The organism is Alphaproteobacteria bacterium, from assembly GCA_017308135.1.
In the GTDB taxonomy this organism is placed as follows: Bacteria; Pseudomonadota; Alphaproteobacteria; order CACIAM-22H2; family CACIAM-22H2; genus Tagaea.
Map to the genome: position 1 here is coordinate 1 of JAFKFM010000016.1, position 55910 is coordinate 55910.

At 64.8% G+C, this 55910-nt stretch carries 60 protein-coding genes and 1 tRNA gene (1 of these 61 running past the window's edge); 22 read left to right on the plus strand and 39 right to left on the minus strand.

Annotated elements, in window-relative coordinates:
- The coding region (locus J0H39_24900; GenBank protein ID MBN9500002.1) for a flagellar motor switch protein FliG at positions 1 to 222 on the plus strand (222 nt) is incomplete at its 5' end.
- Positions 223 to 227: 5 nt separating this feature from the next.
- Positions 228 to 815, plus strand: coding sequence for a cysteine dioxygenase family protein (locus J0H39_24905; GenBank protein ID MBN9500003.1), 588 nt, complete (start codon positions 228 to 230; stop codon positions 813 to 815).
- Here the strand turns inward: J0H39_24905 and J0H39_24910 are convergent.
- Both J0H39_24910 and J0H39_24915 read right to left on the minus strand, forming a co-directional pair.
- Entirely contained in the window at positions 812 to 1654 is an 843-nt protein-coding gene (locus J0H39_24910; protein ID MBN9500004.1) for a DUF1989 domain-containing protein, read from the minus strand. The genes J0H39_24905 and J0H39_24910 overlap by 4 nt on opposite strands.
- Positions 1655 to 1673: 19 nt before the next feature.
- A complete protein-coding gene (locus J0H39_24915) occupies positions 1674 to 2465 on the minus strand; it encodes an SDR family oxidoreductase (protein ID MBN9500005.1) in 792 nt (263 codons plus the stop codon).
- A gap of 139 nt (positions 2466 to 2604) precedes the next feature.
- Between J0H39_24915 and J0H39_24920 the strand changes: the two genes are divergently transcribed.
- Positions 2605 to 4470 (plus strand): mechanosensitive ion channel, encoded by a 1866-nt coding sequence (locus J0H39_24920; protein ID MBN9500006.1) that lies wholly within the window; start codon positions 2605 to 2607, stop codon positions 4468 to 4470.
- On the opposite strand, the gene J0H39_24925 is transcribed toward J0H39_24920, so the two are convergent.
- Together J0H39_24925 and J0H39_24930 are read right to left on the minus strand one after the other, a co-directional pair.
- Positions 4467 to 5153, minus strand: a complete 687-nt coding sequence (locus J0H39_24925) for a GntR family transcriptional regulator (GenBank protein MBN9500007.1) — start codon at positions 5151 to 5153, stop codon at positions 4467 to 4469. The genes J0H39_24920 and J0H39_24925 overlap by 4 nt on opposite strands.
- A complete protein-coding gene (locus J0H39_24930; protein ID MBN9500008.1) occupies positions 5150 to 5818 on the minus strand; it encodes a GntR family transcriptional regulator in 669 nt (222 codons plus the stop codon). The genes J0H39_24925 and J0H39_24930 overlap by 4 nt, the downstream gene beginning before the upstream one ends.
- A gap of 175 nt (positions 5819 to 5993) precedes the next feature.
- Between J0H39_24930 and dctP the strand changes: the two genes are divergently transcribed.
- The 6 genes from dctP to J0H39_24960 are packed head-to-tail and all read left to right on the plus strand — an operon-like array spanning position 5994 to position 11987.
- Complete coding sequence (dctP, locus tag J0H39_24935) at positions 5994 to 6977, plus strand: TRAP transporter substrate-binding protein DctP (protein MBN9500009.1); 984 nt, start codon at positions 5994 to 5996, stop codon at positions 6975 to 6977.
- 4 nt (positions 6978 to 6981) lie between these two features.
- Positions 6982 to 7488 carry a TRAP transporter small permease gene (locus J0H39_24940; GenBank protein MBN9500010.1) on the plus strand — a complete coding sequence of 169 codons (507 nt, stop codon included), beginning with the start codon at positions 6982 to 6984 and terminating at the stop codon, positions 7486 to 7488.
- Positions 7485 to 8786, plus strand: coding sequence for a TRAP transporter large permease (locus J0H39_24945; protein ID MBN9500011.1), 1302 nt, complete (start codon positions 7485 to 7487; stop codon positions 8784 to 8786). Before J0H39_24940 ends, J0H39_24945 begins: the two co-directional genes overlap by 4 nt.
- A 4-nt stretch (positions 8787 to 8790) precedes the next feature.
- Entirely contained in the window at positions 8791 to 9231 is a 441-nt protein-coding gene (locus tag J0H39_24950) for a 3-dehydroquinate dehydratase (protein ID MBN9500012.1), read from the plus strand.
- Between the two features lie 20 nt (positions 9232 to 9251).
- Positions 9252 to 10088: a ThiF family adenylyltransferase gene (locus J0H39_24955; GenBank protein MBN9500013.1), complete on the plus strand. Its 837-nt coding sequence runs from the start codon at positions 9252 to 9254 to the stop codon at positions 10086 to 10088.
- A gap of 12 nt (positions 10089 to 10100) precedes the next feature.
- Entirely contained in the window at positions 10101 to 11987 is a 1887-nt protein-coding gene (locus J0H39_24960; protein MBN9500014.1) for a sugar phosphate isomerase/epimerase and 4-hydroxyphenylpyruvate domain-containing protein, read from the plus strand.
- On the opposite strand, the gene J0H39_24965 is transcribed toward J0H39_24960, so the two are convergent.
- A complete protein-coding gene (locus J0H39_24965; GenBank protein MBN9500015.1) occupies positions 11984 to 12913 on the minus strand; it encodes a homoserine O-succinyltransferase in 930 nt (309 codons plus the stop codon). The genes J0H39_24960 and J0H39_24965 overlap by 4 nt on opposite strands.
- Before the next feature lie 286 nt (positions 12914 to 13199).
- Here J0H39_24965 and J0H39_24970 point away from each other — a divergent pair, with 286 nt between their 5' ends.
- The 7 genes from J0H39_24970 (at position 13200) to J0H39_25000 (ending at position 20346) form a co-directional block, all read left to right on the plus strand.
- A complete protein-coding gene (locus J0H39_24970; GenBank protein ID MBN9500016.1) occupies positions 13200 to 14384 on the plus strand; it encodes a mandelate racemase/muconate lactonizing enzyme family protein in 1185 nt (394 codons plus the stop codon).
- Positions 14371 to 15093, plus strand: coding sequence for a GntR family transcriptional regulator (locus tag J0H39_24975; GenBank protein ID MBN9500017.1), 723 nt, complete (start codon positions 14371 to 14373; stop codon positions 15091 to 15093). The genes J0H39_24970 and J0H39_24975 overlap by 14 nt, the downstream gene beginning before the upstream one ends.
- Before the next feature lie 25 nt (positions 15094 to 15118).
- A complete protein-coding gene (locus tag J0H39_24980; GenBank protein ID MBN9500018.1) occupies positions 15119 to 16426 on the plus strand; it encodes a sugar ABC transporter substrate-binding protein in 1308 nt (435 codons plus the stop codon).
- Between the two features lie 63 nt (positions 16427 to 16489).
- Complete coding sequence (locus tag J0H39_24985) at positions 16490 to 17350, plus strand: sugar ABC transporter permease (protein ID MBN9500019.1); 861 nt, start codon at positions 16490 to 16492, stop codon at positions 17348 to 17350.
- 2 nt (positions 17351 to 17352) lie between these two features.
- On the plus strand, positions 17353 to 18219 hold the full coding sequence (locus tag J0H39_24990; GenBank protein ID MBN9500020.1) for a carbohydrate ABC transporter permease: 867 nt from the start codon (positions 17353 to 17355) through the stop codon (positions 18217 to 18219).
- 1 nt (position 18220) lies between these two features.
- Complete coding sequence (locus J0H39_24995) at positions 18221 to 18649, plus strand: heme-binding protein (protein MBN9500021.1); 429 nt, start codon at positions 18221 to 18223, stop codon at positions 18647 to 18649.
- Positions 18646 to 20346, plus strand: a complete 1701-nt coding sequence (locus J0H39_25000; GenBank protein MBN9500022.1) for a GMC family oxidoreductase N-terminal domain-containing protein — start codon at positions 18646 to 18648, stop codon at positions 20344 to 20346. Before J0H39_24995 ends, J0H39_25000 begins: the two co-directional genes overlap by 4 nt.
- Here the strand turns inward: J0H39_25000 and J0H39_25005 are convergent.
- The 9 genes from J0H39_25005 to J0H39_25045 are packed head-to-tail and all read right to left on the minus strand — an operon-like array spanning position 20343 to position 29130.
- Positions 20343 to 20873, minus strand: a complete 531-nt coding sequence (locus J0H39_25005) for a hypothetical protein (protein MBN9500023.1) — start codon at positions 20871 to 20873, stop codon at positions 20343 to 20345. The two genes, J0H39_25000 and J0H39_25005, sit on opposite strands and share 4 nt — an antisense overlap.
- A complete protein-coding gene (locus tag J0H39_25010; protein MBN9500024.1) occupies positions 20870 to 21400 on the minus strand; it encodes a phosphatase PAP2 family protein in 531 nt (176 codons plus the stop codon). The genes J0H39_25005 and J0H39_25010 overlap by 4 nt, the downstream gene beginning before the upstream one ends.
- A 5-nt stretch (positions 21401 to 21405) precedes the next feature.
- The gene (locus J0H39_25015; protein MBN9500025.1) at positions 21406 to 22104 is read right to left on the minus strand and encodes a hypothetical protein; all 699 of its coding nucleotides are present in this window, start codon (positions 22102 to 22104) and stop codon (positions 21406 to 21408) included.
- Between the two features lie 4 nt (positions 22105 to 22108).
- Positions 22109 to 23245 (minus strand): glycosyltransferase, encoded by a 1137-nt coding sequence (locus J0H39_25020; protein MBN9500026.1) that lies wholly within the window; start codon positions 23243 to 23245, stop codon positions 22109 to 22111.
- The gene (locus J0H39_25025; GenBank protein MBN9500027.1) at positions 23242 to 24564 is read right to left on the minus strand and encodes an oligosaccharide repeat unit polymerase; all 1323 of its coding nucleotides are present in this window, start codon (positions 24562 to 24564) and stop codon (positions 23242 to 23244) included. The genes J0H39_25020 and J0H39_25025 overlap by 4 nt, the downstream gene beginning before the upstream one ends.
- The gene (locus tag J0H39_25030) at positions 24561 to 25859 is read right to left on the minus strand and encodes a hypothetical protein (protein MBN9500028.1); all 1299 of its coding nucleotides are present in this window, start codon (positions 25857 to 25859) and stop codon (positions 24561 to 24563) included. The genes J0H39_25025 and J0H39_25030 overlap by 4 nt, the downstream gene beginning before the upstream one ends.
- Positions 25856 to 26956 (minus strand): glycosyltransferase family 4 protein, encoded by a 1101-nt coding sequence (locus tag J0H39_25035; GenBank protein MBN9500029.1) that lies wholly within the window; start codon positions 26954 to 26956, stop codon positions 25856 to 25858. The genes J0H39_25030 and J0H39_25035 overlap by 4 nt, the downstream gene beginning before the upstream one ends.
- A gap of 10 nt (positions 26957 to 26966) precedes the next feature.
- Positions 26967 to 28424 carry an exopolysaccharide biosynthesis polyprenyl glycosylphosphotransferase gene (locus J0H39_25040; protein ID MBN9500030.1) on the minus strand — a complete coding sequence of 486 codons (1458 nt, stop codon included), beginning with the start codon at positions 28422 to 28424 and terminating at the stop codon, positions 26967 to 26969.
- Between the two features lies 1 nt (position 28425).
- On the minus strand, positions 28426 to 29130 hold the full coding sequence (locus J0H39_25045) for a polysaccharide biosynthesis/export family protein (GenBank protein MBN9500031.1): 705 nt from the start codon (positions 29128 to 29130) through the stop codon (positions 28426 to 28428).
- Between the two features lie 140 nt (positions 29131 to 29270).
- On the opposite strand from J0H39_25045, the gene J0H39_25050 reads away from it, so the two are divergent.
- Complete coding sequence (locus J0H39_25050) at positions 29271 to 30776, plus strand: hypothetical protein (GenBank protein MBN9500032.1); 1506 nt, start codon at positions 29271 to 29273, stop codon at positions 30774 to 30776.
- Here J0H39_25050 and J0H39_25055 read toward each other — a convergent pair.
- From J0H39_25055 to J0H39_25085, 7 genes are read right to left on the minus strand one after another with little or no spacing between them, the layout of a single operon-like run.
- Entirely contained in the window at positions 30773 to 31738 is a 966-nt protein-coding gene (locus J0H39_25055; protein ID MBN9500033.1) for a galactose mutarotase, read from the minus strand. The two genes, J0H39_25050 and J0H39_25055, sit on opposite strands and share 4 nt — an antisense overlap.
- Before the next feature lie 14 nt (positions 31739 to 31752).
- On the minus strand, positions 31753 to 32538 hold the full coding sequence (locus J0H39_25060) for an SDR family oxidoreductase (GenBank protein ID MBN9500034.1): 786 nt from the start codon (positions 32536 to 32538) through the stop codon (positions 31753 to 31755).
- Positions 32535 to 33587: an ABC transporter ATP-binding protein gene (locus J0H39_25065; protein MBN9500035.1), complete on the minus strand. Its 1053-nt coding sequence runs from the start codon at positions 33585 to 33587 to the stop codon at positions 32535 to 32537. Before J0H39_25065 ends, J0H39_25060 begins: the two co-directional genes overlap by 4 nt.
- Positions 33587 to 35278: an iron ABC transporter permease gene (locus tag J0H39_25070; protein ID MBN9500036.1), complete on the minus strand. Its 1692-nt coding sequence runs from the start codon at positions 35276 to 35278 to the stop codon at positions 33587 to 33589. The genes J0H39_25065 and J0H39_25070 overlap by 1 nt, the downstream gene beginning before the upstream one ends.
- A 19-nt stretch (positions 35279 to 35297) precedes the next feature.
- Positions 35298 to 36341 carry an extracellular solute-binding protein gene (locus tag J0H39_25075; GenBank protein MBN9500037.1) on the minus strand — a complete coding sequence of 348 codons (1044 nt, stop codon included), beginning with the start codon at positions 36339 to 36341 and terminating at the stop codon, positions 35298 to 35300.
- Positions 36342 to 36370: 29 nt separating this feature from the next.
- Positions 36371 to 36979 (minus strand): hypothetical protein, encoded by a 609-nt coding sequence (locus J0H39_25080; protein ID MBN9500038.1) that lies wholly within the window; start codon positions 36977 to 36979, stop codon positions 36371 to 36373.
- Positions 36976 to 38415, minus strand: a complete 1440-nt coding sequence (locus tag J0H39_25085; GenBank protein ID MBN9500039.1) for an MmgE/PrpD family protein — start codon at positions 38413 to 38415, stop codon at positions 36976 to 36978. Before J0H39_25085 ends, J0H39_25080 begins: the two co-directional genes overlap by 4 nt.
- A 113-nt stretch (positions 38416 to 38528) precedes the next feature.
- Here J0H39_25085 and J0H39_25090 point away from each other — a divergent pair, with 113 nt between their 5' ends.
- Entirely contained in the window at positions 38529 to 39197 is a 669-nt protein-coding gene (locus J0H39_25090) for an FCD domain-containing protein (protein MBN9500040.1), read from the plus strand.
- Between the two features lie 104 nt (positions 39198 to 39301).
- Here the strand turns inward: J0H39_25090 and J0H39_25095 are convergent.
- The 15 genes from J0H39_25095 to J0H39_25165 form a co-directional block, all read right to left on the minus strand.
- A tRNA-Phe gene (locus J0H39_25095) sits at positions 39302 to 39377 on the minus strand.
- 45 nt (positions 39378 to 39422) lie between these two features.
- A complete protein-coding gene (locus J0H39_25100; protein MBN9500041.1) occupies positions 39423 to 39800 on the minus strand; it encodes a TfoX/Sxy family protein in 378 nt (125 codons plus the stop codon).
- Positions 39797 to 39979, minus strand: a complete 183-nt coding sequence (yacG, locus tag J0H39_25105; GenBank protein ID MBN9500042.1) for a DNA gyrase inhibitor YacG — start codon at positions 39977 to 39979, stop codon at positions 39797 to 39799. Before yacG ends, J0H39_25100 begins: the two co-directional genes overlap by 4 nt.
- Positions 39976 to 41022 (minus strand): ribonuclease E/G, encoded by a 1047-nt coding sequence (locus J0H39_25110; protein ID MBN9500043.1) that lies wholly within the window; start codon positions 41020 to 41022, stop codon positions 39976 to 39978. Before J0H39_25110 ends, yacG begins: the two co-directional genes overlap by 4 nt.
- Positions 41019 to 41588 carry a septum formation protein Maf gene (maf, locus tag J0H39_25115; GenBank protein MBN9500044.1) on the minus strand — a complete coding sequence of 190 codons (570 nt, stop codon included), beginning with the start codon at positions 41586 to 41588 and terminating at the stop codon, positions 41019 to 41021. The genes J0H39_25110 and maf overlap by 4 nt, the downstream gene beginning before the upstream one ends.
- Before the next feature lie 11 nt (positions 41589 to 41599).
- Positions 41600 to 41818 carry a translation initiation factor IF-1 gene (gene infA, locus J0H39_25120; protein MBN9500045.1) on the minus strand — a complete coding sequence of 73 codons (219 nt, stop codon included), beginning with the start codon at positions 41816 to 41818 and terminating at the stop codon, positions 41600 to 41602.
- Between the two features lie 75 nt (positions 41819 to 41893).
- On the minus strand, positions 41894 to 42355 hold the full coding sequence (locus J0H39_25125; protein ID MBN9500046.1) for a low molecular weight phosphatase family protein: 462 nt from the start codon (positions 42353 to 42355) through the stop codon (positions 41894 to 41896).
- 6 nt (positions 42356 to 42361) lie between these two features.
- Positions 42362 to 42847, minus strand: a complete 486-nt coding sequence (locus J0H39_25130; GenBank protein ID MBN9500047.1) for a UPF0262 family protein — start codon at positions 42845 to 42847, stop codon at positions 42362 to 42364.
- Positions 42848 to 42851: 4 nt separating this feature from the next.
- Complete coding sequence (gene hisD, locus J0H39_25135; protein MBN9500048.1) at positions 42852 to 44153, minus strand: histidinol dehydrogenase; 1302 nt, start codon at positions 44151 to 44153, stop codon at positions 42852 to 42854.
- Positions 44143 to 44859 carry an ATP phosphoribosyltransferase gene (locus J0H39_25140; GenBank protein MBN9500049.1) on the minus strand — a complete coding sequence of 239 codons (717 nt, stop codon included), beginning with the start codon at positions 44857 to 44859 and terminating at the stop codon, positions 44143 to 44145. The genes hisD and J0H39_25140 overlap by 11 nt, the downstream gene beginning before the upstream one ends.
- Before the next feature lie 30 nt (positions 44860 to 44889).
- A complete protein-coding gene (locus J0H39_25145) occupies positions 44890 to 45378 on the minus strand; it encodes a DUF2948 family protein (GenBank protein MBN9500050.1) in 489 nt (162 codons plus the stop codon).
- Entirely contained in the window at positions 45378 to 46667 is a 1290-nt protein-coding gene (gene murA / locus J0H39_25150) for a UDP-N-acetylglucosamine 1-carboxyvinyltransferase (protein ID MBN9500051.1), read from the minus strand. Before murA ends, J0H39_25145 begins: the two co-directional genes overlap by 1 nt.
- A 74-nt stretch (positions 46668 to 46741) precedes the next feature.
- The gene (locus J0H39_25155) at positions 46742 to 47359 is read right to left on the minus strand and encodes a DUF924 domain-containing protein (GenBank protein ID MBN9500052.1); all 618 of its coding nucleotides are present in this window, start codon (positions 47357 to 47359) and stop codon (positions 46742 to 46744) included.
- A 68-nt stretch (positions 47360 to 47427) separates the two neighbouring features.
- Positions 47428 to 48636 carry a Bcr/CflA family multidrug efflux MFS transporter gene (locus J0H39_25160; GenBank protein ID MBN9500053.1) on the minus strand — a complete coding sequence of 403 codons (1209 nt, stop codon included), beginning with the start codon at positions 48634 to 48636 and terminating at the stop codon, positions 47428 to 47430.
- Between the two features lie 23 nt (positions 48637 to 48659).
- Positions 48660 to 49535 carry an MBL fold metallo-hydrolase gene (locus tag J0H39_25165; GenBank protein MBN9500054.1) on the minus strand — a complete coding sequence of 292 codons (876 nt, stop codon included), beginning with the start codon at positions 49533 to 49535 and terminating at the stop codon, positions 48660 to 48662.
- Between the two features lie 60 nt (positions 49536 to 49595).
- Here J0H39_25165 and J0H39_25170 point away from each other — a divergent pair, with 60 nt between their 5' ends.
- From J0H39_25170 to J0H39_25180, 3 genes are read left to right on the plus strand one after another with little or no spacing between them, the layout of a single operon-like run.
- Positions 49596 to 50126, plus strand: a complete 531-nt coding sequence (locus J0H39_25170; GenBank protein MBN9500055.1) for a rhodanese-like domain-containing protein — start codon at positions 49596 to 49598, stop codon at positions 50124 to 50126.
- 55 nt (positions 50127 to 50181) lie between these two features.
- Positions 50182 to 51096, plus strand: a complete 915-nt coding sequence (locus J0H39_25175; protein ID MBN9500056.1) for an SPFH/Band 7/PHB domain protein — start codon at positions 50182 to 50184, stop codon at positions 51094 to 51096.
- Positions 51084 to 51359 carry a hypothetical protein gene (locus tag J0H39_25180; GenBank protein ID MBN9500057.1) on the plus strand — a complete coding sequence of 92 codons (276 nt, stop codon included), beginning with the start codon at positions 51084 to 51086 and terminating at the stop codon, positions 51357 to 51359. Before J0H39_25175 ends, J0H39_25180 begins: the two co-directional genes overlap by 13 nt.
- Here J0H39_25180 and J0H39_25185 read toward each other — a convergent pair.
- The 3 genes from J0H39_25185 to J0H39_25195 are packed head-to-tail and all read right to left on the minus strand — an operon-like array spanning position 51356 to position 53514.
- A complete protein-coding gene (locus J0H39_25185; GenBank protein MBN9500058.1) occupies positions 51356 to 51742 on the minus strand; it encodes a hypothetical protein in 387 nt (128 codons plus the stop codon). The genes J0H39_25180 and J0H39_25185 overlap by 4 nt on opposite strands.
- A complete protein-coding gene (locus tag J0H39_25190; protein ID MBN9500059.1) occupies positions 51739 to 52386 on the minus strand; it encodes a DNA-3-methyladenine glycosylase 2 family protein in 648 nt (215 codons plus the stop codon). The genes J0H39_25185 and J0H39_25190 overlap by 4 nt, the downstream gene beginning before the upstream one ends.
- A 12-nt stretch (positions 52387 to 52398) precedes the next feature.
- Positions 52399 to 53514: a DUF2336 domain-containing protein gene (locus J0H39_25195; GenBank protein MBN9500060.1), complete on the minus strand. Its 1116-nt coding sequence runs from the start codon at positions 53512 to 53514 to the stop codon at positions 52399 to 52401.
- 168 nt (positions 53515 to 53682) lie between these two features.
- Here J0H39_25195 and J0H39_25200 point away from each other — a divergent pair, with 168 nt between their 5' ends.
- Positions 53683 to 55910, plus strand: partial view of a molybdopterin oxidoreductase family protein gene (locus J0H39_25200; protein ID MBN9500061.1) — the 5' portion only. The gene runs 613 nt beyond the window's last position; only the first 2228 of its 2841 coding nucleotides appear in the window; its start codon is at positions 53683 to 53685; its stop codon lies off the right edge, out of view.

Sequence of the window (55910 nt, forward strand, 5' to 3'; positions counted from 1 at the left end):
AAAGGTGCGAACGAAACGCTGCGCGATCTGTTCTTCTCGAACATGTCGGAACGCGCGGGCAAAATGCTCAAGGAAGAAATCGAAGCGTTGGGCCCGGTGCGCGGCAAGGACGTGGCCGAAGCGCAAACCGCCATGGTCAACACCGCCAAAGAACTCGCCGCGAAGGACGAAATCGTCCTGTCGAAGGGCGGGGCCGGCGGTGCGGACGACCTCATCTACTAAGAAAGATCATGCACAGCGCCATCAGCAACTTCATCGCGCTTGCGGAGCGTGAGGCCGCCGCCCATGCCGACAGCGCCGATCGCGTGCTGGCCATCGCCCCGGCGATGCGCCGCTTGGCGCGCGAAGGAACGGGCGTTCTGACGCAAGATCAGATGCGCAGCGACCCCGCACATTATAACCGCAACGCGATCCATATCTGCCCGCAGGGCGACATCTCGCTGTTCGCGCTGGTGTGGCTGCCGGGCCAATGGACGCCGGTGCACGACCACGGATCGTGGGGCGTGGTCGGCGTGCTGCAAGGCCATTTGCAGGAACGCGCCTATATGCCGCGCGACGGCGAAATCAAAACCAATGACGGGATCGTGCTGCGCCGGGGCGGCGTGGTTCTGCTCGATCCGGGCTCGGTCTCGACCTTCGTGCCGAACCCCGACCATATCCACATGACCGGCGTGCCCGAGGATGGCGAGGTTTGCGTCTCGCTGCATCTCTACGGCCGCAATATGGATTCATTCCATATCTACGACGTCGCCGCCGGCACGCGGAAGCTGATCGACGTGCCGCACCAGAAGGTCGGGACGGATATCCGCAACTAAACTCCGTGCGTACGCGGATAGGCGCTGATCGGCGGCGGCGTATGCGCCGCCAGAAACGCGTCACTCGGGCGCAGGATTTCGATTTTCAACGGATGGCAGCGCGCCGTATCGCTCGAATGTTCGGCCGAGCAATCCCCGCCGGGGCACGCCGATAGCGCGCCGATCAAATCGATCTCGGCGAGGAACGTCAGGGAATCTCCGGGCCGCACCGGGCTCGCCTTCATGAAATATTGATGCGTGTCCTTGGTGAAGCCCGTGCACATGAACACGTTCAGCACGTCGTGAACGTGAAGCTCGGCCTGCTGCGCCGGCAGACCGCTGATCGCCGCGAAGGCGCGCGTCAGATTCGAATGGCAGCAATGATGATAGTCGCCGCCCGACAGCAGCCGATTGGTGTAGGGATCGCAGCGCGTGCCGATCACATCGTGCACGCCGCCGCCATGTTCGTCGAACCCGTACCAGGCGAGGCTATCGGCAACGATCGTCGCCATCGGCCGCAGATAGGGCAGCGTGCTCCACAGCCGATGGCCGCGCGTCACATGCGTGGCGTGCAACGCGCGCGTCTTGCCGCTGAAGAACCGCTCAGCCGGATCCGCCGCCGACCATAGATTCAGATCGCCGACCTGCGGGCCTTCGACGCCGACGATGCGGAAGAACCAGCCCGCCGGTACGCGGAACGCGCGCGCGTCGCGCGGCGGCACGATCACCGTTTCGGCGACGGCGGCCTCCGCCAATCCCATATCGAGCTTGCCGAGATCGGGCGGCGCCAAGCCTTCGACCGGATAGCAGAGCACGGGGCGGATGGCGCGGCGCGCGGCGGCGTCTTGGGGTTCCGTCATGATTCGAGCATAGCCGATTTCAGCGTTTCGCCGGATCGGGCGCGCCGATCCAGCGTGCGGCTTCCAGATCGCCCGACAGATCGCGCTGATAGGTCGGCACGATCCGCAATTCCGGAATCGTCGCGCGGGAAGGCAGCGTTGCGCAGAGCCGCACGGCTTGCGCCACGTCTTCGGGCGCCAGCATCGTCGCGCGCTCCGCGTCCGACGGCTTGCGCGGACGCAGCTCCATGATCGCCGTATCCGCTTCGCCCGGCACCACGGCAGTCGCGCGTATCCCTTGGTTGCGGAACGTGTTGTGGACGAACCCCATGAGATTGATCACGCCCGCCTTGGCGGCGCTATAGGCCGCCCCGCCGAGCAGCGTGCCGTTGAGCCCGGAATAGGACGCGATCGTCACGATCGTGCCCGCCTTCTTGGCCAGCATGTCCGGCAGCGCCGCCTGCGTCAGCGAAAACACGGCGGTGAGATTGAGATCGACGATGGCGCGCCACTCCGCCTCGGACATGAACTGGATATTGCGCACGCGACTGGAATGGCCCGCGTTGTTGACCAGGATATCGACCGCGCCAAGCGACGCCTTGATCTTCGCCACCGTCGCGGCGGCATCGTCGTGTTTGACGACGTCGAGCGGAAAGATTTTCGCCTTGCCGCCGATGGATTCGATCGCGGCTGTCGTCTCCGCGAGATTGGCTTCGCGCCTTCCGGCCAGCGCGAGTGTCGCCCCCTCGCCCGCCAGAGCCAAGGCGATCGCCCTGCCGATCCCCGAACCCGCACCGGTCACGAGCGCCACCTTGCCGTCCAACAAACCCATCGAATCCTCCCTTACGTATTTCTACCGAGTATGGCGGCGAATATTCCCCAAGGCGAGCGCCGGGAATTCGCCATCAAATGGGCGCATTCCGTTTCTAGACCGAAGGCGGAGACCGCAATCGCGAAAGAACGGAGGGCCCATGGCATCGACCATGACGGCATTCGCCGACGCGCCGGCGCAAATTCTCGAAGCACTGATGCGCGCCGTCACCGCGCTGCGCACGACATTCGAAGATCCGTTCCTGCGCGCGCACGCGCTGGAAAGCGGCGTACGCGTCGTGGCGATCGTGGTGTTGGCCGCGTTGGCGGCATGGATCGCGGCGCGCCTCGTCTCGCGCGCGGCCACGTCGCGCGCCCTGCGCTTCGCGGCGGAGATCGTCGCCCCCCTCACGCTCGTCGCCGTCGCGCATATCGCGATCGCGTTCCTCGCCCCCTCGCCCACCTTGCGCGACATTCTGATCGCCCTGGTTCTCGTCACCGCGTCGATCCAGATCGGCCTCGCGATCGGCCGTCTCGCCTTCAATCCCGAAGTGGCCGAATCGCGGCTCGTCCCCCTCGACGATTCCGCGGCGTTCCGCATCTATCTCTGGATCAAGCGCATCCTGGTCGCGATCGGGCTCGGCTTCGCCGCGACGCGCGTGGCGGAAATCATGAACGCCTCGCCGCTGATCATCGAAGCCATCCGCTGGATCGCGGGCGGCGCCGTCGCCGCGATTCTGATCGCCGGCATTCTCGGCTGCCGGCGCCGCATGGCGCGGTTGATCGCGGGCAAAGGCGGCGATTCCGGCGCGGCGCGGTTGCGCCGCATGATCGCCGGGCTTTGGCATTTGATTGCGATCGTCTACGTGCTCGTGGCGTTCGCCGTATGGGGCATGCATGTGCCCGGCGGCTTCGCCTTCCTGGCGCAGGGCACGGCGGTCACGTTCCTCGCCGTCGTCCTCGTCCAATTCTGCCTCGCCCAGATCGAAAGATTGTTCGAACGCCTGCGCGCCACGTCGCAAGCCTGGATGCGCAACGCCCCGGCCTTCGAATTGCGCGCGGGCAAATATCTGCGCAAAGCGCGCGTCGCCGCGATCTGGGCGGTGCGCATCGCGGGCGCTGCCGCCATCTTGCTCGCCTGGCAGATCGATCTCGGCGCGTTGCTGTCGACACCGGTCGGCGCGTTCGTGGCGCCGCGCCTCGCCGGGATCGCGGGCAGCTTGCTGCTCGCCTATATCGTGTGGGAAATCGCCGACGCGACGATCGCCTATCATCTCGACCGGCGCGACGCGAACGGCCAGATGCTGGTGCGCAATCAGCGCCTGCGCACGCTGCTGCCGCTGATCCGCAACGCGATCTTCCTGGTCATCGGCCTGCTGACCGCGCTGTCGGTGCTGTCGCAGATCGGCGTCAACGTCATGCCGCTGATCGCGGGGGCCGGCGTCGTGGGTCTCGCCATCGGCTTCGGCTCGCAAACGCTGGTGAAGGACGTCATCACCGGCATGTTCATCCTGGCCGAGGATACGGTGAATGTCGGCGACGTCGCCAACATCAACGGGACCGGCGGTTTCGTCGAAGGCATGACGATCCGAACGATCAAGCTGCGCGACATGTCGGGCGTCGTGCACACGATCCCCTTCGGCGCGATCACGCAGATCAGCAACCTCACGAAGGATTTTTCGTTCTATCTGCTCGACGTGCGCGTCGGCTATCGCGAGAACACCGATCGCGTGATCGCGGTCTTGCGCGAGATCTTCGCGGGCCTGGCGGCCGAAGACGCTTATCGCGACGACATCCTCGATGATTTGGAAGTGCTCGGCGTCGACAAGTTCGAGGAATCGGCAGTGCATATCGTGGCGCGGATCAAGACGCGCCCCATTCGCCAATGGGCGATCGGGCGCGAATTCAATCGCCGCATGAAGCTGCGCTTCGACGAACTCGGCATCGTCTTCCCGCTGCCGCGCCGCGAGATCGACGTCGCGCAAGGCCGCACCGCCCTGCCCGACGCGGTCGCCGCGCAAAGCTAACGCAGTTTGCCCAGGGCCAGCGCGTGGCTCATGCCGCCTTCGACATGGCGGCGCAGGGAATCGCAGGCGGCCGCGGCATCGCGGCGCATCGCGCAATCGACCATCTCGCGATGCTCGTTCGACGAAATGTCGCCGCGGAAGCTGAGGGACGTCATCATGTAGCGCAGATATTTGTCGAACACGCCGGCATGCGCCGCGATCAGCGTTTTCGAGCCGCAGGCGGAGATCAGCGCCTGATGGAATTCCCAATCGTAGCGCTTCCACTGCTCGGCCGTGTCGGGCACGCCCGCCGCCATGCGTTCCTCGAAGCGCGTCAACTTGTGATGCGCCGCGACGATCCGCGCTTCCCAATCCACGTCGCCCGCCTTGAACGAACGCTCGATCGCGTCGCATTCCAGCAGCAGGCGCAGTGCCGCGATTTCCTTGAGATTGGCGACGGAGACCGGCGAGACCTGGAACCCCTTCTGCCCTTCCGCGACCACAAGGCGTTCCGACGCGAGGCGATTGAGGATCTCGCGCAACGTGGAAACGCTGGCGCCGTAATCGGTTTTGAGCTTGTCGAGTTTCAGCTTCGCCGATGGCGCCAGCCGGCCCGCCAGAATGTCGGTGCGGATGCGCCGATAAATCGTGTCGGCCACCGTTTCGGCGGCATGTTCGGCGAGGACGACGATCTTGCCGCTCATGGCAGCACGCCCAATTTGCGCGTATGCGCGATGCAGCCATCGATATGCGCGCGCAGGATCGCGCAAGCGGCCGGCGCGTCGCGGCGCAGTGCGCAATCGAGCAGCTTCCTGTGCTCGTCGGCGGCGGCACGGCCGCGAAACACGACCGCGACCATCTGATAGCGCAGATACTGGTCGTAAACGTCGCCGTAGAGATCGAGCAGCGTCTGCGAACCGCAAGCGCCGATCAGCGCTTGATGGAATTCGCGGTCGTAGCCCTTCCATGTTTCGGTCGCTTGGGTTTCGCCCGCAAGCATCCGGCGTTCCATCGCTTCGAGCTTGTGATGGGCGGCGGCGACCGCCCCTTCCCATTCCACGTCGCCCGCCGCGAAACTGTCGCGGATCGCATGCGTTTCCAGCAGCAGGCGCAACGCCGCGACTTCCTCGAAATTCGCCATCGAGACGGGTGCGACATCGAAGCCGCGCTGGCCTTCCGCCACGACGAAGCCTTCCGACGTCAGCCGGTTCAGCACTTCGCGCAGCGTACTCACGCTCGCCCCGTAATCCTGGACGAGTCGATCCATGCGCAGGCGCTTTCCCGGCGCCAAGCGCCCGAAAATGATATCGCCCCGGACCTTGTCGTAGGTCTTGTCGGCGAGGGTCCCGGTTTGGAGATCGAAAGCCATGCGAATCCTTGCCCTTAGCCGGCAGGGTACATCACCCCAACCGGCGTCGGGGAAAATACGACGTCATCCATAATATATGAGATTTTGTCTTTTTTCATTGACTATGATCTTTATCCAATCAAATCTCTCGCATCGGACGCGCAAACCGCGCCGCCATTGATTGGGAGGACCCCTCATGAATTTCACACCGTCTCGCCGCGCCTTCTTGGCCACCGGCGCCGCTTCGCTCGCGATGGGCAGCGCCGCTTTCGCCCAAGCCAAACCGACGATCCGCTTCTCGGCCGTGTTCTCCGAACAGGACATCCGCGCCGAGATGATGAAGCGCTTTTCGGCGGCGGTCGAAGCCGACTACACGATGCAGCTCTTTTACGGCGGCAACCTGTTCAAGCAGGGCACCGAACTCGTCGCGCTTCAGCGCGGCAATCTCGAGATGGGCAATATCGCCCCGCAGGACGTGTCGAACCAGATCCCGGCGTGGTCGATCATGACCGCCGCCTATCTGTTCCGCGACGCCGCCCATCTGCAAAAAGTGTTCGCGAGCGACGTCGGCCAGCAGATGAAGAACATGGCCGAAGAACAGCTCGGCATCCGCATCCTCGCACCCACCTATTTCGGCGCGCGCCATGTCGGCCTGCGCGGCCGCAAGAAGATCGAAACGCCCGCCGATCTCGCCGGCGTGAAGCTGCGCATGCCCGGCGGCGACGCGTGGCAGTTCCTGGGCCAGTCGATCGGCGCCAATCCGGTGCCGATGGCCTATGCCGAGGTCTATACGGGCCTGCAGACCGGCGCCATCGACGGCCAGGACAACCCGCTGCCGAACGTGCAGAACATGAAGTTCTACGAGGTCAGCAACCAGATCATCCTGACCTCGCATCTCGTCGGCTTCGATCTGCTGACCGTGTCGGCCCGCACCTGGCGCGCGATGAGCGAAGCCAAGCGCGCGCAGTTCCAGGCGGCGGCCGACGCGGCCGTGGGCTGGAGCAACGCCGAGCACGCGAAGAAGGAAGGCGAGCTGGTCGCGTTCTTCAAGGCGCAGGGTCTGGACGTGTACGAGCCGAACTTGGCCGCGTTCCGCGACTTCGCGCAGAAGAAATACCTTGCCTCCGACCTCGCCAAGGCGTGGCCGGCCGGCATGGTCGATAAGATCAACGCGCTCTGAGGCGATGACGCGCGTCGCGAAAATTCTGGCGAAGGGGGCCGAGGCCGTCGCGGTGGCGATGCTCGCCGCGATGTTCCTCGCCTTCCTGATCCAGATCGTATTCCGCTACGCGCTCAACTTCCCGGTCGGATGGACGCACGAACTCAGCATCGTGCTGTGGATCTGGCTCGTTCTATGGGCGGCCGCGTTCGTCCTGCGCGAGGACGAGGAAATCCGCTTCGACCTTCTCTACGGCGCGGTCGGCGACGGAACCAGGCGCGTCATGTGCCTGGTGACCGCCGCCGGCCTCGTCGGCCTCTATCTCGTTTCGCTGCCCGCGATCGCCGATTACGTCGCCTTCATGCGCGTGCAGCGCACGGCCTATATGAAAATCCGCTTCGACTGGCTTTATCTCATCTACGTGATCTTCGCCGTCGCCGCGATCGTCCGCTATCTGTGGCTGGGCTTCCGCGCGTTGAAGGGCGGCGCACCGGACGCCTTCGATCCCACCAAAGCGAATTCGGGCGTATGAACTTCGCATCCCCCTGGTCGATCGCCCTGGTCGCGATCACGCTGCTGTCGCTGCTGGGACTGCCCATCGGTCACGCGATGATCGCGGGCTCGATCCTGTATCTCCTGCTTGCCGGGCAGGATATGGGCATCGCCGCCGAGCAGATCCTGAACGGCATGTACAACAACTACATCATCCTGGCCGTGCCGCTGTTCGTGCTGGCGGCGGAGCTGATGAATATCGGCAGCATGACCGACCGCCTGCTCGGCTTCTGCAACGCGCTGGTCGGGCGCTTCCGCGGCGGCCTCGCCCAGGTCAACGTGCTGCAAAGCGTGATTTTCGCGGGCATGTCGGGCTCGGCCATCGCCGACGCGGCGGGAACCGGCAAGATGATGCAGGTCATGATGACCCGCGACAACCGCTACACGGCGAGCTTCGCGGCGGCGCTGACGGCGGCGTCCTCGGTCATCGGGCCGATCATCCCGCCGTCGATCCCGATGGTGCTCTACGCGCTGATCTCCGACGCGTCGATCGGGTTCCTGTTCCTGGGCGGCGTGGTCCCCGGCTTGCTGATGGCGGCGTCGCAAATGCTGATCGTCGACTGGCAGGCGAAGGTCAAAAAATTCCCGGTCGAAAAACCGGTACCGATCCGCGAGATCCCCGGCATCACCTGGCGCGCGTTGCCGACACTGATGATGCCGGTCGTGCTGCTCGGCGGCATCTATGGCGGCGTGACGACGCCGACCGAAGCGGCGGCCGTCGCCGCCGCCTACGCGTTGATGATTTCGGCCGGGCTCTATCGCAGCGTGGGCTTCCGCGATCTTTACGGCGCGTTGATGCGCAGCATGCGCGTTTCGGCGTCGATCGGCATGCTGATCGCGGGCGCGCTGGTGCTGAATTATATCGTCACGATCGAGAACATCCCCGAACTGCTGAAGAATCTGATCGCGGGCTGGAATTTGAGCCAGATCGAGTTCCTGATCCTGGTCAACGTGATCCTGCTGATCCTCGGCTGTATTCTGGAAGGCACGACGATCCTGCTGGTCATCGTGCCCGTGCTGTTGCCGACCGCCAAAGCGCTGGGGGTCGACATGATCCATTTCGGCGTCGTCGCAGTGTTCAACATCATGCTGGGGCTGATCACGCCGCCCTACGGTTTGCTGCTGTTCATCATGACCAACATCGCGAAAGTGCCGTTGCGCGACCTCGTGCGCGACGTGCTGCCCTTCCTGTGGGCGATGATCGCGGCGCTGGCGCTGATCACCTTCGTGCCGGAAACGGTTTTGTGGCTGCCCCGCGCGATGGGCTACCAGGGTTAAACGCATGTCGAAGCCGATCTACGTTCTCAACGGTCCCAACCTCAACCGCCTGGGCAAGCGCGAGCCGGAAATCTACGGCCGCACGACGCTGGCGGAGGTCGAAGCGATGTGCCGCGAAGCGGCCGGCGATGTGCCGCTCGAATTCCGCCAGACCAACAGCGAAGAGACTCTGATCGGGTGGATTCACGAGGCAATCGACCGCCCCGCCGCCGGTATCCTGATCAACCCCGCCGCCTTCACCTTCACCTCGATGGCGGTGATGGATGCGCTCAAAATGTTCCCCGGCCCGATCGTCGAGTTCCACATCTCCAACATCCATAAGCGCGAGCCGATCTATCATCGCTCGTTGATGTCGCCCGTCGTGACGACGGTCATCGCCGGCCTGGGTGCGGGCGGCTATCCCGTCGCGATCGACGCGATGCGCCGTCTGCTGATCGCGGCCTGATGGCGGTGCGGGGGAAACCCATGTCCCTCGACGGCAATACGCGGATCATCGCGCATATCGGCGACCCGACGGCGACGTTCAAGGCGCCGATGATCTACAACCCGTATTTCGAAGCGAACGGCATCAACGCCTGCGTCGTGCCGATGGGCGTACGCGCGGGCGACTTCGCCGCAGCACTCCCCGTTATCTTCCGCTTCACGAATGTCGACGGCGCGCTGATCACGATGCCGCACAAGGTCTCGGTCGTCGCGATGCTGGACGAGGCGAGCCCCGCCGTGCGCATCGCGGGGGCCTGCAACGCGGTCAAGCGCGATGCCGACGGCAGGCTGATCGGCGACATGTTCGACGGCGAAGGATTCGTGCGCGGTGTGAAGCGCAAAGGCCAGCGTATCGAGGGCGCGCGCGCATTGATCGTCGGCGCCGGCGGTGTCGGCTCAGCCATCGCGGCGTCGCTGGCGGCCTCGGGGGCGGCCCGGATCGCGCTTCACGATCTCGACGCGGCGGCGATGGACGGCCTCGCCGCGCGCCTCGTGCGCCACTACCCCGCTTTGCGCGTCGAAACCGGCGACAACGATCCGCGCGGTTTCGATATCGTGGTCAACGCCACACCGCTGGGCATGAACGCGGGCGATCCCATGCCGTTGGACGTTTCGCTGCTCGAACCCGAAACTTTCGTGGGCGAAGTGGTGATGAAGGCGGAAACGACCGCCTTCCTGTCGGCCGCCAAAGCGCGCGGTTGCCGCACGCAGATCGGTGTGGATATGCTGTTCGAACAAATCCCCGCCTATCTCGAATTCTTCGGCTTCGCCACCACGACGCCCGAAACGCTGCGCGCCCACGCCCGCATCTCCTATTGAGGGGTTCCCGCCATGCGCACATCGATCGCCACGGTCTGCCTGTCGGGAAATCTGCGCGAGAAGCTGGAAGCGATCGCCGCCGCTGGGTTCCGCGCGGTCGAGCTGTTCGAGAATGATCTGATCGCGCATCCGGGCTCGCCCAAGGAAGTACGCGCCCTGTGCGAAGATCTGGGCCTCAAGATCGTCACGTGCCAGCCCTTCCGCGATTTCGAAGGCATGCCGGCGGAAAAGCGCGCGCGCACCTTCGACCGTGCCGAGCGGAAGTTCGATCTGCTGCACGAACTCGGCACCGATCTGCTGTTCGTGTGTTCGAGCGTGGCGCCGGACGCGCAAGGCGGCATCGACCGCCTCGCCGCCGATTTCAAGGAGCTGGGCGAGCGCGCCGCCAAGCGCGGACTTCGCGTCGCTTACGAAGCGCTCGCCTGGGGCAAGCATATCAACGACTATCGCGACGCCTGGGAAGTGGTGCGCCGCGCCAACCATCCGCAAGTCGGCACGGTGCTCGACACGTTCCATATCTTCGCGCGCGGGCTCGACCTCGAACCCATCCGCGCGATCCCGGGCGACCGCATCTTCTTGGTCCAGATCGCCGACGCGCCGAAGCTGCAGATGGACTATCTCTCCTGGGGCCGCCATTGGCGCTGCCTGCCGGGCCAAGGCGATTTCGACATGGTCGCCTTCATGGATGCGCTGACCGCCACCGGCTATGACGGCCATCTGTCGCTGGAAATTTTCAACGATCGCTTCCGCGCGGGCTCCGCGCGCTCGGTGGCGCTCGACGGCCGCCGCTCGCTGATCGCGCTGATGGACGAAACCCAGCGCAAGTCGAAACTCGCCGTGCCGGGTGCCGTGAAGATGCCCCCGCCCGCCCCGGTGCGCAAAGTCGAATTCGTCGAGTTCGCGGTCGACGAAGGCGACCGGCCGGGCTTCGAAAAATTCCTGACGGCGCTCGGCTTCGCCAAGACCGGCCAGCACCGGTCCAAGGACGTGTCGCTATGGGGCCAGGGCGAAATCCGCATCGTGCTGAACAGCGACAAGGAAGGCTTCGCGCATTCCTATCAGATCACGCATGGCACGTCGGTCTGCGCGCTGGCGCTGAACGTGCCCAATGCGACCGCGACGCTCGAACGCGCGCGCGCCTTGCTCGATACGCCGCATAAGGGCGCGGTCAGCCCCGGCGAGCTCGACATTCCCGCCGTACGCGGCGTGGGCGGCAGCTTGCTCTATTTCGTCGACGGCGCGCTCGGCAAATGGTCGGAGGTGGATTTCGTCCCCACCGGCATGCCGGCCGCGGGTACTGGCCTGTTCGCGGTCGATCACGTCTCGCAGAGCATGCAGTACGAGGAAATGCTGACCTGGCTGCTGTTCTACACCTCGCTGCTCGACGCGCGGAAGACGCCCACGCAAGCCGTGCTCGATCCCGGCGGTGTCGTCCAGAGCCAGGTCGTCGAAAGCGGCCTCGGCGCCAAGGATGCGACCGGGTTCCGCCTTGTGCTCAACGGCTCGCAAAGCCATCGCACGCTGTCGGCGAAGTTCGTCACCGATTTCTTCGGTTCGGGCGTGCAGCATATCGCGCTGCGCACCGCCGACATCAAGGCGACGGTCGCCGCACTCAGAGCGGGCGGCGTCGATATGCTGTCGATCCCGGAGAATTATTACGACGATCTGGAAGTTCGTACCGACCTATCGCCCGCCGAGATCGACGCTTTCAAGGCGCTGAATATTCTCTACGACCGCGACGCGGGCGGCACGTTCCTGCAAGCCTATACGGCCACGCTCGACGGCGGGTTCTTCTTCGAGATCGTGCAGCGCGATGGCTATGCCGGCTACGGTGCCGCGAATGCGGGCATCCGCCTCGCCGCGCAAGCCCGCCTCGCCCGGCCCGCCATTCAGGGTTAAGTCTTCGGCTTCGCCCCGATCGTGCCGATATCGAACGGCGACGATTGATAGATCACGTTGATCCAGTTCGCGAAGAATAGATGCGCGTGGCTGCGCCAGCGATTGGCGGGCGGGCGCTGGGGATCGTCGTTCTCGAAATAATGCGCGGGCAACGCGATTTCCGAGCCCGCCTTCACGTCGCGGAAATACTCGTTCGCCAGCGTGTCGGAATCGTATTCGAAGTGGTTGAACATGTAGAGCGTGCGGCGCGCTTGTTCTTCGACCAAGCATATTCCCGCGTCGTCGGAATCGAGCAGTGGCTTCAACCCGTCGATCACCGCGACGTCTTCGCGGCGCGTTTCCGTCCAGCGCGACACCGGGATCGCCAGATCGTCGGAAATGCCGCGCAAATACGGCGACGCCGGCGCCAGATTGCGATGCGGGAATACGCCGAATTTTTTCGCCGGCAGCGCATGCTTTGGCACGCCGTGGAAGTGACGCAACGCCGCTTGCGCCGCCCAGCAGATATGCAGCGCCGAATGGACATGCGTGCGCGTCCAATCGAAGATGCGGCACAGCTCGTCCCAGTACGAAACCTCTTCGAACGGCATTTTTTCGACCGGCGCGCCGGTAACGATGATGCCGTCGAATTTCTCCGCGCTGATATCCGCCCAGGGGCGATAGAAGGCCGACATGTGATCGGCCGCCGTGTTGCGCGACACGTGATCGGTCGGCTTCACCAGCGTCAATTCGATCTGCAACGGTGTGGCACCCAGCAAACGCGCGAATTGCGTTTCGGTGCGGATCTTGTCCGGCATCAGGTTCAGCAGCGCCACGCGCAGGGGGCGGATGTCCTGGCGGATGGCGTCTTTCTCGCGCATCACGACGACGCCTTCGGACTCCAAAGCGGCGACGGCGGGTAGATCGTCCGGAATCTTGATCGGCATTTCGTGCGGGTTCGTCGGGGCAAGAACGGCGGGAGAAGGGCATTACCCCTCCCGGCCCGGCTCCGCAACCGATAGCGACCCAGCCGCCGCCGAAGCCCCCGCCCAGCAGGTCGCGATTCGGATATCCGGCGAGTCATAATTTATAAAAAATGGACGGCCTGAATACCCAAAATACCGAATTCACCAATAAATTCGGTATTTTGGATGGGTTTTCCCCAGGTATTTAGCTGGATTGACTCCCATATCGGTCATTTTTTATAAATTATGAAATAGTGAGGACATCGCCTTGAAGATCACCGAACTGCGCGTCTACGCCCTGCATGCTTCCTTCGCCAAGATCTATGGCGGCATCGAGCGCGTGCCGATGAGCCTGCGCCGCCCGGCCGCCCATTTCCAGCGGATCGAGCGTAGCGGCCAGTTCTCCACCATTGTCGAAACGGCCGACGAGAACGGCCATCGCGGCTGGGGCGAGGCCTTCGGCCTGCCGCATCCGCGCATGTCAGCCTCGTTGATCGAGAACGTGATCCGCCCAGCATTGCTCGGCGTCGAATTCGAAACGCCGGCCGACGCCTATCGCGATCTCAAAGCCTATTTCTTCGCGCTCGGCCAAACGCGCGGCCCCGCGATGGAAGCGCTGAGCGCCGTCGACAGCGCGTTGTGGGACATGAAAGCGCGCGCGGCGGGTCAACCTTTGTGCCGCTTGCTGGGCGGCACGCCCGGCAAGGTCACCGCCTATGTCGGCTCGGTGCCGTTCTTTCCGACGACGGGCGAGTCCATCGAGCGCGCATTGGAATTCGCCGAGAAGGGCTTCAAGGGCGTGAAGCTGAAAGTCGGCCGGGGTGCGTCGACCGATGCCGCGCATGTCGCCGCGTTGCGCCAAGCGCTGGGCGGCGACATGCCGATCATGCTCGACGCCAATGCGGCTTACGACGTCGACGGCGCGATCGAAGTCGCCAAGGCCGTGGCGCCCTATGGCGTGATGTGGCTCGAAGAACCGATCCCGCCGGACGATGCCGCAGCACTCGCCAAAGTGCGCAAGCATTCGCCCGTCCCGATCGGCGCCGGCGAAAATGAATTCGACATCGCGCAATTCACGCGCTTCGCCGAGGCGGGCGCGCTCGACTTCGTGCAGCCCAATATCACGCGCGCGGGCGGTGTGTCCGGCATGATGGCGATCGACGCGCTGTGCACCAAGCATGGCATGAAGCTCGCCCCGCACGGCGTAGGCTCCGCCATCGGCGTATCGACCGCCTTGCATGCCTGCCGGGCCGCGAAGAACTTCGTCTGCTACGAGGCGAACCGCCTGCTCAATCCGCTGCGCGACGAACTTTCCCAAGTGCCGCTGCAATACGCCGACGGCGCCTTCGAAGCGCAAGACCGGCCCGGCCATGGCGCCGAGCCGAAACCGGAAATGCTCGCCGCCTTCGCCAGCGACGATCAATCGACGGGAGGCCGGCATGCAGCCGAGTGAACGCGCGGGTTTCTTCGACGAAACGCCCGAAGGCCCCGGCGAAACCGTGGCCGACGCGATCTATCGTCGTCTGGTCGAAGCGATCCTGTTCGGCGATCTGGCCGCCAGCGAGCGTTTGATCCTGCAAGACCTCGCGGATCGTTTCCAGGTCAGCCTGACGCCGATCCGCGAAGCGTTGCAGCGCCTCGCCGCCGAAGGCTTCATCGAAGCCACACCGCGTCGCGGCTATCGCATTCGCGTGCCCTCGCCCCGCCATGTCGCGGAACTCTGGCAGGTGCGCATCGGCCTCGAACAGAACGCGGGCGAGCTCGCGGTCGCATCGTTGATGCGCGGCGAGAACGCGCAAGCCGTGCGCCGCCTCGAGGAAATCCAGCGCGAGCTGGACGCGCCGGGCGAGTTGACGCATCGCCGCCATATCGAGCTCAACGCGCTGTTCCATCAGACGCTGATCGAAGCCTCGGGCAACCGCCTGCTCGCGACGATCTATCACGGCATCCAGATGCAATTGCTCGGCGCCTGGGTCCAGCGCGGCAGCGACGGCTGGCGCGCGCGCCTCGCCAGCGAAAGTGCCGAACACGCCGCGATCATCAACGCGCTGGTCGCGCGCGACGCGCCCGGCCTTGCCACCGCCATCCGCCTGCATCTCGGGCGCTCGCTCGACGGGGCGCTCCGCGATATCGCCGCCCAATCCGAAACAGTCAAACCATAACCGACCACCAAGGGAGAAGACGCAGATGAAACGCCAATTCACGCGGCGCGCCGCTTTGCTCGCCGGACTTGCGATCGCGACACTCGCGGGCGGTATGGCCGAGGCCAGCGCCCAGACGATCCGCATGTGGACCTTCCTCAACCCCGCCGGCAACGCGCCGCGCGAGAAGGCGTTGGCCGAGATCATCGCCAATTTCGAGAAGGCCAATCCCGGCGCCAAGGTCTCGGTCGAACCGCAAGTCTGGGACCAGATGACGCCGAAATTCCTGGCGGCGGCGCAGCAGGGCACGGCGCCCGACATCGTATGGGTCATCACCGACCTGCTCGGCGACGCGATCAAGTCGGGTTCGCTCGCCGATCTCAACAAGCTGTTCGTCGACAAATGGTCGGCCGACCGCAAGAAGGACAATGCCGGCGCCTATTGGGATCTCTGCCAAGTCGACGGCAAGCAATACTGCATGTTCCAGTCGCGCAACTATGTCGGCCTCTATTATCGGCCCGACCTGCTGAAGGAAGCGGGCATCGATCCCGACAAGCTAACGACTTGGCCCGCCTTCATCGACGCGGCGAAGAAGCTAACGGCGAAGGACTCGTCCGGCGCCGTCACGCGTTACGGCTTCGGTCAGGCGTGGAGCGAGGCCCAGCCCGATCCGCAGATCGTGATCCCGTACATGCTGGCCAAGCAAGGCGATCTGTTCGACAAGCAAGGGCGTGCGCGCTTCGCAACGCAAGCCGGCATCGAAGGCCTGACGCTGCAGACCGACATGGTGACCAAGCACGAAGTGACGCCCAAGCTTGTCACGAGTTGGACCGTGGACGACCTCTACGAACAATTCAGCGCCGGCCGCGTGGCGATGATCACGGGGGCGAGCGTGCGCGTCTCGACGCTGCAAGCGCGCATGGGCAAGGACAAGGTCGGCTTCATGCTTTACCCAGGCGTGGACGGCAAGCCGCACTCGCCGGGCGTGATGGCGGGCTGGGCCGTCGGCGTATGGTCGAAGGGCAAGAATGTCGATCTCGCCGGCAAGTTCGTCGAGTACATGGGTGGCGTCGAAGCCGACAAGATTTGGGTCAATGTCGGCGGCCAGACGCCGGGTCTTGCCTCCACACCGGCGACGATGCCCGAATTCTTCGCCGATCCGGCCAACGCCTATCTCGCGGTCGCGGGCAAAGGTTCGGCCACGGCGGGCTGGCTGGCGCCCATCGCGTTCAGCGTCGGCGGCTATCGCCAGGCGTTGAACAAGGCGGCGCAGGAAGTCGTGACCAACGGCTTGTCGCCGAAGGAAGCGCTGGAACGCGCCGAGCGCGACTTCAACCGCCGCAACAACCGCTGACGATCCGGGGCGGATGCGCCGAACGCATCCGCCCCTTCTTTCTTCGACGAAATATCAAGGTCCATGCGCAGCAGCACCGTCAGCGCCTATTCCTATATCGCCCCGGCCTTCGCGCTGTTGGGCCTCGTGTTGTTCGCGCCGGTCTTCTACGGCGGCTGGTACAGCCTGCAGGATATCCGCTACGGCGCGCCGATGGGCTTCGCCGGTTTCAAGAATTTCGCGCGCCTGCTGGACGAGCCCGATATGGGCGCCACGCTGCTGCGCACGTTCATCCATACCGGCTTCTCGGTCGTCATCACGATCGCGATCGCGCTGGGCCTCGCGGTGTGGATCGACCGCCTCGCCCCGCGCTTCGCCTTCCTGGTGCAGATCATCGTGATCGTGCCGTGGATCATCTCGACCGTCGTGGCGGCCCTGCTGTTCCGCTGGGTCTTCCTCAACGATATCGGCCTCGCCGCTTGGGCCGCGCGCGCGCTCGGCTTCGGCAGTTTCCAGCCGCTGACCTCGCCCGCCGGCGCCATGTCGCTGCTGATCGCGATCTCGGTATGGAAGCGCATCGGCTATGCCGTCATCATCCTGCTCGCGGGCCTCAAAGGCATTCCCGACGACTACACCGAAGCCGCGCGCATCGACGGCGCGAACGGCTGGCAGGTTTTCCGGCGCATCACGCTGCCGCTGCTGAAGACGCCGCTGCTGCTGGTCGCGATCGTGCTGACGCTCTCCAACATCAACACGGTCGAAACGCCACTGGTCACGACCGGCGGCGGCCCCGGCGACGCGACGCGCATTCTGGCGATCGACGTCTACGAACGCGCCTTCGTTAATTTCGACCTGGGCGGGGCGACCGCGATGGCGCTGCTGATGTTCGCCGGGAATATCGTTCTGGTCGTCGCCTATGTCCGCTTCACCAAGTGGAAGGCCTGACGATGAGCGGTGCGTCGTCTTCCGCCCTCCTCCGCCCGAAACTCGGGCTCGGCGCCAGTCTGGCGCTGATCCTGCCCATCGCGGCGCTGGTCGTGATCAATCTGCTGCCCTTGTTCTGGGGCATGCTGACCTCGATCAAGCCCGAAAGCGTGATCTTCGCGATGCCGCCCCGCTTCGTCGGGTTCGAGCCGACGAACGCGCATTACGAGCGCGTGTTCGTTTCGGGCTTCGCGCAAAGCTTCCTGATCAGCTTGTTCTATTCGGGCGTGGCGGTCGTGATGGCGCTGGCTTGCGCGCTCCCCGCCGCCTATGCCTTCGACCGCTTCACCTTTCCCTTCCGGCAAAGCCTGTTCCTGCTGGTGGTCGCGTCGATCCCGCTATCGCTGGGCGCGGCCGCATTGCTGATTCCCAACTACGTTTATTTTGTCCATCTCGGCTTGGTGAACACCCCCTACGCGCTGCCGTTGATCTACGCCGCGCACCAATTGCCGATGGCGATCTGGGTCGTGAAGGGCACGATCGAAGGTATTCCACGCGAGTTGGACGAGGCCGCGATCATCGACGGTGCCACGCGCTTCGGCGTGCTGCGCCATGTCATGCTGCCCTTGTCGCGCCCGGCATTGGGTGCGGCGGGTACGCTTGCTTTCGTCGGATCGTGGAACGAATTCGTCGCCGGATCGGTGATGATCGATGCACCCTGGCTCAGGCCCATCCAGCCGCTGATCTACAGCTTCATCGGCTTCTTCGGCCGCGAATGGGGGCCGCTGACCGCCGCCGCCACGCTCGCCATCGTGCCCATTTTGATCGTGTTCGCCCTGCTCGGCCGGTTGATCGTCTCCGGCCTGACCAAGGGTTCGGTAAAAGGCTGACATGAACATCGTGAAGAATATCGGCGTGAACCTCGCGCAAATCGTCATCGACGCGGCGGCCGCCAAGGCGCGCGAAATCGGCGTGCCGCAGAACATCGCCGTGGTCGACGCGGCGGGCCATCTCGTCGCCTTCCATCGCATGGACGGGGCGAAGTTCATCGCCATCGATATCGCGATCAACAAGGCCTTCACCGCCGCCGGATCGCGCAAGCCCACCTCGGCCTTGGCCGCCGCCGCACAGCCCGGTGTGGCCGGCTTCGGCGTCAACACCCAGCTTCAAGGCCGCTTCACCATTCTGGCGGGCGGCTTGCCGTTGACGCTACCGGGCACCGAGGATGTGGTCGGCGCGATCGGCGTGAGCTCCGGCTCGACCGCACAAGACGCGGAAGTCGCCGAGGCGGGGTTACAGGCCTTCCTGGCGAAAGCATGAGCATCGATTTCGCGATCGTCGGGGGCGGGTCGGCCGGTAGCGTGCTGGCGAGCCGCCTGTCCGAAGATCCCGCCACGCAGGTGATGCTGATCGAAGCCGGGCGCGATCTGCCGCCGGGGCGCGAAACGCCCGCGATCCTCGACATGTATCCGGGTCTCGCGGCGTTCGATCCCGGCAATCATTGGAAAGATCTGCCCGCGCGGTTGGGGCCGATCAGCCACAACGATCCCGGCAGCTGGCCGCAAACGCGGCTTTACGAACAAGCGCGCTTGATGGGCGGCGGGTCGAGCATCAACGGCCAGATCGCCAATCGCGGCACGCCCGACGATTACGACGAATGGGTCCGCATGGGCGCCGCCGGTTGGGGCTGGGAAGGTGTTCTGCCCTATTTCCGCAAGCTCGAACGCGATCTCGATTTCGACGGGCCGTTGCACGGGCAAAGCGGGCCGATCCCGATCCATCGCATCCCGCGCGACAAATGGCCGTTGCTGTCGATCGCGACGGAGGAAGCCTTCCGCGCACTGGGCTTCGCCGGGCTCGCCGACCAGAACGGCGAATATGGCGACGGCGTCTTCCCGATGACGCTGTCGAACGACGGCGTACATCGCGTTTCGACCGCACGCGGCTATCTCACCACCGACGTGCGCAAGCGTCCGAACTTGATGATCGTCTCGGATACCGAAGTCGCGGGATTCGTATGGAACGGCAAGGCCGTCACCGGCCTCAAACTTCGCCAGGGCGATACGACGCGCGAGATCGCGGTGCGCGAGACGATCGTCTCGGCCGGCGCGCTGCAATCGCCCGGCTTGCTGCTGCGCGAAGGCATCGGCGACGCGCTCGCCCTGCAGCGCATGGGCCTGACCCCGCGCGCGGACCTACCCGGCGTCGGCCGGAACTTGCAGGAGCATCCCGGCATTTCCGTGTCCGCATTGCTGCGGCCCGAAGCGCGGCTCAAAGGCACGACGCGCCGGCATATTCATCTGGGCTTGCGCTATTCGTCGGGTATCGGCGCCGATCCGAACGACATGTTCCTGATGGCTGCCGCCAAATCCGCCTGGCATCCGCTGGGCGAGCGTATCGCGACCTTCATCGCCTGGATCAACAAGCCCGCGTCGCGCGGCAGCGTCGTTCTGGAACGCCAGGGCGAACGCTTGAAGCCGGTCGCCAATTTCCAGTTCCTCGCCGAAGCCTCTGACCGCGCGCGCTTGAAGGATGCGGTGCGCTTGATGGCGCGGCTGGTCGAGACCGATCCGCTCGCACGGCATTTGATCGCGCCCGCCCCGTCGAGTTACGGCGGCTGGGCGAAGAAGCTTGGCCTTAAAACCTTCCGCAATTACGCGCTGACCGCGACGGCGGGGCTGATGCTTGACGCGATCCCGGCCTTGCGCAAAACCTTCGCGCGCGAGTTCGTCGGCGGCGGCAAGTTGATCGACGAATTGATCGCCGACGATGCGGCGCTGGAAGCGCATCTCGTGGCCAAGAGCTTCGGCCAATGGCATCCCTGCGGCACGTGCAAGATGGGCACGGCGAACGACCGCGACGCGGTGATCTCCCCCGTCGACGCGCGCGTGCATGGCGTCGGCGGTTTGCGCGTGGTCGATGCGTCGGTCATGCCCAGCGTGCCGCGCGCCAATCTCAACATTCCGACGATCATGGTCGCGGAGAAAATGGCCGATTCGATCAAGCGTTCGCGCTAATCCTCGACGCATTCCGGCGGCAGATCGAATCCGCCCGCCACGTTGACCACCGCCTGGCGTTCCAACGCCGCATAATTGCCCCGCGATTGGCGCGGGCAATCGCGCGCGAAACCGCCCGCGACCAGCAAGGCCGCCACATCCTTGCCGTTCACCCGGCAGCGCGCCAGCGGCAAGCGTTCCGCCATCTGGCCCGTGGTGATGCAAGTGACCGGATTGCCCGCGATCAATTGGCGCAAATGCTGCGCGGCGGTGTAACCGCCATACTCGTTCGGCCGGGGCGCGGCGATGCCCCACAGGCGATAGCGCTGGCCCGCGATGCTCACCACGTCGCCGCGCTCCGCCTCGATCGGCATCGCCGATTCCGGACGCGCGATGCCGCCGTCGCGGGGAATGGCGCCGCTTTCGATCTGATCCGACCGATCCTGCAAGCGGCGCTGAAGCTCGTGATTGAGGTCGATCGGGAAATTCGTCTGCGCCGCCGCGGCGGCGGGCAGAAGCAGCAAGATGAGGACGAACGCGCGCATCATTCGACCAGCATCCGCCAGCTATGGCCGAGCCTTGTATAGCTCGCGAAGCCGACCGGGACGGCGAGAACAATCGCCATCAGCATCCATTTGCGCGAAGACGCATCGACCGGCCGCGACATCCGCCAGCAGCCGAGCAACGCCAGGGAAATCGCGCCGATCGCGAAACCGCCGATCACATCCGCCCAGCTATGCGACGTCGTCTCGACCCGCGACCAGCCCGACAGCAGCGCGATCGGAACGATGAACGGCAGGTTGCGCCACATGCCGCCGCGCCCGCCCATCAAGATCGAGATCATGCCGCCATAGAAGGCGACCGCGACGCAGACATGGCCGCTGGGAAAATGCGGAAACTCGGCGCTGCCGCGCAGCAGCGTTTTGAGAAGGCCGGTCGTCGCGGCGGCGAGCACGAAAGCGATCGCCCAGCGCAAGGCGGGTTCGGCGGCCCCGCGCGCCATCAGCATCAGCACGCCGGCCGCCAGCAGCGGCGCCACGAAGCCGACATCTGCGAGCGTGTTCAGCAGCTCCATGACGCTCAAAGAAAGCGATAGAGAAGATCGGAGATGTGAATCTTGCGCTTGTTGATGACCACGCCCAGCGAGGTTCCGCCATTCGCGTAGACCTGGTGCACCAGTTCGTGGATCACCGGCACGCGGGTCTTTTCGGATTCCGCGACGACGACCGTCCCGCTCATGAAGCGCGACAGCACCAGCGAAAACGCCACGTCGCGCGCCGGTCCGCTATCGACGATGATCCATTGGAAGCGTCGGCGCAGCAGCGCCACGATTTCGCTGAGCGCGCTGATCGACAGCGTGCGACCCGTATAACCTTTGCGATCGACGACCGGCGGCGTCAGCGACATCAGCGATAGATTGCTCCGGCGCATGCGGTGCATCGCGGATTCGAGACTCGCCTTGCCTTGCTGCACTTCCTGCAGGCTTGCGCCGACATCGATACCCACGCGCTGGAATTGCGACATCTTCAGCGGATCGGCATCGATCAACGCCACGGGCGCGTCGACATTCAGCGCCGTGAACTCCGCCAGACCGCCGGCGATGGTCGACACGCCGCAACCTGGATGCGGGCCCAGCACCTGCACCGCGAAAGACGGATCGTCCTTGCGCAGCATCGCCAGCTTGTTGAACAACGTGAACAGCGGCTGACCGGCGCCCGCATCCTCGGGCAGCCAATCGGCCTGCGGGGCCGCCGCCGCTTTGTGATTTCCGAACAGCATCGAATCAGTCCTTCGTCCGGGCGCCAGCATAAACCGCCAGCGTTTGCGCAACCATGCGGGCGACGCCGCCTCCGCGAATCCGCGAAATCGCGTTATTCGCCAGCGAGTCGCGCAGCGCCTTGTTTCCGACGATCTCGATCAAAGCGGCGGCGAAAGCGTCGATATCCCCGACTCGGGGCACGATGATGCCGTTCTCGCGATCGCCGATCAGGTCGCGCGTTCCGCTCACTTCGGTCGCGACGACGGGCAGGCCGATGCCCGCCGCCTCCAGCATCGTGTAGCTGAAGCCTTCGTAACGGCTGGGCAACGCCAGCAGATCGAAGCCCGCGTAGTAGCTCAAGGATTCACGCGCACCCAACCAGCTGATGGCGCCATCGCAGCCAAGATCCACGGCCTGGTGTTTCGCTTGGTCGCGCCATTCGCCATCGCCGATGACGATCAACCGCGTGTCGGGATACTTCGCCAGCGTTCGGGCGAAAGCGGCGACCATCACGTCGATCGCCTTGTGCCGGCTGAGCCGCCCCACGAAACCGATCGCCACGTGATTTTCCGCCAGTCCCAATTCGGCGCGCACCGCTTCGCGCGCGCGCGTGCGCTTGGGTGGTTCGGCGCCATTGGGCACGACGCGGATTTTTCGGCGCGGAATACCCAGCGATTCGAGATGCGTGCCCTCGCCCGTCGACACCGCGATCAGAATATCGGTCAGGCACGACAACACCCATTCGCCCGAATGATAGAAGATGCGCTTTGGCAGCGGCAAATCGGGATCGAGGGTGGAGATGGCGTGCGGCGTATAGACGATCTGCGCGCCGGACCCGATCCCGGCCAACCGCGCGATCATGCCGCCCTTCGACGAATGGCCGTGGATCACATCGAACGGTCCCTTGGCGGCGATGTAGCGGCGCGCCGCCAATACCGGTGCCAAATCCCACGGACCGGGGGCACGGCGCATCGGGACCGGCGTGAATTCGACACCGGCGGCGGAAAGCCGTTCGCGCCCGGCACGGAAAATCCCGTCTTCGCGCTTTGGCGAATAAATCACGCTCACGCGATGCCCGGCGGCGATCGCCCCATCGACGAGATCGAGCACATTGCGCGCCACACCGGTCGCGGCGGATTCGACGATATAGAGAATCTTCATCGGCGCGGCGCCCCCACCCGGATCAGCAGCCGCCCGAGAAACAGCAGCGCCAACAACACATAGACGCCGAAAAACGCCGGCGTGAACACGAGACTATCGACGATTTGCAGCACCAAGAATCCCGTCCACACGACATATTGCGGAATATAGGAATGCGAATCCGCGGGTGCGTCGAGCGTATCGGCGATCCAGTGCATGATCCGCCCGACCAGAATGCCGTAGACGAAACCGCCGATGCACAGACCCGGCAGGCCGAAATTCACGTACATCTCGCCGAAAATCGGCGGGCGCAGGCCGCTATGGAACGCGGGATCGAGGCCGGCGAGCATCGGCGTCACGCGGCCGAAGCCGAATTGCTCGCGAAAGGGGAACATATAAGTCGGGATGAAGCTCAGATACCCGGCGATATAGGTTTTTCCCCAATAGAAATCGACGCTGTCGAGCCCCGACAGTATCCACGCGAAATCGCGCAGGTCGGAGAGATTGTTGCCGTAGAGCAAGGCGCGGATCATGTCGAGTTGATCGCGGCCCGACATCGTATCGCCGCGCAACGTGGCGATCGACAAGGCGGCACTCGCCAGTACGACGGCGCCCAGCAGCAGCATCGGCAAATTGCCGAAGCGGCGCGGCATGCACATCATCACCGCGATCTGCATCAGCGTCAGCACCGCGACCGTGCGGTTGCCGCCGACCACGCCCAGCACGGCGATCGCCACGCCCAGTGCGATGAAGCCGCGGCTTTTGCGCGTATCGCCGTAAAGTACGACCGCCACCGCGACGAAGGGCAAGATCTGACTCCACAGATTGTAGATCGGACGTAGCTCGTTGCGCTCGAACACCAGCGAGCGCGCGACAAGCGGCTGGAAGCCTAAGGCAAACATCAGCAGCGTCAATCCGACCACGATGCCCACACCCAGCACCACGCCGCCGCCGCTGTTCCAGCCATTGGCGACGATCCCATAGACAATGCGGCAACCGAGCGGCGCGCCGCGCATCGTGACCCGCGCGACCAGAATGCCGATCACCATGCACACGAAACCCGTCAGCGTCAGATAGAACGCGGTGTCGATATGCGCGAGGATCGCCTCGAAATGCCGGCTGGTCGCGACGATGTTATGCGCCGACCACGCGAAGGGGTACATCACGACGATTTTCAGGAAGAAATTGAAGCCGAAGAAATAGCTGGCGAAGGACAAAGCCCCCCAGCGGCGATAGTCCCGCAGATAGAATAGCGCGAAGGCCAGCGTGCAGATCGCCAGGATCAGCCAATTCTCCGGCGGGATGCGACCCAGCACCAGCCAGGGATCGATACGGATCATGGCGCGGTCTCCGCGCGGCGCAAAGCGAGCGGAAGCCGCAACGCGAGCCACGCGTAGAGCGCGGCACCGAGCGCGTAAGCGCCGGCGTAGAATTCCATGAAGCGGACGACGTCGATCCCCGTCAGCGCGGCGGCGACCGCGACCGCGGCCATGATCGCGGTCATGATTCCGGCCGCGCGCACGATCGCCGGGAAATGCCCGGTATGGACCAGCAGGAAATTCGACACGGTCTGGATCCAGTTGCACGCGATCAGCCATATCAGCATCGGCGTTACCGCCGACGGCATTCGCGCGGCATTGCCGAGCAACAACGCGTAAAGCGCATCGCCCCAAATCGCGAGCAAGCCGCACAGGCCGATCGCCGGGACCGCGCCCAGCGCCGCCGCGATCAATGTCGCGCGCCACAAGCCGCGCCTGTCGCCCGCTTGGAAGGCGCGTGTCTGCCCGGGCACCATCAGATCGCAGGCGGCGGAGAACAGCACATTGGCGCCACGGAAAATCTTGAACGCGGTGTCGAAGATGATCGTCGGCGCGCCCAATCCCATCACGGCGGGCACGAGCAGCGAGGGATAGTTGTAGACGAAGATCTCGCCCGCCGCGTAACCGCCGCTTTCCATCAAGCGCCGGCGATTGACGCGGGCGAAATGGCGCAGAGCGGCGCAGGGCCCCGTTCCGTCGAAAGCGCTCTCCGCCCGCAAGCGGCGTATCGCCGCCACGAACAACACGATCCACACCGCGTTGCTGGCCAGCAGGAATTCCATGAACGGCAAGCCGAACAACAGCGCGAAAAGCAGCGCCAGATGGAGGATGCGGCGCATGACCTCCAGCGTTTCGAAATGCAGGAAGCGATCGACCGCCGTGCTGACATTGCGCAGCGCGAACCAGGCGAGATTGAGCGCCGCATAGACGAAGAACAGCGCGAATTCGATCCCCTGCCCGGCTCCGCCGCCGAACAACGCGGCGATGGCGAAGCAGCAAGCCGCCCCCAGCAGCGCCAAGCCGATATAGAGGAACGTCACCCCCGCGGCTTGGCGGCCCAGCGACGGCGCTTCGTCGGCCTTCGCCAAGGTTCCGTCGAGGAAGCGCGCGCGAAGATTGACGTAGAGCACCTTCGCGATACCGAGATCGAACAGCCACAGCGACAGGCCAAGATTGCCGATGATGATGAACAGCGAGAAGTTATGCGGATCGAGCACGCGCGCGAATACATAGGTCTGGCACACGCCGGTGATCAGCGCAGCACCGGCGGTCGACCCGCGCAACACGAGATAGGGCAAGAAAATCGCGCGCTTCACGAAGCGGCCTCGCGGCAATAGCCGAGCAGCGCTTGCGCCGTGCGCGCCCATTGGAAGCGTTTGACGTGTTCGCGCCCGCGCGAAGACAGGTCTTGGCGCATACCGGCATCGCGCGCGAGTTTCGCCAGGATCGCGGCCAAGCCGTCGGCATCGTCCATGCCGCAGATCAGCGCCGCGTCGCCGCTGCCGGATGTTTCGAGCAGCGCTTCCTGATCGCTGATCACGACGGGGCAGCCGCACGCCATCGCCTCCACCGGCGGCAAGCCGAAACCTTCGTAGCGCGAGGGGTAGACCAGCGCCAAGGCACCTTCGTAGAGCGCGCGCAATTCACCGTCGCTCACGAACCCAAGATGCGCGACGCGATCCGATTCGCGGATATCGCCCGCCGGATGCACACGGGCGTCGCGTTTGCCGGTTAGCACCAGCTTCGTGCCCGCCGGCAGATCGGCGCGTTCGAACGCCGCCAGCACCAGATCGATATTCTTGTTGGGGCTGCCCACGCCGACCGCCAGGAAATAGGGCGTATCGATCAAGCCGTTTCGTGCGAGCGGCCCCGTATCGGCCGCCTGCACGAGAATGTGATCCGCACCCTCGCTGCACAGCGATATCCGATCGCGGGGAATGCCATACCAATGCGAGATCTCGCGGCGCGAGAAATCGGAGATCGCGACGATCCGCTTGGCGATCCGCCCCAAGGCGGGAACGAGCGTTTTGTAGGCCGCGCGGAACGCGAAGCGGAAACTCTGCGGGCTGACCCAAGGTGTGGCGTCGTGAACGACCACGACCTGATCGCGTTTGGCGACCGGCCCGAGATTGCAGAGGCTGAGCAGCACCCCGCCCCGGCACGCCAAGGGCAGATCGATCTGCTCCCAGCCATAACCGGCTTTGAAGAACCGGCCGGCCATACGCGTTTCGATCCGCGCGAAATCCGGCGCTTGCGCGCCCGGCGGCACCCAGAACACGGCCCGATCCCATTGCGCGGCGAATTCTGGATCGCCCAGCAGCCTGTCAATCGCGCGCACGGTCTCCAGCGCGAAGCGCTGCACGCCGGTTTGCCGCTGCGTGACGAAGCGGCCGTTGATATGGAGCGTCGCCATCGCGCGCGCGTCAGACGTTGTTCTTCGGCAGAACGACCGCCGCCGGCGTGCGCAACAAGATCAGCATATCCAGCCAGAACGACCATTCGCGGATATACTGGAAATCGAACTCGACGCGCTTGCGCAGCTTGTCTTCGGTATCGGTTTCGCCGCGCCAGCCGTTGATCTGCGCCCAGCCGGTCATGCCGGGTTTTACGCGATAGCGGATCGCGTAATCGGGCACGACATCGGCGTAGAGCCGCCCGTCGGCCTTGGCCTTGGGCGCGTGCGGGCGCGGGCCCACCAGCGACATCTCGCCCTTCAACACGTTGAAGATCTGCGGCAGCTCGTCGATCGAGTATTTGCGGATGAACTTGCCCACGCGCGTCACGCGATCGTCGTGCGCCGAAACCAGCTTGTCGGCTTCGGCGTCGGCGTTCTCGATCTTCAACGAGCGGAATTTGTAGATCGAGAATTTGCGGCCGAATTGGCCGCTGCGTTGCTGGCGGAACAGTACGGGGCCCGGCGTATCGAGTTTGATGGCGATCGCCGTCGCGATCAGGATCGGCGAAATCAGCAACAGTATCGCCAAGCCCGCGACGAAATCGAAACCACCTTTCAGCAGCCGATCCCAATGCGCCAGCGGCGGCGTCATCAGCGTGGGCATGACCACGCCGTCGCCGCCTTCGACATGCGACATCGACAGGGCCGACAATTCGGGATCGGGCACCAGCCACACCGTGATCGGCAGGAAGCGCAAGCGGTCGAGCAGCGATGCGATGCGCGGGCCGGCGGTCCAGGGCAGCGCCATATAGACGTGCAGATCCTCGTGATCGGCCACGTGTTCGATCAGCGCCGCCAAATCGCCGAGATAGGGCAAACGCTCGTTCAGCCCTTCGACGCGGGTAATGCGGTCGTCGAAATAGCCGGCGAATTCGATATCCGCCCCCTCATCCGACAGACGTTCGAGCAAGCGCAACGCCGACGTCCCGCCGCCGACCAGCACGGCGCGGCGTACAGGGGCGCGCCGGAATGTCGTGCGGCGTTCGATCGATTCCGCCGCGCGGCGGACGAGCTGGACGCCGATCAGCGCCAGCACGAACCACAGGGCGAGCCACACGGCGAGCGGCCCCGCCGGGGCGGCATCCAACGCGGCGGCGGCCAGGCCGAACGCGACGAAACTGGCGCCCAGCACGCGCGGCATCGTCAGACCGGGCGCATCGCCCGGCGTGCGGCGCTGCGGATGCAATTTCGCAAGCCAGCCGAGAATGAGATAGGCGACCGCCAACGCGACGATGAACAAGGGCGCGTGCGCGGGGATCGGCGCGGTCTCGCCGACCGCCTGCAACGCGGCAGCGGCGAGCCAACCGGCGAGGAGGACGCCCGCCCCTTCGAACAATGCCACCAAGGTGTCGAACATGCCGCGCGACAGCGCCAGCGGCTGTTTGCGGTCGGCCGCTTGGCGCATGGTTTGGGATTCCACGGTCATATCAGTTCGTGTTGCTCGTCCGGCCGACGGTATAGGTGAAGCCGCGCTGGAACGGCACGACGCGATTGATGAATTGATCGATGAACAGATTGACCTCGGCGATCGAGGATTTGGGCACGAACACGACGTCGAAAGCCTGCAACGGCACGTCCGGATTGCGGCCCGCGACATAGCCCGCCACGTCGACCGTGCGCATCATCGGGCGGCCGTCGCGCCCGCGCCGGATCAGCACGACTTCGGTCGTCTTGGCCGTGTCCATGAAGCCCTTGGCGAGCAGAATGGCTTCCATCACGCCGATCCGTCCGGGCAGATTGATGAGCCCCGCGCCATTGACCTCGCCGCCGACGAATACGCGCTGCGAGGCGTAGTTGCGGATCGCGACGGTGACGCGCGGCTGGACGAGATCGCGGCTATAGCGCTTCTCCAATTCCTCGGTCAGGGATGCGACGGTCTTGCCCTCGCCCACCACCTCGCCGACCAAGGGCAGCGTGAAACGCCCATCCGGGCCGACCACCGCGCGATCGTTGTATTCGCCGCTGAACGGCAGGCGAATCTCCAACTCGTCGCCCGGTCCGATCCGATAGGGCGAATCGTCCGCGACCCAGGGGGCGAACGCGGCCGCATCGGTGCGTTCGGGCCGGATCGACTCCTTGCCGCACGATGCGACGCCCAGCGACAGCAGCGCCGCCAAGACGGCGAATCGCATGGCCCCGAGTCGCCGTGGTTTCAGCGGATGTAACATTGTGTTCCTGCAGGATTGCCCGAATCGCGACGACTTCATTAGAATTGGGTTCAGGCTGGATTGGAAGCTCAGTCTAAATCGCAGCGAAAGCAAACCAGCTCGCAATGACGCCATCCGATCCGACCGCCATCACGCCGCCGATCGCGCTTTCGTTCACGACGCGCGATCTGGTGCTGATTCTCTTTCGCTTCCGTTACAGGGCGTTGCTGACCTTCGTCGCGTGCGTGACCGTTGCCGTCGCGCTCAGCTTCCTGTTGAAGCCGGTCTATCAGTCGGAAGCCTCCATCCTCGTCAACAAATTGGGCCGCGAATTCACATTCCGGCCGGATTTGAGCGTCGGCGTGCAATCCGCCATTCCCGTGGCGACGGACCCGGACGAAATCCTCAATACCCAAGTGCAATTGATGCGCAGCCGCGACGTGATCCTCGCGACGATCGAGCGGATAGGGCTGGAACGTTTATATCCCGAGCTGTCGAAACCGGGCGAAACGCCGGATATCGACAAGGCGATGAAGAAATTCGACGACGCGCTGCAAACCGCCCCGCAGCGCACGTCGAATATCGTGCATATCGCATTTCGCAATCCAGATCGCGAATTGGCGGCCGCGACGCTGGATGCGCTGATACAAATTTTTACCGAGAAGTCGATCAACGTCTATATCAACACCCAGACCGCGTATTTCGAAAAGCAGGTCGCCCAGGCGCGCGAGCGCTTCCTGGCGAGCGACGGCAAGCTGACCGCCTTCCGCCAGCGTTTGGGCGCGCAAGCCTTCGAAGCGCAGATCCCGCTGCTGCTGCAGCAGCGCATCGATATCGACAGCGAGTACAAGCGTATTCTGGCGGCGCTGGCCGGCGCCACCGAGCGCGTCCAAGCCGTGCGCCACGCGATCTCCCAGACCCAGCAGGAGATCACCGCCTTCACCGACACGCAGCAAAGCCGCGTGATCGACGACGCGCGAACGAAGCTGCTGAACCTCAAACTCCGCCAGCAGGAGATCGCGGCCAATTTCGCCCCCGGCAGCCGCCAAGTGCAGCAGGTCGAGCGCGAGATCGCGATCGCGGAGAAATTCCTCGACGATCAGCTGATTCTGTTCTCGGGCACGGTGCGCCGGGCGCGCAACGAAGTCGCGACGACGCTGGAAACCGAGCTCAACCGTTCGCTCGCCGAGCAGGCGGAGTTCGAGGGCAAGCGCAACACGATCCTCGCCAATATCGCGGATATCGACCGGCGCTTGTTGGACGTCACCGGCGGCGAGACCGAGCGCTGGTCGCTCGAACAGGACGTCGCACTCGCCAAGGACATGCTGAAGCTGTTCGCCTCGAAGCTCGAAGACGCGCGCGCGGCGGATTCCCTCAACCAAAGCCGGATCGGCAATATCGCGATCGTGCAATCGCCGTCGCTGGCCGATCCGCGCCAGCCCGTGCAGCCGCGCCCGCTGCTTTATTGCATCTTGGGTGTCGTCGCCGGGCTGTTCCTGGCGGTCGTCGTGGCGCTGCTGTCGGAACTGATCTCCGACACGATCTACGATCCGGTGCGCACCGAACGCTTGCTCAACGTGCCCACGCTGGCCGTCTTCAACTACGTCCCGGCCGAACAGCTCGAACGTTAGGTTTTGAACCGAAGCTCGACGACCTGCGTCAGCCGCTTGCCGGGGCGCAGAATCGCGTCGGGGAAAGACGGGCGATTGGGCGCGTCGGGATACAACTGGCATTCCAGGCACAGCCCGCCATGCGCCGCGAACGGTGCGGCCAGGAACTTGCCGTCATAAAGCTGAATGCCGGGCTCGCTTGTATGGACTTCCATCGCGAGGCCCGACTTCGCACCCTTCAGCACGGCGCCGAGGAACAAGCCCTCGCCCGCGCGGTCGAGGCAGAAATTGACGTCGAAATGCACGCCGCCGTCGCGCAGGCGCTTCGATTTGCGGAAATCGAACGGCGTATCGGCGACCGACGGCGTATCGCCCGTCGGGATCAGCGCCTTGTCGACCGCGACGATCCGGCTGGCGGCGATTTGCAGGCCGTGATCGCGCACGTCGCCGCCGCCGTCGAGATTGTAATAAGCATGGCTGACGATATTCGCGGGCGTGGGCTTGTCGGCCGTCGCTTGTGTGGTGATGCGCAGCGTGCCGGGGGCCGGGATCTCGTAGATCGCCGTCGCCTCCAGCGTGCCGGGATAGCCCATCTCCCCGTCCGGCGACGTCAAGGCGAGTTCGACGCGCGTTGACGTCGCCGACACGATTCGCCACACGCGGGTCGAAAAACCGCCCGGGCCGCCGTGAAGTTGATTGTCGCCCTCGTTCGGCACGACGCGATGGACCGTGCCGTCGAGCGTGAATTGCGATCCGCCGATACGGTTGGCGTAGCGCCCGACGATCGCGCCGACATAGCCCTTCTCGGCGAGATATCCCGCGAGATCTTCATGCCCCAGCGCGACGTTTATGGTCCCGCGTGGCGTATCGACATGCAACGCGCGCAGCGTGGCGCCGTAGGTGAGAATCTCGGCGGCCACGCCGGGGCCGCGCAAAGCGAGCTTATGAACCGGCGTGCCGCCGACCGTGCCGAAGTTTTCCATGGCCCGATCTTAGCTCAGGGCATGTATTGACCGCCATTGACGTCGAGGATCTGGCCCGTGATGTAGCCGGCCAAGGCGGGCGACGCCAAGAAGACGACCGGATAGGCGCAATCCTCGCCTTTGCCCAGACGGCCCATGGGGATCGACGCACGTGCCGCTTCCAGCATGTCGGGCGCCGTGGCGGCGTGGAACGGTGTCGCGATCACGCCGGGTGCCAGCGCGTTGACGCGGATACCGGCGGGCGCGAATTCCTTGGCCATCGAGCGCGTCAGGCTGTGGACGGCGGCTTTCGTCGCGACATAAAGCCCCGAGCCCGGCGCCCCGCCATTGCGCGCCCCGATCGAGCCGATATTGATGATCGAAGCGGATGCGCCCGATTTGACGAGATGGGGATGCGCCGCGCGCGTCGCCTCGAGGATGCTGCGCACATTCAAATCCATCACGCCGTCGTAAGTCGCGTCGTCGAACGTCGCCATGCGCGTGCGGCCGACCATGGCGCCCGCGTTGTTGACCAGCACGTCCAAACCGCCAAGGGCCGCGACGGATTCTTCGACGACCTTCGTCGCCGCGCCGCGCTTCATCAAATCGCCGGCGACGATCGCCACGGCGCCGATCTGGCCGGCAAGCTCGCTCGCCCCGGCCTTGTTCTTGGAATAGTGAATGACGACGCGCGCGCCGCATGCCGCGAACGCGGCCGCGCAGGCCGCACCGATACCGGAACTGGCACCCGTGACCAGAACGCGCAAACCTTCGACGCCGAGATTGAGAGCCAAGTTTCCACCCCTTCTATTCTTGTTCAACGCACGCTGACCATTGCGGCCGGCACGAACGAAAGACGCACTTCGGCGCCGTTCTCGAAGACGTCGTCCGGCGGCCGCGAAACGCGCAACGGCGCCGCCAAGCCGGGCACATCGACTTCGTATTCCCAAGTCTCGCCCAGGAACACACGGCTGCGCAACGTGCCATCGACGTCGTATACACCCTTCGCTACCGCATCGGGTTTCGACATGCCGATACGGTGCGGCCGGACCGACAGCGCCGTCGCGCCTTCGACCGGCGATGCGAACGGAATTGCGATCCCGCCGGCGATGAAACCGCCATCGCCGAAGCGCCCGTCGATCAAATTCGTACGGCCGATAAAGCCCGCGACGAATCGCGTTTGCGGATGGTCATAGACGCGCTTGGGCGTATCGGCCTGTTCGATCCGGCCCTTGTTCATGACCACGATGCGATCGGCGGTCACCATCGCCTCGGTTTGATCGTGCGTCACGTAAACGCTGGTGATCCCGAATTCGTCGTGCAGGCGGCGGATCTCGAAGCGCATCTCCTCGCGCAGATTGGCATCGAGGTTGGACAAAGGCTCGTCGAGCAACAGCACTTTGGGCTCGACGACGATCGCGCGCGCCAGCGCCACGCGCTGCTGCTGGCCGCCCGACAATTCGGCGGGCAGACGCTGCGCCAGATGTTCGAGATGCACGATCTCCAGGATGCGCCGCGTGCGCCGCTCGACCTCCGCCTTGGGTAGATTGCGCAGTCGCAGGCCGAACGCGACGTTCTCGAACACGTCCATATGCGGCCAGATCGCGTAGCTCTGGAAGATCATCGACATCTGCCGCTGTTCCGGCGGCACGGCCGCGCCCGCGCCGAACAGCGTGCGCCCGCCCAATTCGATCGTCCCGCCCGTCGGCTCCACGAAGCCGGCGATCGCGCGCAACGTCGTCGTCTTGCCGCAACCCGACGGCCCCAGCAACGCGATGAACTCGCCTTCCTTGAAGTCGATCGACAGGTCATCGACGGCGGTGAATCCGCCGAACCGGCATTGAAGATTGGCGAGCCGAAGATAGGCCATCAAGGTCTCCGCAACATGAAATCGCGACCGGCGACGCGCTGGCCGATCAATACGACGATCGCCGCCGCCGCGAGCAGGAGAACGCCGAGCGCGGCCAACACTTCGAAATTCCCCTCCTCGCTTAGATCCAGCATGACGATCGACATGACCTTGGTTTTGGGGCCGGTCAGGAAGATCGCGGTGCTGAGTTCGCGCGTCGTCGCGATAAAGACGAGCAACCACGAGCCGATCAATCCGCCTTTCGCCAGCGGCATGACGACCTTGCGCATCACGACGGCGCGCGATCCGCCGAGGATGCGCACGGCGTCCTCCATTTCCGGGTTCAGGCTTTTGACCGTCGCGGCCGCGTTGATGAAGGCGATGGGCAGGCTTCGGATCGTGAAGGCGAGGATCAGCATGGCGGCCGTGCCGTAAAGCGAGAACGGCGGCGGCGCGAAAGTCGCGTAGAACGCGACCGCCAGCACGATGCCGGGAATCGCGACGGGCACCATGCACAGGAACTGCAGCAGCGTAGCGCCCGGCGCCAAGCGGCGCGCCTGGACATAGGCGACGATCAGCGCCGCCGCCACGGCGGCGGTCGCGGCGACGCCCGAGAACCACACCGTGTTCCAGATCGAGCCGAGCGCCGAACTGTTCTTGAACAGCAGATAGTCGAAGTTCTTGAACGTGAGGTTGGACAGGGAAAATCCCCGGCTCCACGCCTTGGCGAAGGCCGCCTGCAACAGCACGACCAGCGGCATGAAGACGGCGAGCGTTCCCACGGCGAAGCACAGGCCAAGGGAAATCCAGCGCCAGCGGCCGAGATCGACGGGGCGGCGCTCGCCGCCCTTGCCCGTCAGCGCGGTGAAACCCCTCCGGCCCAGAAGGCGGCGCTGCAACCACAACATCGCGATCGTGACCGCGATCAACGACATCGAGTACGCCGCGGCGGCGTCGAGCCTCGGCGGAAACTCGAAGAACTGCCAAAGCTGGGTCGTCGCCACCGTGATCCCGGCTGGAATCCCCAAAAGGGCGGGCGTGCCGAACAGCGTGATCGATTCCAGCATCACGATGATGGCGCCGCCCAGAATCGCGGGCCAAATCATCGGCAACGTGACTTTGAGCGTCGTGACGAAGCGGCTCGCCCCCAAAATCGACGCGGCATCCTCCAGTTCCGTCGGCACGACGTCGAAAGCCGATTTGGCGAAGATGAAGTTGATGGGGATCGAATAAAGGGCGATCAGGAAGATCATCCCCTCCATCGAGTAGATGTTGAGCAAGCGCTCCCCGCCCCCCAGGAACACCCAAGCGCGATTGATCCAGCCCGCGTTCGGTCCGGCGAGCAGCATCCACGCGACGGCGCCCAGATAAGGCGGCATGACGAAGATCGCCACCACGATCAACGTGACGAAATTGCCGCCCGGCATGTTCGTGCGCGACACGAGCCACGCCATCGGCACGCCGACGCAGGTGCTGATCGCAGCCACGGTCAAGCCGATGAACAGCGAGCGGCCCAGCGCGTCGAGATGCCGCATTTCGCCGAAAGCATGGACCATCGGCGCGAAGGAGAAACCGTCGGGACCGTATACCGACAATCCCACGAGCTTGAACAACGGCAGACCGACCAGCACGATCAGCGCGGCCGCAAGTGCGGCCAGCACGATCGTGCTGGGGTCGAGCAACCGGCGCGTCGCGTTTGCGATCTTTGCCATCTATGCGCGACGCCGCCGCTCAGCCGCCGAACGTCCGGCGCCAACGATCGTTGAGCGCGGGAAGATTCTTCATGTCCTCTTCGGACACCGGAATCGTCGTGACGTCACCGGGCCCCTTCCCGCCATGGGTGTTCTTGACCTCCGGCCGTAGCGCCATCGCCAGATCCATGTCGACGCGGATCTGCTGGGATTCGACGTCCAGCAGATAATCGAGAAAGAGCTTCGCCGCGTTCGGGCTTTTCGAATTCTTGAGGATACCCGAGCCCGCGAGGATCACGACCGAGCCGTCTTCCGGGAACACGGTGCGATAAGGGGCACCTTCGATCTCCTTCTTGCGGAACGGACCGTCGCCGGCATGGCCGACCGAACGCTCACCCGCGTCGAGCATCGTGATCACGTCGTTGATCGAACGGCCGATCTGCGGATTGTTGGCGCGCAGCTTCTCGAAATAGCTCCAGCCATACTTCTTTTCGAGCGCCAGCGCCCACGCCCCGACATAACCGGAATATGCGGGATGTCCGAAGGACAGCTTGCCTTTGAATCTCGGGTCGAGCAGGTCTGTCCACGTCTTCGGCGCGTCGGCGTCCGAGATCTTGTCGGTACGGTAGGCGATGACGATGATCGCCCCGGACGTCGCGTGATACTGATTGTCCGCGTCCATGTTGCGGAACGCCGGCAGCACCTTGTCGGCATTTTCCGGCCGGTAAGACAGCAGGCGCCCTTCCGACTTCAGCCGCACGAAATGCGACGTGTCGGTCGACGAATAGACGTCGGCCACGGCCGTATTGGCCAGAATGTCCTGGTTCAAGCGCTGGTAGATGACTTGCGCCGTGGCGCGCACCACGTTGACCTTGATGCCGGGATATCGCTTGTAGAACGCCTGTTCGATCGCCGTCGCGTTGTCGAGACCGAAATGGCTGATGTACCAAGTCATCTCGCGCTCCGCCTTCGCGGCTTCGTAGAGTTTGCGCGTCGCGTCGGACATGGTCTGCGCGTGCGCCGACGCCGCAGCGCCCAGCAACGCAAGACCGGTGGCGACAACCAGTTTTTTCCAAGCGTTCATGACGTCCTCCCCAGGTTTATTTGTTTCGTTTAACGCGGCGGCGGCAACGCCGCCGCGATAGCATCGCTCCACGCCACATAGCCCGCGTCGTTCAAATGACGCTGATCCTCGGCGTAGAATCGCGGATCGGCGTCGCCTTGCGCGTTCAAGAACGGTGCGAAAATATCGATCAGCCGCACATCCGGCATTTCCGGCAGACGCTTTTCGAGCAGCGCGTTCGTCGCGCGCAAAGCGGCCATACGCGGTCCGTGGAACGGGGCGGGCTTCATCGTCAGCACCGCGACCGGCAATTCCGGCTGCGCGCGGCGCGCCGTGTCGATCAACGCGACGATCGTCGATAGAATCGTTTCAGCGCCCGCGTCGTATTTTTCGATGTCGTTGGCGCCCGCCGCGACGACAAGGAAACGCGGCATCAGCGGGCGAACCAGAAGGTCGTAATGCGCGACGCAGTCGCGCAGCGTGGCGCCGCCGAAACCGACGGCGACGGCATCGGCGCGCCTCAGGCTTTTGCCGATATCGGGCCAGAGCCGCACGGTCGACGACCCGTAAACGACGATCGGGTCCTTCGGTAGGCGCGTTTCCCGCAAACGTTGTGCCAGCGCTTGCGCCTGTTCGCCGATGGAAGGCTTGGCGGTCACGCGGGCTTCGCCTGGCGCAGCAGATCGAGCAGCGGCGCCGTGCTCCCAGCGTCGACCAGCGCGAAGGTCTCGCGCGCGATGCGATCGGCGAGCCCCGCATCGATCCGCGTGACGCAGCCATCGTATTTTTCGCGCACTTCGGCGTCGGTCAGCGGCCAGGACGGGCCGCCGCGATAGCGCGTGTCGGCCTCCGCCTTCAACACTTTGCCGTCCTTCAGCGTGATCTCGACGCGCGAGCGGATCAGATCGAAGCCCATCGCGTTGATCTTCGCATCGGCATGGGTATGCACGCGTTCCTGCATCGCCTGGAATTCCGGCGACGCGATCACATGATCATCGAATTGCGCCAGACCCGCCGCGCGATACAGCACGAGCATCGAGATCAGCGCCGCCATCGAAAATTTCGCCTGCAACTCGTTCTTCGCCACGCGGTAGCGGATCGGGCGCAGAATATTGTCGCCGGCGAAGAAGTCGATGCGTTCGACCGTCGCCGGATCGACGTTCTCGCGCAGAACGAGGTTCCTCACCATATCCATCGATTGATGGGTCAGGATGCCGCTGGGATAGGGCTTGATGCTCACGCCGGGATTGACGATCGTCCATTCGCGCCCGAAGCCCTGGCCGGTCTTATCCGGCGAGAAGCCGCCGCCGAGCACGGCGGGAAAGCCCCAAGGTCCGTCCAGCGCCGTCGGATCGGCGGTGTAGCCGCGCTGCGCCAGCAAGGCCGCCAGCACGCCGTTCTCCGCCGCGCGGCCGACATGCAAGGGCTTCGTCATCGTGCCGAAATTGCAGCGTATGCCGGCCGCGAAACTGGCCGCGATGCCCAAGGCGCGCGCGGTCGCATCGGCGTCGAGGCCCAGCAGGATCGACGCGGTCCCGCAGGCGCTGAACGTGCCGACCGTGCCCGAGGTGTGGTGGCCGCGCAGATAATGATCGGGCCGCATCCATTCGGAGATTTTGCAGCCCAACTCGAAGCCGTAATTGAACGCGGCGACGAATTCGCGCCCCGTCACGCCGCCTTTCATGTCCGATACGGCCAGCGCCGCGCTCATCGGCGGAATCGAGGGATGCGTCAGCAGCCCATAGACATGCGCGGGATCGTGGCTGACTTGCGTATCGTCGAAATCATGGACGTGACCGGCGGTGCCGATCACGCGTGCGGCGACCTGGACGGGCACGCGCATGTCGCCCTGGCCGAGCAGCAGCGCGTCGCCCTTCCCGCCTTGTTCGCGCGCGAAGCCCGTCAGGATATCGATCGCGGGCACGCCGAGCCCCGCCAAGACCAGCCCCATCGAATCGAGCAAGCAGCGGCGCGAGATATCGAGGGCCTCCGGCGGCAGCTTGTCGAAGCTTGCATCGGTCAAGAACGCGACCGCTTGGGCGGTGATGTCGCTTTCCCCGGCGATGCGGGGCGTGGTCGGTGCTGCGAGCGTCATGGCGTTCCCGATGTTTTCTTAGTGCTAACTGTCAACAGACTACGATTGACACTCAGGGCGAGTCAACTGCTACTCTTCCGCGCGGCGGCGGATTCGGCCGCGGGAGAGTTTCGATGACCGACGACCTGCTGGAGTTGCGGCGCGAGAACACGCTGTCGAGCCTGGCCGCCGAACGGCTGGAAAAGCTGATCGTCGCGGGCCAATTGCCGCCGGGCCAGCGCATCAACGAAGTCGTGCTCGCGCGCGAATTCGGCATCAGCCGCGGGCCGGTGCGCGAAGGCTTGCGCCACCTCGCCTCGCGCGGGCTGGTGGAGTTCGTCGCGAACAAGGGCGCCTATGTCCGCGCGATCGACGCGCAAGCGATGCTGGAGATCTACGATCTGCGCTCGGTCCTCACCGGCCATGCGTGCAAACTCGCCGCCGAACGGCGCACGCCCGACGAAGCGAAAGAGTTCGAACGCCGCGTGAAGGAGATGGACGCTTGCGTGAAGGGCCGCGACGTCGCGCGGTATTACAAGCTGAACATCGACTTCCACGATCTACTGGTCGCCGTCGCGGGCGGCGGACGCCTTGCGGCGTTCAGCGACACGCTTTCGAAGGAAGCGGCGCTGTTCCGGCGCGTCTCGCTCGGCAATCCGCAGGAGATGGCGGCATCGAACGCCGAGCACACGGCGATCGTCGCCGCGATCCGCCGCGCCGACGGCGCACGCGCGCGCGAATTGGGCGAAGCGCATGTGCTGGCGGGCAAGCGCCGGTTCGAGAAAAGCCTGCCGCCCGGTTGAGCGGGCAACCGACACGCGACACGCCTGAAAAACAAGGCTGAATACCTTGTTTCGCGCGTCTGGCACTAAAGCCGATTTATCTTGAGAAACAATGCCTTGGGGAGTGGTGCCCGGGGCCGGAATCGAACCAGCGACACTGCGATTTTCAATCGCATGCTCTACCAACTGAGCTACCCGGGCTCACGCCCCAAGGCAGGGGGTGTATAGGGCTTGCCCGGAAACCTGTCAACGCTTCGAAGTATTGGATTTCGCGCGCTTTTTCGGTGCCGGGCCGCGCATCGCGGCATCGACCGCGCCGCGCGCCCAGGGGCGCATCTCGGCCGCGTCGTCGAGCGCTTCGGGCGGAACTTCGTAATAGCCGAGCGAAACCCGCTTCTTCGACTTGGCCAAGTAGGTGAAGGGCTCGAGCCCCGCCGCTTCGAATGCCGGGCGATTCGCGGCGTCGGTCTTGAGATAGAGCCGATCGTCGACGATCAGCCCGAACATCCGCCCGTCGCGGAACAGGCCCCAGCCCGAAAACATCGCCTTGGCCGAAACCCGGCCCACCGCCTCGCCCAGCAATTCGACGCACATGTCGACGAAGCCGGTGGGTTCGCGGCTCATTGCGGTTCGTCCGGCGTCTCGTCCGTCGGGATGCGATAGGCGCCGTCGAGCCAGCGGCGCATATCCTCGTCTTTGCAGCGCGCGGAACAGAAGGGCCGGAAATCGGCATGCGTGGGCCGCTTGCAGATCGGGCAGCCGGATTTCTTCGGCTTCTTCGGCAACGGCACGACCTGGCTCATTCGCCCGCCCGCCCCTGCGACCTCGCGCGCGTCATCTCGACCAAGCCGCCCGCCGTGATGCCGAGCACATCGACGCGGCGGCGATCATGGCGCGTGGCGTGCTTGAACGCGTCGAGCAAGCGCGCCCGCTCGCCCGGCTTCACCACGCGCAAGATATCGACCGCGATCAAACCCGCCAGATCGCGCAAACGGATCTGGCGCGCGATCTCGCGCGCGGCTTCCAGATCGATGGTCAGCGCATCGTCCTTCGCGGCACCCGAATTCACGTCGATCGCGACCAAGGCGGCCGTGCGCTCGATCGACAGCCACGCGCCCGACGGAAGATCGACGCGCTGCGTTTCCAGCTTTTCCAGCAGGCTCGCCGCGTCGTGCCGGTCGAAGGCGAATTTGTCGTGCGTGATGCCCGCGAGTTTCGCAAGTTCGGCGTCGGGCGTGAGGACTCGCGCCTCGGGTGCCCCCAGCGTGCGCACCAAGGCGGTGACCGCATCGTCGGACGACAGCATTTCGGGCGCGCCATCGCGCACGAACGCGGCGGCCTTCGCGCGCAGCGCATCGATCTCCGCCCCCAACGCCGCATCGTCGATTTCGAGGGCCCCGCCGCGCAAGATCAAGCCTTCGCCTTCGCGCAGGAACGTATGCGCGCGGCCCTGCAGCGCCTCGCGCTTGGCGGCGGAGATGCGCTTGGACACCGAAGCACCCTTGCCGCCCGGCAGCAGCACGGCATTCGCGCCTTCCAACGCCAGGCGCGTGGAAATCCGCGCGCGCTTGTCGGCGGCCGGCGGTTCGATCACTTGGACCAGCAGCGTGCGGCCCGGTTGCGGCGGGTTGGGCGTATCGAGCAACGCGACCAGCCCGCCCGGCAGATCGACGAACACGCCGCCATGCACCGCCCGCGCGACGCGCACGCGATGGATCGTGCCCACGGCGACACGCCGGTCGGCGGGTTCGCGCGCGATATCGACCAGCTGGCGTTGCGAAAACCCGACGGCGCGGATCATGTCGCCGTCGCGGTCGATCAGGATTTCGTCGATCTTGCCGCTCATGCGCCCGCCCCTTCGAGCAGCCGCGCCGTCTCGTAAAGATCGAGGCCGACGACGTTGGAATAGGAACCGGACAGGAAACGCACGAATTCGGCCGCCTTGCCTTGGATCGCGTAGCCGCCGGCTTTACCGCGCCATTCGCCGCCGGCGATATAGGCGTCGATCTCGACTTGCGTCAGGCGCTTGAAAGTGAGGATCGTTTCGCTGAGCCGCGCACGCGGTTTCGCGCCCGGCACGATCAGGCAGATCCCGCCCAGCACGCGATGCCGGCGGCCGGAGAGCAGCTTCAAGCAATCGCGCGCTTGGGCTTCGGTTTCGGCTTTCGGAAGAATACGCCGCCCGCAAGCGACGACCGTATCGGCGCCGAGCACCAACGCGGCGGGACGCGACGCCGCGACCGCCTGCGCCTTCAACAGCGCGAGGCGTGCCGCTAGTTCGCGCGGGCTCTCGCCCGGGCGTTCGGTCTCGTCGGCGTCGGCGGGAAGGATTTCGGCCGGGATACGGCCGATCTGCGCCAGCAACTCGCGCCGGCGCGGACTCGCGGAGGCGAGGACGAGCGGCGGCGCCAAACCGGCCCCGCTTACTTGAAGCGGAACGTGATCCGACCCTTGGTCAGATCGTAGGGCGTCATCTCGACGTTGACGCGGTCGCCCGCGAGAACGCGGATGCGGTTCTTGCGCATCTTGCCCGAGGTATGGGCGAGAACTTCGTGATTGTTGTCGAGCTTCACGCGGAACATCGCGTTGGGCAGAAGTTCCTGCACCACGCCCGAGAACTCGATCAGACCTTCTTTCGCCATGGATCTCCGGTAGGTTCTGGACTCCGCCCCAGGGGCGGGATCGGGGCCGCAACATGGCCCCGAAGCGAGACAAGGTCAAGCCTCGCCCGCCTTGCCCAAATCGGCCGCGACCCCTTCGAAACGCTTGAGAATCCGCGTTTTCAGCCCGTCGCGCAGCGCGCGGTAACCTTCCATGCGCGCCTCGCGGCTGCCTTCCTCGATCAAATTCGGGTCGAAAGTGGGCCAATACTCGACCTCGCAGGCCATGATCCGGGTGAGTTCCAGGGCCTTGTGATGCGCCTCGGGGCTCAAGGTCACAATCAGATCGAAGGAGCTGTCGTGCAATTCGTCGATGGTCTTGGCCTTGTGGCGCTGGATGTCGACGCCCAGTTCCGACAGCGCGGCGATGACGAAGGGATCGACGTCCTGGCGCTTCACCCCGGCGGAATCGACATAGACCTTCGTGCCGAGGAGCTTCTTCGCCAGCCCCTCCGCCATCGGCGAGCGGACCGAATTATGCGTGCAACAGAACAGGACGCTGCCGATCTTGTCGGTCATCGCGGCCTAACCCCGGATATGCAGAACGCAGATCAGCGTGAACAGGCGGCGCGCGGTGTTGAAGTCCATGACCATCTTGCCCTCCAACCGGTCGCGCAACAGCTGGGAGCCTTCGTTGTGAACGGCACGCCGCCCCATATCGAGCGCTTCGATCTGCGAGGGCGAAAGCCGCTTGATCGCGTCGTAATAGCTTTCGCAGACGGTGAAGTAGTCCTTGATCGTCGTGCGGAACGGCGTGAGCGGCAGCGGGTGCTTGTCGATCGACACGCCCGCTTCGCTTTTCAAATCGAAGATCAGGCGGTTTTCTTCGATCGACAGCGCGAGCTGGTACGGCCCCGGCGGGCCGCCGACCAGTTCGAAATCGTTCTCGTCGAGCAGATCGAAAATCGCGACCGTGCGCTCGTGCTCGATATCCGCGTTGCGCCGCACGCGCAGATTCTCGGCCAGGTCGATCTTGCAGATGCGGTTTCGCTTCTCGCCCGACCCGTCCATGGCGCTATCTCCGTTTGGGGCTGGTCCTTATCCGCAGCGAACGCGCGTGCGAGGCGAGCCCTTCGGCATCGGCCAATGTGGCGCCCGCTCCCGCAAGCCGCGCGAGGCCCTTCGCGTCCGCGCCGATCAGCGTCGTGCGCTTCATGAAATCGGACGTGCCGAGACCTGAGGAGAAACGCGCCGTGCGGCTGGTCGGCAACACATGGTTCGGCCCCGCGAGATAATCGCCCAAAGCCTCGGGCGTGTGCACGCCCAGGAAGATGGCACCCGCATGGCGGATCTTGCGCGACAACGCTTCCGCAGCTTTGCAGGCAAGCTGCAAATGCTCGGGTGCCAAGCGATCGACCAGATCGACCGCGTCGGCCAACTTCTTCACCACGACGACGGCGCCGTGATCGCGCCACGACGCGCTTGCAATCTCGCGGCGCGGATGGGTCGCCAGCTCGGCATCGACCGCAGCGGAAACGGCTTGCGCGAACTTCGCGTCGTCGGTGATCAGCACCGATTGCGCGGCGGCATCGTGTTCGGCCTGGGCCAGAAGATCGACGGCGATCCAGCGCGGGTTGGCCGTCTTGTCGGCGACGATGCAGACTTCCGACGGGCCCGCGATCAAATCGATGCCCACGGTTCCGAAGACCAACCGTTTGGCGGCGGCGACATAGGCGTTGCCGGGTCCGGTGATCTTGTCGACGGGCGCGATGGTCTTTGTGCCGAAAGCCAACGCGGCGACCGCTTGCGCCCCGCCGACGCGATAGATTTCGTCGACACCCGCGATATCGCAAGCCGCGAGCACCAAGGGCTCGATATGGCCGTCGGGTGTCGGCACGGTCACGACCAAACGTTTCACGCCCGCAACCTTCGCGGGGATCGCGTTCATCAGCACCGAGGACGGATACGCCGCCTTGCCGCCGGGCACGTAGAGACCGGCCGCATCCAACGCGGTCCAACGCCAGCCGAGAGATACGCCGGCCCCATCGGTCCAGCGTGCACCCTCGGGCTTCATGCGCTTGTGGAATGCGGCGATGCGCGCGGCCGCGACTTCCAGCGCCTTCAACGCCGGCTTCGAGCAAGCTTTGCGCGCGCGCGCGATTTCGGCGGCCGTTACGCGCATCGTCTTAGGTGTCAGCGTCAGCCGGTCGAAACGCTTTGTGTATTCGATCAGCGCCGCGTCGCCGCGTTTGCGCACATCCGCGACGATCGTCGCGGCGGCCGCATCGGCATCGTGCGAGGATTCCTCGCGCGCCGCCAACAACGCCGTGAAGTCGCGCGCGAAGCCGGGCTTGCCCGCGTCGAGCTTACGCGGCACGAACGACCTCCGCGATGCGATCGACCAGCGGGGCGATCTGCGCGTGGCGGGTTTTCAGCGCCGCGCGATTGACGATCAGCCGCGACGTGACGTCGGCGATGCGCTCGATCTCGACCAAGCCGTTGGCCTTCAGCGTGGCGCCGGTCGAGACGAGATCGACGATACGGCGCGCGACACCCAAGGCGGGCGCCAACTCGATCGCGCCGTTCAGCTTGATGCATTCGGCGTGCACACCGCGGCGCGCGAAATGCTTGCGCGCGACGTTCGGATATTTCGTCGCGACGCGCACATGCGACCAGCGACGCGGATCGTCGCTGCCCGCGAGTTCCACGGGCTCGGCGACCGCGAGATGGCATTTGCCGATGCGCAAATCGAGCGGCGCGTAGATTTCGGGATAGTCGAATTCGACGATCACGTCGTCGCCCGCCACGCCGATATGCGCGGCCCCGAAGGCGACGAAGGTAGCGACGTCGAAGGCGCGCGCGCGCACGATGTCGAGACCGGGATCGTCGGTCTTGAAACGCAGCAGGCGCGTATTCGGATCGTCGAATTCGGGCTCGGGCGTGATCCCGGCACGGCGCAGCAGCGGCATTACCTCTTTCAGGATGCGGCCGTTGGGCAGGGCCAGGACGAGTTTTTCGTTGGGATTCACGTTCGCAACACTCCGGATGGCGGCGGTTATAACCGCCGGCGGCCGGGCTGTCATGGCACGGAAAAAGGCGGTTAGTTCAAATGGTTAGGCGACGGAATGTCGCGGACGCCATTGCGTGGGCCAGGGTTCGCCCAGATCGCGCATCAGGCAGGCGATCGCCTTGCCTTCCAATCGCAGCTTCGCATCGCCCGCGAAAACGATCGTGATCGCGCCGTCCTGCGCGTCGATCGTCAGCAACTCGAGCACCTTGCCGCGATCCTTTTGATCGAGGCCCTTGCAGCGCACGGCCTCGACGCCCTGAAAGTGGATCGCGCAATTGACGCGCTCGTAATTGGCGCAAGGCAGGAAGGCGACGTCCGGCACGTCGTCGGGCGTGGGCGTTTGGGCGTCGGGCGCGCTTTCCCACGTCTTGTCGCAATTCTCCCAACGGAAACGATTGGCGACCAGAACGAATTCTTTGGCGCCGGCTTCGAACTTCATGTCGGCGAGCGGGATCAGCGCATCCTGAAGACAGGCGGCGACGATGCGGAAATCCTCCGCGTCGGTCGCCTTCAGTTTCAGGCACTCGCCCATCACGCCGCGTCCTTGACCCGTTCGATATCCGCACCGCACGCGGCGAACTTGGCTTCCAAACGCTCGTAGCCGCGATCGAGGTGATAGACGCGATTGACGATCGTCTCGCCCTGCGCGACCAGCCCGGCGATGACCAGCGACACCGACGCGCGCAGATCGGTCGCCATCACGGGGGCGCCGGTGAGCTTGGGCACGCCGCGCACCATGGCCGAGCCGCCGTGAAGATTGATATTGGCGCCCATGCGGCGCAGTTCAGGGACGTGCATGAAGCGGTTCTCGAAGATCGTTTCGGTGATCATCGAAGCGCCTTCGGCCGTCGTCAACAGCGCCATCATCTGCGCTTGAAGATCGGTCGGGAAGCCCGGGAACGGCTCGGTCATCACGTCCACGCCGACCAGCGGCGCGTTGGTGCGGCGCACGCGAAGCCCGCGCGCCGTATCCTCGATCGTAACACCCGCTTGGGTCAGCACCGTCGCGGCCGAGGCGATCAGATCGCTGCGCCCGCCGATCAATTCGACGTCGCCGCCGGTCGCCGCCGCCGCCATCGCATAGGTGCCGAGTTCGATCCGATCGGGCAGGATCGAATGCGTCGTGCCCGACAATTTCGTGCCGCCATGGATCGTCAGCGTGTCGGTATCGACACCTTCGATCTGGGCGCCCATCGCGATCAGGCAGCGGGCGAGATCGCCGATCTCCGGCTCGCGCGCCGCGTTGGACAGGACGGTCGTGCCCTTGGCGAGCGTCGCCGCCATCATCAGATTTTCGGTGGCGCCTACCGAGATGAACGGGAACACGAAACGCGCGCCCTTCAAGCCGCCGGGGGCGAAGGCTTCGACATAGCCTTCGCGCAATTCGATCTTGGCGCCGAGCGCTTCGAGGCCTTTGAGGTGGAGATCGACGGGCCGCGCACCGATGGCGCAGCCGCCGGGCAGCGAGACCTTCGCCTTTCCTTCGCGCGCGACCAGGGGCCCGAGCACCAGGATCGAGGCGCGCATCTTGCGCACCAAATCGTATTCGGCGGTGGTGTTGGAAATCTTGCGCGCGGTCAGCGCCAGCACGCGGCCCTGGTGGCCGCCTTCGGCATGACCGTCCAGCGCGATTTCCACGCCCAGCGTGCCGAGCAGATTGGCGAGGGTCGTGATGTCGGCCAGATGCGGGATATTGGCCAGGCGCAACGTCCCGTCGGTCAACAGACTCGCCGCCATCAAAGGCAGTGCCGCGTTCTTCGCCCCACCGATCGGGATGCTGCCGACGAGGGCCTTGCCCCCGCGAATGCGAATTCTGTCCATGAGCCTCGTCGCCAACCGCGTTTGGAATCTCTTACCCCGCGGTTGTGGCGAAATCCAGGCCGCTTTGGGGAAACTCAGAAACCAGCGCCCGGCTTGGCCAAATAGGCCTTTTCGGCCTCGGTATCCGGCCGACCGAGAATGGCGTTGCGATGCGGGAATCGACCGAATTCGGCGATCACGGCGCGATGTTTATGGGCGTAATCGACGACGTTCGCACGCCACGGCGTTTCGGGCAGCGCTTCCATCAGGGCGCAAGCCTCGTCCTGGGCGGCGCGGTCTTCGGCGTGTTCGAAAGGCAGATAGACGAACATCCGCGCGGCCGGGTCGAGCGCGCGGTCGAAGCCTTTCGCCACCGTCGCGCGCGCGGCCGCCAGCGCCATCGCGTCGGTCGCGAAGGCTTGCGCCGTACCCCGATGGAGATTGCGCGGCGCTTGGTCGAGCAAAAGGATGAGGGCGAGCGAGCCCTCCTCCGTGTCGAGCCAGGATTTGAGTTCGCCCTTCGCCGCGCGCTCGGCGAGCGGCCCCAGTTTCGCGCGGCATTCGGCGTCGAACGCGTCATCCTTCGCGAACCACGCTTGACGGAATTCGCCCGGCGGACCCGCGAACCAGAAATCGAGCACGCCGCGGATCGCCGCTTCGGTTTCGGCCGCTTCGCGCCCGCGCGCCTGGGCTTTACGCTTGCGCAAATTCATGCGCAGCGCTTCGGCCTCGCGCGTCTTGCGCCGCGCTTCTTCGAGCTGCGCATGCAAATTCTTTACGGTCATACGCGCGGCGCCAATCGGTTGGACAGGAACGCGAGCGCCGCGCAACCCGCCATGACGGCGCACATCGGCAAGGCCGTGCCGTTATCGAACAGCCCCACAAGCACGCTGGTCAGCGCGCCGACCGCGAATTGAAGCGCCCCCGCCAAGGCCGAGGCCGCCCCCGCAATATGCGGGAACGGCGACATGGCGCCGGCCATCGAATTGGCGCCGATCGCGCCCATCGTGAACATGTAGAGGAAGATCGTGACGACCAGCCCGGCCAATCCGCCGAAACCGGTGATGCCGACCGCAAGAATGGCGAGGCCCACGAACACCGCGAATGTGTGGCCGAAGCGCAATGTACGGTCGAGCCCGAAGCGCGGCATGAAGCGGCCGTTGAGCGTGCTCGACATCATCATCGCGATCACGTTCAAGCCGAACAGGAAGCCGTAATATTGCGGCGGCACGCCGAAGATCTCGATATAGACGAAGGGCGTGCCGGCGATATAGGCGAACATCGCGCCGAAAAAGAACGCGCCGCCGAAGGCGTAGGACAGGAAGCGGCGGTTGAACGCGAGTTCGGTATAGGCCGCGAGGATCGACCGCCAATGCGCCGAGCGGCGCTTTCCTTCGCCATGCGTTTCGGGGATTTTGAACAGCACCGACAGCACGATCAGCGTCGCGATCAACAGCACGACGAAGATCGCGCGCCAGCCCAGCCATAATTCGACGACGCCGCCGATCATCGGGGCGAGCATGGGGGCCGCCCCCATCACCAGCATCATCATCGACATCATCACGCCCGCGCGCTCGCGGTCGAACACGTCGCGCACCATCGCGCGCACCATGACCGGTGTCACGCAAGCACCCACCGCCTGAACGAATCGCGCGGCGATCAGGAAATCGTTGTTGGGGGCGAGTGCCGCCGCGATCGATCCGGCGGCGAAGATCAGCAATCCCGCCAATGTCGGCCAGCGGCGGCCGAACCTGTCGCCGATCGGGCCCCAGACGAGCTGCCCGATGCCGAACCCGGCGAAGAACACGCCGAGAGTGAGTTGCACCTCGTGCTGGCTGGCCGCGAACTCGCGCCCGATCGCCGGCAAAGCCGGCAAATACATATCGACCGAGAGCGGGGTCAGGCCCATCAACCCGCCCAGAACGGCCACGAAAACCCTGTCGCCCGGCCAGGGATCCGGCCGGGGCCCGCCTTCCAACGCCTTGAACATGGTGTGCGTTGTAGGCCTTGCGATTAGATCGCGTCGAGCGGGATTTTCAGATAGCGCGTGCCGTTCGCTTCGGCCGGCGGCAATTCGCCGGCCCTTATATTGACCTGGATCGAGGGCAGCAGCAGCACGGGGGCGGCCAGCGTCTTGTCGCGGGTTTCCCGCATTTTCACGAAGGAATCCTCGTCGACTCCGTCGCGGACATGGATGTTACCGGCGCGCTGTTCGGCGACGGTCGTGGACACAAGCGGCCCCCGCGTTTCCGGCGGATAGTCATGGCAGACATGCAGGATCGTATCGCCCGGCAACGCCAAAACGCGCCGGATCGAGCGATACAGCGTGCGCGCGTCGCCGCCGGGAAAGTCGCAGCGCGCCGTGCCCAGATCGGGCATGAACATCGTGTCGCCCAGAAAGATTTGCGCCGGCCCGGCGCCCGTTTCCAGCACCAGCATGGTGCAGGACGGCGTGTGACCGGGCGTGCTCCACACCGTGAGCTTCGCGGCCCCGATATCGATCGTATCGCCCTCCGCCAGCAGACGATCGAATTGCCGCCCGTCGACCGGAAAATCCGGGCCGAGATTGAGAATGCCTGCCCAAGTCGCCTGCACCTTGCCGACGCGGGTTCCCGTCGCGATCTTGGCGCCGAAGCGCCGTTTGAACCAAGGTGCGGCCGATAGATGGTCGGCATGGGCATGGGTTTCGATCACCCAGTCGAGGGCGCAATCCCCGATCAGCGCGGCGAGCTTCTCGGCCGTCGCGGTCGAGGTCCGGCTCGCCTTGGGATCGTAATCGAGGACCGGATCGATCACCGCCGCGCGGCGGGCCTTGCGATCGGCGACGACATAGCCGACCGTGCCCGTCACGGGATCGAATACGGACTCGACGGTGATCGCGTTCGGCATGGGCTGGCCCCTTGAACTTTAGCGTTCTCTAATATATATCCTGCGGCGAGGAGACTTACAATGTCCGTTCCGATGAATGAAGTCGACGCCGCGACGCTGAAGACCTGGATGGATCGCGGCGAAGCCGTGCTGGTCGATGTGCGCGAGGAGAACGAATTCGCGCGCGAGAGCATTCCGGGCGCGACGCTTGTCCCGCTGTCGAAATTCGATCCGGCGCAGGTCCCGGCCGCGAACGGCAAGAAGCTGGTCGTGCATTGCCTGTCCGGCAAGCGCTCGGCCAACGCGCAAGCCCAGCTCGCCAAAGCGGGTATCTCGGCGATCAACTTTTCCGGCGGCATCATGGGCTGGAAGGCGGCGGGCCTGCCGATCCGCGAGAATAAATCCGCGCCCTTGCCGATGATGCGCCAAGTGCAGATCGCGGCGGGATCGCTGGTGCTGACCGGCGCGGTGCTGGGCGCCTTCGCGCATCCCGGGTTCTACGCCCTGTCGGCCGCCGTGGGTGCCGGGTTGATCTTCGCAGGAATCACCGGCTGGTGCGGCATGACCAGCGTGCTGGGGCTTCTGCCGTATAACCGCGCTTCCAAGGGCTGACGCGGGCTGTTAGGCTTGCCGCCAAGAAATCACGTTTCTTGCGGAAGTTGTCCCGATGCCCTTTACCTTTAGCGGCGGCGAAATCTTTCTGATCGCGCTGGCGATTTTCTTCCTCGGCTTCGCGGCGACGGCGATCAAAATCGTCCCGCAATCCGAGGAATACATCGTCGAGCAATTCGGCAAATACGTGGGCACGCTGAAAGCGGGCCTGCATTTCGTGCTGCCGATCGTCAATCACGTCGCGCACAAGGTCAGCGTTCTCGAACGCCAGCTTGAGCCGCAGCAGATCAGCGTCATCACCAAGGACAATGTCGAGATTAGCCTGACGACGGCGGTGTTCTTCCGCATCGTCGATGCGTCCAAATCGGTCTATCGCATCTCGAACGTCGATCAGGCGGTCAAGACGACGGTGACCAGCATCGTGCGATCGACCTGCGGCCAGTTGGAGTTCGACGAGATCCAATCGCGCCGCGACCATATCAACGATCAGATCAAAACCTCGCTGAGCGAGGCGTGCGGCGTGTGGGGCATCGAGATCACGCGCACCGAAGTTCTCGACGTGTCGGTCGACAGCGCGACGCGCACCGCCATGCAGCAGCAATTGAACGCCGAACGCGAACGCCGCGCCGCCGTCACGAAAGCCGAAGGCGACCGTCAAGCGCAGCAATTGAAGGCGGACGGAGAACTCTACACCGCGCAGAAACACGCCGAAGGGCGCCGCGTGCTGGCCGACGCCGAAGCCTATGCCACGCGCACGGTCGGCGATTCGATCCGCGACAATGGCCAAGCCGCGATCGATTTCGAAATCCGCAAGAAGCAGATCGAAGGCCTGACCGAGCTTGGCCGCTCGCCCAACACGAAGCTGCTGGTTCTGCCGACCGACGTGACCCAGACGCTGGGCACGGTCGCCGCCGTGGTCGAAGCGTTGAAGGACGGCCCCGCCGGAAAGGCCTCGCCGTGGAAATCCTAGGCTGGGCGACCGGCAATCCCACGATCCTTTGGGCGTTGGTCGGGGTCGGTTTTCTGCTGATCGAACTCGCAATGCCCGGCGGGTTCTTCCTGTCTTTCGCCCTCGCCGGATTTCTGACCGCGCTCGCCGCCTACGCCGGCTGGATCGGCGGCGGCATCGTGCCGCTGCTGGTCTTCGCGATTTTGGGCGCCGCGACGATCCTGCCCTTGCGCCGCCTGCTCGCGCGTTTTCGCCCACAAGTGAAAGACATCAACGATTATTAGCCGGGATCGCGGCCCAGGGCGCGCAACGCTTCGCGCGTGCGCTCGATCTCGTCCTGGATGACGCGGCGATAGGCCTCGTAAAGACCGGGCGGAATATTGTCGAACGTGCCGGTCTGGCTCGCGCGCAATTGCGCCAAGCGGCGTTCGAGGCGGAACACTTGCGCGGCGTTGTCGTCTTCGCGCCCCGCCTCCAGCCGTGTGACGATCGAAGCAAGGCGTTCGCGCAAAACCTTGCGCAGATCATCGTCCAGCGGCCGGTCGAGCAGCACTTCCATCTGTGCCGCGAGTTTTTCGAATTCGAAACGCACATCGACCGGCGGACGCTGCTCCTGCGCGACCGCAGGTATCGCGGTCAAGACGAGCGCGAGGACCAGCGCCCTCATGCGCCTTTGGCGTGATGGTAGACGTGCCACAGGAACAAGGCGCCGGCCGAACGATGCGGCCGCCACGCCTCGCCCAATTTGCGCAAACGCTTCTCGTCGGGCCGCGTGCGCAGCTTCTTCAAAATCCGCATCGCTTCCTGCAAAGCGAGGTCGTTGCCCGGCCAAATATCGGGCCGGCGCATCGCGAAAAGCAGATAGATCTCCGCACTCCAGCGGCCGAGGCCCTTCAATTTAGTGATCGTCGCGATCGCGGCTTCGTCTTCGGCCGCGTGCAGATCGTCGAAATTGAGCGTGCCCGACACGACCGCCTCGGCGAGGCCGCGGATATACGACGCCTTCTGCCGCGACAGGCCCATCGTCCGCAGCCCGTCGTCCGGCGTTTCGATGACGCGGATCGGCTCCATGGCACCGAGCCCCGCTTCGAGCTTGTTCCAAATCCCCGTCGCGGCCGCGACCGAGACCTGCTGCGCCACGATCGCGCGCGCGAAGCCGACGAAGCCGATCGGCCGCGCGCGCGGCTTCGGGTAGCCGATGCGCGGCAGCCATTCGGCGACATGCGGATCGAGGACGGCGAGCTGGTCGATGCCCCGGCGCAGATCGCGCCGCGCCTTTGCTTCCGAGACGGTTTGTAGCTGCGGGGGCATAGCGGCCGGGCGTCAGGCGTGCGTGTGGCTCAACGTATCGGTCAGCGTCGTCAAACGCGCCAGCAGATAATCCGCCGTTTCCGGATCGGCGTCGTCGACCTTGGTCAACACGCGCTCGATCATCTTGCGGCGGAAGCGTTCGCGGTCGGCGGGGCCGCCGTCATATTGCGTTTCCAGCGCCACTTCGAGGGCCGCCTTCACCGCCGGATACAACGCCGGCGGCATATAGGCGCGCTCGTAGATGTATTTGAGGCCGCCGGCCGGATCGTAGATCAGCTGGCGCGCGCGCTCGATCGGGAAATCCGCGCGCAAGGCAAGGCCGCGCTCGAACAGGAACAGATCGCCCATGCAGAGCGCGCGAATGACGATGCCGGGATCGAGACGGCCCGTGGAATGGAGTTGGGCGGCCAACGCGGCGACGTCCTGCTCGCCCGATTCCAGCGACGTGCCGACGGTCGCGATTTCGCGCGCACTGGCGGCGAGGCTGGCGGCGAGATCGGGCGAGACGTCGTCGCGCGCGATCAGCTTTTCCTTGATGGATTCGGACGCGAGCGCGTAGAGCTTTTCGAGAGCCTTCACCGGCAGCTTGCGCCGCAAGACAAGCTTTTCCTGCACCAGCTTCGCTTTGCCGTGCTTGTCGACCAAACGCTCCGCCGTCGCGTCGGACAACGCCGCTCCGTCGTTGCCCGCGAGCGTCGCCGCGACGCGCGACGTGCCTTCGTCGACCAGCGTGCGCGCGACCGCGTCGGACACGGTCTTGCGACCGGCGATCGCGACCTGCTTTTCCTCCGATTGCGATTTCACGATCTCGACGAGTTCGGCATCGGAGAAGGCGAGCGATTCGCGCAGCAGCGGCAGCGCGACATCGTCGATATCCTTGGCGAGGGCGAGGCCCAAACCTTGCGGCAATTGCGGCGCGCTGCGCAGATGCTGGGCGAGCGCCTGGCGCACCGTCGCCATCGCGTCCTGCGCCATCAGCATCAGCACGCTTTCGGCTTCCGCGCGTTCGGTCGCCGACAAGCCGGTGTCGGAATAGACGGCGGCGACTTTCGCCGCCATCTCGGCACGCGCCGCGGCGGAATGGTCGTCCGCCAGTCGCGCAATGTCGGCTGGGGTGAGCTTGGCCATGCCGCTATTCTCCGCTCGCCGTAGGGTGAGGGGCAAGACGCGAATGAGTCGCGCCGGCAAATCCCGTCACATGAGCATTCTGCATCGTTACCCCGATCTTTCGCAACCGTTTGACGGCCCTAAGCCCCCGCCCGTACAACGATCCCGGTCATACGGGAGAATCGCGCGATGGATGGGGGCGAACGGGTCGAACTGTCGAGGCCCGTGGGCGACACGGTCAAGGCGACCACCTGCTATATGTGCGCCTGCCGTTGCGGGATCAAAGTTCATCTCAAAAACGGCCAAATCCGTTACATCGAGGGCAACAAGGACCACCCGGTGAATCGCGGCGTGTTGTGCGCCAAGGGTTCGGCCGGGATCATGAACCATTACAGCCCCGCACGGCTGAGGAAGCCCTTAAAGCGCGTCGGCGAACGCGGCGCGGGCGATTTCGTCGAGATCGAGTGGGATGAAGCGCTGGGGATGCTGACCGATCGCTTGGCCCATATCCGCGCCACCGATCCCAAGAAGCTCGCCTTCTTCACCGGCCGCGACCAAAGCCAGTCTTTGACCGGCTGGTGGGCCAATCAGTTCGGCACCCCCAATTTTGCGGCGCATGGCGGCTTCTGTTCGGTCAACATGGCCGCCGCCGGGCTTTACACGATCGGCGGTTCGTTCTGGGAGTTCGGCGAGCCCGATTGGGACCATGCCGAGTACTTCCTTATGTTCGGCGTGGCCGAAGATCACGATTCCAATCCGATCAAGGCAGGCATCGCCAAGCTGAAGGCGCGCGGCGCCAAATTCGTGTCGGTCAATCCGGTCAAGACCGGCTATCAGGCCGTGGCCGACGAATGGATCGGCATCGCCCCCGGCACCGACGGCTTGCTCGTCATGGCCCTCATCCATGAACTTCTCAAAGCCGACAAGATCGATCTCGAATTTTTGGTGAAATACACCAACGCGCCGTGGCTGGTGCGTGAGCACGACGGCTTGTTCGCGCGCGACGCGGCGGGCAACCCGCGGTGCTGGGATTCGCGCACGAAGGCGCCCGCGAGCGCGCTTTCGGTCGACGTGCAGCCCGCCTTGGTCGGCGAATTCACGTTGGCCGACGGCACGAAGGCCACGCCGGCGTTCGAGCTGATGGCGCGGCGATACTTGTCGCCTGATTACGCGCCCGAAGCGGTTGCGGCGCAATGCGGCGTGTCCGCCGACACGATCAAGCGCATCGCTGCGGAACTGGCGCATGCGGCATTCGAAAAGCAGATCACGCTCGATCAGCCTTGGACCGATTGGGCCGGGCGCCGGCACGAGAAGACCGTCGGCCGCCCGGTGTCGATGCATGCGATGCGCGGCATCTCCGCCCATTCCAACGGCTTCCAGACCTGCCGTGCGATCCATGTGTTGCAGATCCTGCTCGGCGCCATCGATGGGCCGGGGGCGTGGCGCTATAAATCGCCCTTCCCGCGCCCCTGCCCGCCGGGGCCCAAGCCCACCGGCAAGCCCGAGCAAGTCGCCCCCAACAAGCCGATGGGTGGCATGCCGCTCGGCTTCACGCTGGGACCGGAAGATCTGCTGCTCGACCGCGACGGCAAGCCGATGCGCATCGACAAGGCGTATTCCTGGGAATCGCCGATCGCAGCACACGGCCTGATGCATATGGTGATCGCCAATGCCTGGGCGGGCGATCCCTACGAGATCGACACGCTGTTCATGTACATGGCGAACATGGCGTGGAACTCGTCGATGAATTCGTCGGGCACGATGCGCATGTTGACCGACAAGAAGGAAGACGGTTCCTATCGCATCCCCTTCATCGTCTATGCGGATGCGTATGCCAGCGAGACGGTCGCCTATGCCGATCTCGTCCTGCCCGACACGACGTATCTCGAACGCTGGGATTGCATCTCGCTGCTCGACCGACCGATCGGCTCGCCGGAAGGGCCGGGCGACGCGATCCGCCAGCCGGTGGTGAAACCCGATCGCGACGTGCGCCCCTTCCAAGATGTGCTGATCGATCTGGGCGCGCGCCTCAAGCTGCCAGGCTTCACCGAAGCCGACGGCACGCCGAAATTCCCCGGCGGCTATGCCGATTACATCGTCAATCATCAGCGCAAACCCGGCGTGGGGCCGCTCGCGGGATTCCGGGGTGCGGATGGTTCCAAGTCGGGTGTGGGCGAGCCCAATCCCGATCAGTTGCAGCGCTATATCGACAATGGCGCGTTCTGGCGCCATCACTTGGAACCCGATCAGCTTTATTACAAGCATGCGAACAAGGGCTATCTCGATGCGGCCGTGAAGCTCGGCCTGATCGACAAGCCCGATCAGATCGTCATGCAGATCTATTCCGAGCCGTTGCAGCGTTTCCGCAATGCGGCGCGTGGGCTTGGCCCCGTGCCCTGCCCGCCCGAGCATCGCGC

Bases quoted from the DNA above. Each gene is read 5' to 3' on its own strand.
- J0H39_24910 (MBN9500004.1), bottom strand. From the start codon at position 1,654: ATGACGGAACCCCAAGACGCCGCCGCGCGCCGCGCCATCCGCCCCGTG.
- J0H39_24915 (MBN9500005.1), bottom strand. From the start codon at position 2,465: ATGGGTTTGTTGGACGGCAAGGTGGCGCTCGTGACCGGTGCGGGTTCG.
- J0H39_24920 (MBN9500006.1), top strand. From the start codon at position 2,605: ATGGCATCGACCATGACGGCATTCGCCGACGCGCCGGCGCAAATTCTC.
- J0H39_24925 (MBN9500007.1), bottom strand. From the start codon at position 5,153: ATGAGCGGCAAGATCGTCGTCCTCGCCGAACATGCCGCCGAAACGGTG.
- J0H39_24930 (MBN9500008.1), bottom strand. From the start codon at position 5,818: ATGGCTTTCGATCTCCAAACCGGGACCCTCGCCGACAAGACCTACGAC.
- dctP (MBN9500009.1), top strand. From the start codon at position 5,994: ATGAATTTCACACCGTCTCGCCGCGCCTTCTTGGCCACCGGCGCCGCT.
- J0H39_24940 (MBN9500010.1), top strand. From the start codon at position 6,982: ATGACGCGCGTCGCGAAAATTCTGGCGAAGGGGGCCGAGGCCGTCGCG.
- J0H39_24945 (MBN9500011.1), top strand. From the start codon at position 7,485: ATGAACTTCGCATCCCCCTGGTCGATCGCCCTGGTCGCGATCACGCTG.
- J0H39_24950 (MBN9500012.1), top strand. From the start codon at position 8,791: ATGTCGAAGCCGATCTACGTTCTCAACGGTCCCAACCTCAACCGCCTG.
- J0H39_24955 (MBN9500013.1), top strand. From the start codon at position 9,252: ATGTCCCTCGACGGCAATACGCGGATCATCGCGCATATCGGCGACCCG.
- J0H39_24960 (MBN9500014.1), top strand. From the start codon at position 10,101: ATGCGCACATCGATCGCCACGGTCTGCCTGTCGGGAAATCTGCGCGAG.
- J0H39_24965 (MBN9500015.1), bottom strand. From the start codon at position 12,913: ATGCCGATCAAGATTCCGGACGATCTACCCGCCGTCGCCGCTTTGGAG.
- J0H39_24975 (MBN9500017.1), top strand. From the start codon at position 14,371: ATGCAGCCGAGTGAACGCGCGGGTTTCTTCGACGAAACGCCCGAAGGC.
- J0H39_24980 (MBN9500018.1), top strand. From the start codon at position 15,119: ATGAAACGCCAATTCACGCGGCGCGCCGCTTTGCTCGCCGGACTTGCG.
- J0H39_24985 (MBN9500019.1), top strand. From the start codon at position 16,490: ATGCGCAGCAGCACCGTCAGCGCCTATTCCTATATCGCCCCGGCCTTC.
- J0H39_24990 (MBN9500020.1), top strand. From the start codon at position 17,353: ATGAGCGGTGCGTCGTCTTCCGCCCTCCTCCGCCCGAAACTCGGGCTC.
- J0H39_24995 (MBN9500021.1), top strand. From the start codon at position 18,221: ATGAACATCGTGAAGAATATCGGCGTGAACCTCGCGCAAATCGTCATC.
- J0H39_25000 (MBN9500022.1), top strand. From the start codon at position 18,646: ATGAGCATCGATTTCGCGATCGTCGGGGGCGGGTCGGCCGGTAGCGTG.
- J0H39_25005 (MBN9500023.1), bottom strand. From the start codon at position 20,873: ATGATGCGCGCGTTCGTCCTCATCTTGCTGCTTCTGCCCGCCGCCGCG.
- J0H39_25010 (MBN9500024.1), bottom strand. From the start codon at position 21,400: ATGGAGCTGCTGAACACGCTCGCAGATGTCGGCTTCGTGGCGCCGCTG.
- J0H39_25015 (MBN9500025.1), bottom strand. From the start codon at position 22,104: ATGCTGTTCGGAAATCACAAAGCGGCGGCGGCCCCGCAGGCCGATTGG.
- J0H39_25020 (MBN9500026.1), bottom strand. From the start codon at position 23,245: ATGAAGATTCTCTATATCGTCGAATCCGCCGCGACCGGTGTGGCGCGC.
- J0H39_25025 (MBN9500027.1), bottom strand. From the start codon at position 24,564: ATGATCCGTATCGATCCCTGGCTGGTGCTGGGTCGCATCCCGCCGGAG.
- J0H39_25035 (MBN9500029.1), bottom strand. From the start codon at position 26,956: ATGGCGACGCTCCATATCAACGGCCGCTTCGTCACGCAGCGGCAAACC.
- J0H39_25040 (MBN9500030.1), bottom strand. From the start codon at position 28,424: ATGACCGTGGAATCCCAAACCATGCGCCAAGCGGCCGACCGCAAACAG.
- J0H39_25045 (MBN9500031.1), bottom strand. From the start codon at position 29,130: ATGCGATTCGCCGTCTTGGCGGCGCTGCTGTCGCTGGGCGTCGCATCG.
- J0H39_25050 (MBN9500032.1), top strand. From the start codon at position 29,271: ATGACGCCATCCGATCCGACCGCCATCACGCCGCCGATCGCGCTTTCG.
- J0H39_25055 (MBN9500033.1), bottom strand. From the start codon at position 31,738: ATGGAAAACTTCGGCACGGTCGGCGGCACGCCGGTTCATAAGCTCGCT.
- J0H39_25065 (MBN9500035.1), bottom strand. From the start codon at position 33,587: ATGGCCTATCTTCGGCTCGCCAATCTTCAATGCCGGTTCGGCGGATTC.
- J0H39_25070 (MBN9500036.1), bottom strand. From the start codon at position 35,278: ATGGCAAAGATCGCAAACGCGACGCGCCGGTTGCTCGACCCCAGCACG.
- J0H39_25075 (MBN9500037.1), bottom strand. From the start codon at position 36,341: ATGAACGCTTGGAAAAAACTGGTTGTCGCCACCGGTCTTGCGTTGCTG.
- J0H39_25085 (MBN9500039.1), bottom strand. From the start codon at position 38,415: ATGACGCTCGCAGCACCGACCACGCCCCGCATCGCCGGGGAAAGCGAC.
- J0H39_25090 (MBN9500040.1), top strand. From the start codon at position 38,529: ATGACCGACGACCTGCTGGAGTTGCGGCGCGAGAACACGCTGTCGAGC.
- J0H39_25100 (MBN9500041.1), bottom strand. From the start codon at position 39,800: ATGAGCCGCGAACCCACCGGCTTCGTCGACATGTGCGTCGAATTGCTG.
- yacG (MBN9500042.1), bottom strand. From the start codon at position 39,979: ATGAGCCAGGTCGTGCCGTTGCCGAAGAAGCCGAAGAAATCCGGCTGC.
- J0H39_25110 (MBN9500043.1), bottom strand. From the start codon at position 41,022: ATGAGCGGCAAGATCGACGAAATCCTGATCGACCGCGACGGCGACATG.
- infA (MBN9500045.1), bottom strand. From the start codon at position 41,818: ATGGCGAAAGAAGGTCTGATCGAGTTCTCGGGCGTGGTGCAGGAACTT.
- J0H39_25125 (MBN9500046.1), bottom strand. From the start codon at position 42,355: ATGACCGACAAGATCGGCAGCGTCCTGTTCTGTTGCACGCATAATTCG.
- J0H39_25130 (MBN9500047.1), bottom strand. From the start codon at position 42,847: ATGGACGGGTCGGGCGAGAAGCGAAACCGCATCTGCAAGATCGACCTG.
- J0H39_25140 (MBN9500049.1), bottom strand. From the start codon at position 44,859: ATGACAGCCCGGCCGCCGGCGGTTATAACCGCCGCCATCCGGAGTGTT.
- J0H39_25145 (MBN9500050.1), bottom strand. From the start codon at position 45,378: ATGGGCGAGTGCCTGAAACTGAAGGCGACCGACGCGGAGGATTTCCGC.
- murA (MBN9500051.1), bottom strand. From the start codon at position 46,667: ATGGACAGAATTCGCATTCGCGGGGGCAAGGCCCTCGTCGGCAGCATC.
- J0H39_25155 (MBN9500052.1), bottom strand. From the start codon at position 47,359: ATGAATTTGCGCAAGCGTAAAGCCCAGGCGCGCGGGCGCGAAGCGGCC.
- J0H39_25160 (MBN9500053.1), bottom strand. From the start codon at position 48,636: ATGTTCAAGGCGTTGGAAGGCGGGCCCCGGCCGGATCCCTGGCCGGGC.
- J0H39_25165 (MBN9500054.1), bottom strand. From the start codon at position 49,535: ATGCCGAACGCGATCACCGTCGAGTCCGTATTCGATCCCGTGACGGGC.
- J0H39_25170 (MBN9500055.1), top strand. From the start codon at position 49,596: ATGTCCGTTCCGATGAATGAAGTCGACGCCGCGACGCTGAAGACCTGG.
- J0H39_25175 (MBN9500056.1), top strand. From the start codon at position 50,182: ATGCCCTTTACCTTTAGCGGCGGCGAAATCTTTCTGATCGCGCTGGCG.
- J0H39_25185 (MBN9500058.1), bottom strand. From the start codon at position 51,742: ATGAGGGCGCTGGTCCTCGCGCTCGTCTTGACCGCGATACCTGCGGTC.
- J0H39_25190 (MBN9500059.1), bottom strand. From the start codon at position 52,386: ATGCCCCCGCAGCTACAAACCGTCTCGGAAGCAAAGGCGCGGCGCGAT.
- J0H39_25195 (MBN9500060.1), bottom strand. From the start codon at position 53,514: ATGGCCAAGCTCACCCCAGCCGACATTGCGCGACTGGCGGACGACCAT.